The organism is Paenibacillus sp. JJ-100 (assembly GCF_948329825.1).
Classification (GTDB): domain Bacteria; phylum Bacillota; class Bacilli; order Paenibacillales; family Paenibacillaceae; genus Paenibacillus.
In genome coordinates, this window is sequence record NZ_CAOJCM010000014.1 from 1 (window position 1) to 47,171 (window position 47,171).

The 47,171-nt window shown below is 45.3% G+C and carries 44 protein-coding genes, 1 tRNA gene, 1 rRNA gene, 1 other RNA gene and 1 riboswitch; of the genes, 36 read left to right on the forward strand and 11 right to left on the reverse strand.

From position 1 onward, the window contains the following. The 11 genes from rrf to PQG66_RS24630 all read left to right on the forward strand — a co-directional run. A 5S ribosomal RNA gene (gene rrf / locus PQG66_RS25385) occupies positions 1-81 on the forward strand; the annotation flags it as partial. 364 nt (positions 82-445) lie between these two features. Further along, positions 446-1,903 carry an IMP dehydrogenase gene (gene guaB, locus PQG66_RS24585; RefSeq protein WP_272040481.1) on the forward strand — a complete coding sequence of 486 codons (1,458 nt, stop codon included), beginning with the start codon at positions 446-448 and terminating at the stop codon, positions 1,901-1,903. A gap of 414 nt (positions 1,904-2,317) precedes the next feature. Beyond that, positions 2,318-3,709, forward strand: a complete 1,392-nt coding sequence (locus PQG66_RS24590) for a D-alanyl-D-alanine carboxypeptidase family protein (RefSeq protein WP_272040482.1) — start codon at positions 2,318-2,320, stop codon at positions 3,707-3,709. 243 nt (positions 3,710-3,952) lie between these two features. Further along, positions 3,953-4,834, forward strand: coding sequence for a pyridoxal 5'-phosphate synthase lyase subunit PdxS (gene pdxS / locus PQG66_RS24595; protein ID WP_272040483.1), 882 nt, complete (start codon positions 3,953-3,955; stop codon positions 4,832-4,834). Between the two features lie 18 nt (positions 4,835-4,852). Further along, the gene (gene pdxT / locus PQG66_RS24600; RefSeq protein WP_272040484.1) at positions 4,853-5,443 is read left to right on the forward strand and encodes a pyridoxal 5'-phosphate synthase glutaminase subunit PdxT; all 591 of its coding nucleotides are present in this window, start codon (positions 4,853-4,855) and stop codon (positions 5,441-5,443) included. 280 nt (positions 5,444-5,723) lie between these two features. Continuing rightward, positions 5,724-7,007: a serine--tRNA ligase gene (serS, locus tag PQG66_RS24605; RefSeq protein WP_272040485.1), complete on the forward strand. Its 1,284-nt coding sequence runs from the start codon at positions 5,724-5,726 to the stop codon at positions 7,005-7,007. Between the two features lie 220 nt (positions 7,008-7,227). Then, a tRNA-Ser gene (locus PQG66_RS24610) sits at positions 7,228-7,316 on the forward strand. Between the two features lie 137 nt (positions 7,317-7,453). Next, a complete protein-coding gene (locus tag PQG66_RS24615; RefSeq protein ID WP_272040487.1) occupies positions 7,454-7,795 on the forward strand; it encodes a hypothetical protein in 342 nt (113 codons plus the stop codon). 32 nt (positions 7,796-7,827) lie between these two features. After that, a complete protein-coding gene (locus PQG66_RS24620; RefSeq protein ID WP_272040488.1) occupies positions 7,828-8,004 on the forward strand; it encodes a hypothetical protein in 177 nt (58 codons plus the stop codon). Positions 8,005-8,030: 26 nt separating this feature from the next. After that, on the forward strand, positions 8,031-8,183 hold the full coding sequence (locus PQG66_RS24625) for a small acid-soluble spore protein P (RefSeq protein ID WP_272040489.1): 153 nt from the start codon (positions 8,031-8,033) through the stop codon (positions 8,181-8,183). A gap of 268 nt (positions 8,184-8,451) precedes the next feature. Further along, a complete protein-coding gene (locus PQG66_RS24630; protein WP_272040491.1) occupies positions 8,452-9,540 on the forward strand; it encodes a hypothetical protein in 1,089 nt (362 codons plus the stop codon). Between the two features lie 123 nt (positions 9,541-9,663). Here the strand turns inward: PQG66_RS24630 and PQG66_RS24635 are convergent, their stop codons facing one another. Both PQG66_RS24635 and tadA read right to left on the reverse strand, forming a co-directional pair. Then, entirely contained in the window at positions 9,664-10,236 is a 573-nt protein-coding gene (locus tag PQG66_RS24635) for a GNAT family N-acetyltransferase (protein ID WP_272040493.1), read from the reverse strand. 54 nt (positions 10,237-10,290) lie between these two features. Continuing rightward, entirely contained in the window at positions 10,291-10,791 is a 501-nt protein-coding gene (tadA, locus tag PQG66_RS24640; RefSeq protein ID WP_272040495.1) for a tRNA adenosine(34) deaminase TadA, read from the reverse strand. Positions 10,792-11,122: 331 nt separating this feature from the next. Here tadA and PQG66_RS24645 point away from each other — a divergent pair, with 331 nt between their 5' ends. After that, positions 11,123-13,462, forward strand: a complete 2,340-nt coding sequence (locus PQG66_RS24645) for a PAS domain S-box protein (protein ID WP_272040496.1) — start codon at positions 11,123-11,125, stop codon at positions 13,460-13,462. Between the two features lie 18 nt (positions 13,463-13,480). Then, positions 13,481-14,182, forward strand: coding sequence for a pseudouridine synthase (locus tag PQG66_RS24650; RefSeq protein WP_272040497.1), 702 nt, complete (start codon positions 13,481-13,483; stop codon positions 14,180-14,182). Positions 14,183-14,355: 173 nt separating this feature from the next. Here PQG66_RS24650 and motB read toward each other — a convergent pair whose 3' ends face one another. Further along, positions 14,356-15,174: a flagellar motor protein MotB gene (motB, locus tag PQG66_RS24655; RefSeq protein ID WP_272040498.1), complete on the reverse strand. Its 819-nt coding sequence runs from the start codon at positions 15,172-15,174 to the stop codon at positions 14,356-14,358. After that, a complete protein-coding gene (motA, locus tag PQG66_RS24660) occupies positions 15,161-15,961 on the reverse strand; it encodes a flagellar motor stator protein MotA (RefSeq protein WP_272040525.1) in 801 nt (266 codons plus the stop codon). Before motA ends, motB begins: the two co-directional genes overlap by 14 nt. Before the next feature lie 232 nt (positions 15,962-16,193). On the opposite strand from motA, the gene PQG66_RS24665 reads away from it, so the two are divergent. Together PQG66_RS24665 and PQG66_RS24670 are read left to right on the forward strand one after the other, a co-directional pair. Next, positions 16,194-16,487 (forward strand): hypothetical protein, encoded by a 294-nt coding sequence (locus tag PQG66_RS24665; RefSeq protein ID WP_272040499.1) that lies wholly within the window; start codon positions 16,194-16,196, stop codon positions 16,485-16,487. A 214-nt stretch (positions 16,488-16,701) separates the two neighbouring features. Continuing rightward, on the forward strand, positions 16,702-16,998 hold the full coding sequence (locus PQG66_RS24670) for a 4a-hydroxytetrahydrobiopterin dehydratase (protein ID WP_272040500.1): 297 nt from the start codon (positions 16,702-16,704) through the stop codon (positions 16,996-16,998). A 94-nt stretch (positions 16,999-17,092) separates the two neighbouring features. Here PQG66_RS24670 and PQG66_RS24675 read toward each other — a convergent pair whose 3' ends face one another. From PQG66_RS24675 to PQG66_RS24695, 5 genes are all read right to left on the reverse strand, one after another. Next, entirely contained in the window at positions 17,093-17,449 is a 357-nt protein-coding gene (locus PQG66_RS24675) for a c-type cytochrome (protein WP_272040501.1), read from the reverse strand. Positions 17,450-17,587: 138 nt separating this feature from the next. Beyond that, positions 17,588-18,085: a GNAT family N-acetyltransferase gene (locus PQG66_RS24680; RefSeq protein ID WP_272040502.1), complete on the reverse strand. Its 498-nt coding sequence runs from the start codon at positions 18,083-18,085 to the stop codon at positions 17,588-17,590. A gap of 354 nt (positions 18,086-18,439) precedes the next feature. Continuing rightward, positions 18,440-18,910: a C40 family peptidase gene (locus PQG66_RS24685; RefSeq protein WP_442955175.1), complete on the reverse strand. Its 471-nt coding sequence runs from the start codon at positions 18,908-18,910 to the stop codon at positions 18,440-18,442. Between the two features lie 3 nt (positions 18,911-18,913). Further along, positions 18,914-19,051: riboswitch (cyclic di-AMP (ydaO/yuaA leader) on the reverse strand. Positions 19,052-19,307: 256 nt separating this feature from the next. Further along, entirely contained in the window at positions 19,308-20,153 is an 846-nt protein-coding gene (locus PQG66_RS24690) for a hypothetical protein (RefSeq protein WP_272040503.1), read from the reverse strand. Between the two features lie 10 nt (positions 20,154-20,163). Next, a complete protein-coding gene (locus tag PQG66_RS24695) occupies positions 20,164-22,155 on the reverse strand; it encodes a M1 family metallopeptidase (protein ID WP_272040504.1) in 1,992 nt (663 codons plus the stop codon). 101 nt (positions 22,156-22,256) lie between these two features. Here PQG66_RS24695 and PQG66_RS24700 point away from each other — a divergent pair, with 101 nt between their 5' ends. Continuing rightward, a complete protein-coding gene (locus PQG66_RS24700; RefSeq protein ID WP_272040505.1) occupies positions 22,257-22,760 on the forward strand; it encodes a YwhD family protein in 504 nt (167 codons plus the stop codon). 185 nt (positions 22,761-22,945) lie between these two features. On the opposite strand, the gene PQG66_RS24705 is transcribed toward PQG66_RS24700, so the two are convergent. Then, the gene (locus tag PQG66_RS24705) at positions 22,946-25,024 is read right to left on the reverse strand and encodes a transglycosylase domain-containing protein (RefSeq protein ID WP_272040506.1); all 2,079 of its coding nucleotides are present in this window, start codon (positions 25,022-25,024) and stop codon (positions 22,946-22,948) included. 259 nt (positions 25,025-25,283) lie between these two features. Between PQG66_RS24705 and speE the strand changes: the two genes are divergently transcribed. From speE to argS, 6 genes are all read left to right on the forward strand, one after another. Continuing rightward, entirely contained in the window at positions 25,284-26,111 is an 828-nt protein-coding gene (gene speE / locus PQG66_RS24710; protein ID WP_272040508.1) for a polyamine aminopropyltransferase, read from the forward strand. Between the two features lie 13 nt (positions 26,112-26,124). After that, positions 26,125-26,994, forward strand: coding sequence for an agmatinase (gene speB, locus PQG66_RS24715; protein ID WP_145406675.1), 870 nt, complete (start codon positions 26,125-26,127; stop codon positions 26,992-26,994). 386 nt (positions 26,995-27,380) lie between these two features. Next, positions 27,381-28,862: an alpha-N-arabinofuranosidase gene (locus PQG66_RS24720; RefSeq protein ID WP_272040510.1), complete on the forward strand. Its 1,482-nt coding sequence runs from the start codon at positions 27,381-27,383 to the stop codon at positions 28,860-28,862. Between the two features lie 108 nt (positions 28,863-28,970). Continuing rightward, entirely contained in the window at positions 28,971-29,171 is a 201-nt protein-coding gene (locus PQG66_RS24725) for a DUF6171 family protein (RefSeq protein WP_272040527.1), read from the forward strand. Positions 29,172-29,528: 357 nt separating this feature from the next. Next, positions 29,529-29,954 (forward strand): DUF1934 domain-containing protein, encoded by a 426-nt coding sequence (locus PQG66_RS24730; RefSeq protein WP_272040511.1) that lies wholly within the window; start codon positions 29,529-29,531, stop codon positions 29,952-29,954. Beyond that, the gene (argS, locus tag PQG66_RS24735) at positions 29,951-31,630 is read left to right on the forward strand and encodes an arginine--tRNA ligase (RefSeq protein WP_272040512.1); all 1,680 of its coding nucleotides are present in this window, start codon (positions 29,951-29,953) and stop codon (positions 31,628-31,630) included. The genes PQG66_RS24730 and argS overlap by 4 nt, the downstream gene beginning before the upstream one ends. Before the next feature lie 193 nt (positions 31,631-31,823). Here the strand turns inward: argS and PQG66_RS24740 are convergent, their stop codons facing one another. Further along, on the reverse strand, positions 31,824-32,978 hold the full coding sequence (locus PQG66_RS24740; RefSeq protein ID WP_272040514.1) for a S8 family peptidase: 1,155 nt from the start codon (positions 32,976-32,978) through the stop codon (positions 31,824-31,826). A 475-nt stretch (positions 32,979-33,453) separates the two neighbouring features. Here PQG66_RS24740 and rpoE point away from each other — a divergent pair, with 475 nt between their 5' ends. From rpoE to PQG66_RS24810, 14 genes are all read left to right on the forward strand, one after another. Next, a complete protein-coding gene (rpoE, locus tag PQG66_RS24745) occupies positions 33,454-34,026 on the forward strand; it encodes a DNA-directed RNA polymerase subunit delta (protein WP_272040515.1) in 573 nt (190 codons plus the stop codon). A gap of 492 nt (positions 34,027-34,518) precedes the next feature. Further along, the gene (locus PQG66_RS24750; RefSeq protein ID WP_272040516.1) at positions 34,519-36,123 is read left to right on the forward strand and encodes a CTP synthase; all 1,605 of its coding nucleotides are present in this window, start codon (positions 34,519-34,521) and stop codon (positions 36,121-36,123) included. 210 nt (positions 36,124-36,333) lie between these two features. After that, complete coding sequence (locus PQG66_RS24755) at positions 36,334-36,720, forward strand: response regulator (protein ID WP_272040517.1); 387 nt, start codon at positions 36,334-36,336, stop codon at positions 36,718-36,720. A gap of 259 nt (positions 36,721-36,979) precedes the next feature. After that, positions 36,980-37,834: a class II fructose-1,6-bisphosphate aldolase gene (fba, locus tag PQG66_RS24760; RefSeq protein ID WP_272040518.1), complete on the forward strand. Its 855-nt coding sequence runs from the start codon at positions 36,980-36,982 to the stop codon at positions 37,832-37,834. 147 nt (positions 37,835-37,981) lie between these two features. Continuing rightward, complete coding sequence (locus PQG66_RS24765; protein WP_272040519.1) at positions 37,982-39,235, forward strand: UDP-N-acetylglucosamine 1-carboxyvinyltransferase; 1,254 nt, start codon at positions 37,982-37,984, stop codon at positions 39,233-39,235. A 465-nt stretch (positions 39,236-39,700) separates the two neighbouring features. After that, positions 39,701-41,026: a transcription termination factor Rho gene (gene rho, locus PQG66_RS24770; protein WP_272040520.1), complete on the forward strand. Its 1,326-nt coding sequence runs from the start codon at positions 39,701-39,703 to the stop codon at positions 41,024-41,026. A 134-nt stretch (positions 41,027-41,160) separates the two neighbouring features. Further along, a complete protein-coding gene (locus PQG66_RS24775) occupies positions 41,161-42,435 on the forward strand; it encodes a radical SAM protein (RefSeq protein ID WP_272040521.1) in 1,275 nt (424 codons plus the stop codon). Between the two features lie 103 nt (positions 42,436-42,538). After that, positions 42,539-42,736 (forward strand): 50S ribosomal protein L31, encoded by a 198-nt coding sequence (rpmE, locus tag PQG66_RS24780; RefSeq protein ID WP_145406672.1) that lies wholly within the window; start codon positions 42,539-42,541, stop codon positions 42,734-42,736. Between the two features lie 152 nt (positions 42,737-42,888). After that, positions 42,889-43,156, forward strand: an RNA gene (ffs, locus tag PQG66_RS24785) — signal recognition particle sRNA large type. Between the two features lie 172 nt (positions 43,157-43,328). Then, positions 43,329-45,074 (forward strand): DNA polymerase III subunit gamma/tau, encoded by a 1,746-nt coding sequence (gene dnaX / locus PQG66_RS24790; RefSeq protein WP_272040522.1) that lies wholly within the window; start codon positions 43,329-43,331, stop codon positions 45,072-45,074. 57 nt (positions 45,075-45,131) lie between these two features. After that, a complete protein-coding gene (locus PQG66_RS24795) occupies positions 45,132-45,443 on the forward strand; it encodes a YbaB/EbfC family nucleoid-associated protein (protein WP_111273525.1) in 312 nt (103 codons plus the stop codon). 35 nt (positions 45,444-45,478) lie between these two features. Continuing rightward, on the forward strand, positions 45,479-46,078 hold the full coding sequence (gene recR, locus PQG66_RS24800; RefSeq protein WP_111273524.1) for a recombination mediator RecR: 600 nt from the start codon (positions 45,479-45,481) through the stop codon (positions 46,076-46,078). A 192-nt stretch (positions 46,079-46,270) separates the two neighbouring features. Continuing rightward, positions 46,271-46,549, forward strand: a complete 279-nt coding sequence (locus tag PQG66_RS24805) for a hypothetical protein (RefSeq protein WP_272040523.1) — start codon at positions 46,271-46,273, stop codon at positions 46,547-46,549. A gap of 40 nt (positions 46,550-46,589) precedes the next feature. Beyond that, a complete protein-coding gene (locus PQG66_RS24810) occupies positions 46,590-46,859 on the forward strand; it encodes a pro-sigmaK processing inhibitor BofA family protein (RefSeq protein WP_272040524.1) in 270 nt (89 codons plus the stop codon). Positions 46,860-47,171 lie beyond the last annotated feature (312 nt).

The following is a 47,171-nucleotide window of genomic DNA, read 5'->3' on the forward strand; positions in this document are numbered from 1 at the left end:
ATCCCGAACACGACCGTTAAGCCCTCTAGCGCCGATGGTACTTGGACCGCAGGGTCCTGGGAGAGTAGGAAGCCGCCAAGCAAAGAACCACTGCCGATGAAATTCGGTGGTGGTTTTTATTATATTTATTTAATGATTGACATAGAAACTTCCATTCTAGGACAACTTAAGGATAAGACAAAACCATAAACACAGCATAATGTGCTGAATGAAAGATTTTATTTTTGTTATATTAATAAGATTAGTGTCCATGCAAGGAAAACATTTGTTTCATGGGGGACTACACCTAATCGATTCAAGGAGTTTCCCTTGACATTCTAAATATCGCTTTGCTAAGATGGACAATAATATATTTTCAGAAAACGAATTTTTCGGCATACAATACAGCCTAGAATCTTCGGGTTTTGGTCCGTAGAGCTGAGCAAACATAAGGAGGAACACTTACGTGTGGGAAGATAAATTTGGGAAAGAAGGCTTCACCTTTGATGATGTATTGCTAGTGCCGCGGAAATCCGAGACACTGCCAAAAGAAGTAGACGTTTCTGTTCGTTTGAGCGATAACGTCAAATTGAACATTCCTTTAATTAGTGCGGGAATGGATACTGTGACTGAAGCGACACTGGCGATTGCCATTGCACGTGAAGGCGGCATCGGTGTTATTCATAAAAATATGTCTGTTGAACAACAAGCAGAAGAAGTGGATCGAGTTAAACGTTCAGAGAGCGGAGTAATTACTAATCCTTTCTCGTTGACGGCAGAACATCTTGTATCTGATGCTGAAGAAGTTATGGCGAAATATCGCATTTCAGGTGTGCCTATTGTTGAAGGCGATCAGAAGCTTGTGGGCATTCTGACAAACCGTGATTTGCGTTTTATTCATGACTACGGCATTAAGATCAGTGAAGTTATGACACGTGAGAATCTGGTTACAGCTCCAGTAGGTACGACGTTGCAAGAGGCAGAAGTGATCTTGCAAAAGCACAAAATTGAAAAGCTTCCATTGGTCGATGAGTCCAATACACTAAAGGGTCTTATTACTATTAAGGACATTGAGAAAGCAATTCAGTTCCCACAAGCAGCTAAGGATGCTCAAGGCCGTCTTCTGGTTGGTGCTGCAATTGGTATTTCCAAAGACACATTTGAGCGTGCTGAAGCTTTGGTTAAAGCAGGTGTAGACCTGATTACAGTTGACTCGGCACACGGACATCATATTAATATTATTGATGCGGTTCGTCAGCTTCGTGAACGTTTCCCTGATCTGACGATTGTTGCAGGTAATGTAGCTACAGGTGAGGCAACACGTGACCTGATCGAAGCTGGTGCTTCCGTTGTAAAAGTTGGAATTGGTCCAGGTTCTATCTGTACAACTCGAGTTATCGCAGGGATTGGTGTTCCACAAGTTACAGCGGTATATGACTGTGCTACAGTTGCACGGGAGTACGGTGTACCTATTATCGCTGATGGCGGTATTAAATACTCTGGTGAAATCACGAAGGCTATAGCAGCAGGAGCACATGCGGTAATGTTGGGAAGTTTGTTTGCTGGTACGGAAGAGAGCCCGGGTGAGTCCGAGATTTATCAAGGTCGTCGATTCAAAGTTTACCGTGGTATGGGTTCCATGAGTGCAATGAAACAAGGAAGTAAAGATCGTTACTTCCAAGACGATGACAAAAAGCTGGTGCCTGAAGGTATCGAAGGCCGTGTTGCTTACAAAGGTCCTTTATCTGACACGATTCATCAACTGATCGGTGGTTTGCGTTCAGGCATGGGGTATTGCGGAACAAGCAACTTGGATCAATTGCGGAATGACACAAGTTTCATTCGTATTACAGGCGCTGGTCTTCGTGAGAGCCACCCGCATGATGTTCAGATCACTAAAGAAGCACCTAACTACTCGTTGTAATTCAACGATAGTCAATGATTCCCAGGACAAGCTTGGCGTTTTTAGCCGAGCTTGTCTTTTTTTGCGGATACCCCTGTGATAGAATAGAATGAGCGTTGATCGTCCAACGATGGATCTGGGCGTTGCGGCGTTTTTTTGACGTGATCCATATGGATATGTTTTGTGATCGGGTAGAGTAAGATATGCCCTAATGTCGTAGGAGAAGCCGATGTCCATTACATAAAAAATTCGGCAAGCTGTGAATGAAGTGATCATTGAATTGGAAGTTGGAGCAAGGATATTTGCTCATTTCGATACAGCACATATAGGATTGATACACATCCATTGATGCAATCAAAGGAATTAGAAAATGGCAGCTTAAGCTGCACTGAGGCATATTACTTAAAAGCTTCGGATCGAAGGGAGTATTCATCATTGAAAGCTAAACACATGAATAAAAAGAAACGTCATATTCTCAAAAAGAGCGTAGCCTCCGTTATGATTCTTAACGTGCTATGCATGTCATCTGTAATGCCTGTAATGGCTGCAGCCGACAACTCCAGTCAGATGTTAACAGCGAATGCAACAACAAAAACAACAGCAGCAAATGCAACGAAAATTCCATCGGTAGACTCACTTGGACTTGATGTGAGAGCTGCAATCTTGATGGAAGCTTCCACAGGGCAAGTGCTGTTATCCGTGGATGCTGATAAAGCAATGCCTCCAGCTAGTATGACGAAAATGATGACGGAGTATATCGTGGCTGAACAGGTCAAACAAGGGAAGTTTGGCTGGGATACTGTAGTTGAAGTTAGTGAAAATGCAGCTAAAAGTATCGGGTCGCGTATTTTCTTGGCTGAAGGCGATAAGCATACGGTGAAAGATCTCTATATTGCTATGGCCGTTGGATCAGCGAACGATGCTACTGTGGCATTGGCCGAGTATGTTGCAGGTTCGGAATTAGAGTTTGTGAAAATGATGAACGAAGAAGCGAAGCGGATGGGTATGAAGGATACTTACTTCATTAACTCCACTGGTCTGGATCGTGAAGATATGCCAGAAAAATTCCGTCCGGCAGAAGACAGGGAAACGGTTATGTCTGCTTTGGACGCTGCTATCTTGTGCAGATATATCGTGAAAGATCACCCAGATTTTAAGGATTTTACAACTATTCAATCGTACAAGTTTCGCCCTAACGACAAAGCACCAATTATCAACTATAACTGGATGCTGGAAGAGAATAAAAATATAACCAACTTCAAAAGCTACGCTTACGAAGGTCTGGATGGTATGAAAACAGGCCACACAAGTAATGCCGGAAACAACTTTGCGGGTACGGCTGAACGTAACGGCATGCGTTTGATTAGTGTGGTGATGGGAACAGATTCAGAATCTGCACGATTTAGAGAAACTAAAAAGGTGCTAGACTATGGATTTGATCATTTTGAGGTGAAGCAAGCTGTTGCAGGCAAAACAAAAGTGACAGGTTGGGAAGCAGTACCTCTGAAAAAAGGAAAAGAGACAACTGTTCCTGTCGTGACGGATAATGCAGTAAGTTTCGTTGTCCCTAAAGGTACGCAGAACCTGAATGTGACATTCAAAGCAAATGTAACAGAAGCCGATAAACTGGTTGCCCCAATCAAAGCAGGCACCAAAGTGGGCACGGTAACTTACACATACACCGCAGAGGGAATCGAGCCGCAAGAAAAAACCGTAAACCTGATTACAGCCGAAGAGGCTGAAAAAGGTGGTTGGTTCCGTCTCTTCTTCCGTGCTATCAAGGATTTCTTCGTTGATTTATTTGATGGGATTAAGAACTTGTTTTAACCAGTAATGACTTTTTCGAAACAAAGTATGGTTAAAGCATTAGGACTTTAACAGTTAATTTGTTCATAATACACAAATTAATACTGAATGTGTGGATTGTATATTTATGATTTTTCCGGTAAAATAACAAGTTAGAATTCTACGTATTAAAGTATAAAAGTCTAAAGTTCTTTCATCTGAATAAAAGCAGTGTTTGCTTATTGAAAATGGGAGACAACACATACATTACGGGGGGCTTGGAATATGGAAACGGGAACATCACGTGTTAAAAGAGGAATGGCTGAAATGCAAAAAGGCGGCGTGATCATGGATGTCATGAACGCTGAGCAGGCTAAAATTGCGGAAGCAGCAGGTGCAACAGCAGTAATGGCACTTGAGCGTGTTCCTTCCGATATTCGGGCAGCAGGTGGGGTTGCTCGCATGGCTGATCCAACAATTGTCGAAGAAGTGATGAAGGTTGTAAGCATTCCTGTTATGGCAAAAGCGCGCATTGGTCATTATGTAGAAGCTAAAGTGCTTGAGTCGCTTGGTGTGGACTACTTGGACGAGAGTGAAGTATTGACTCCTGCAGATGAAGTATTTCATATCGATAAACATGAGTTCACTGTGCCGTTTGTATGTGGAGCCAAAGATCTGGGTGAAGCACTTCGCCGGATCGGTGAAGGAGCATCCATGATTCGTACGAAGGGTGAACCTGGAACAGGTAACATTGTTGAAGCGGTACGTCACATGCGTTTCATCAACAGCCAAATTCGTAAAGTAACGAATATGTCGAAAGATGAGCTGTATGCGGAAGCTAAAAACCTTGGCGTTGCATACGAGCTTTTGCTTGATGTACATGAGAACGGAAAATTGCCAGTGGTTAACTTTGCTGCGGGCGGCGTAGCAACTCCAGCAGATGCAGCACTAATGATGCATCTTGGTGCAGATGGTGTCTTTGTAGGTTCGGGTATTTTCAAATCCGATAGCCCAGAGAAATTTGCTCGTGCAATTGTTGAAGCTACAACACATTACACGGATTACAAATTGATTGCTGAGGTTTCTAAAAATCTTGGAGCACCAATGAAAGGCATTGAAATTTCCAAACTTGCACCTTCCGAGCGTATGCAGGATCGCGGCTGGTAAGAGAAGAGGAATCTACAGATGAAGATTGGCGTGTTAGCACTTCAAGGTGCTGTTACAGAGCATATACGCAGTATTGAGCGTGCTGGGGCAGAAGGTGTAGCTATTAAGCAAGTCCAGCAGCTAGATGAACTGGATGGATTGATTCTGCCGGGTGGAGAAAGTACAACGATTGGGAAGCTGATGCGCAAGTATGGGTTTGTGGAGGCTATCCGTGCTTTTGCTTCAGAAGGAAAGCCGGTATTCGGAACCTGTGCAGGCTTGATCGTTATGGCGAAGCGCATTCAGGGCCAAGAGGAAGCTCACCTAGGGCTTATGGATATCACAGTGTCTCGTAATGCATTCGGAAGACAGCGAGAAAGCTTCGAGACTGATCTACCAGTCAAAGGCATCGACGAGACAGTACGAGCTGTATTTATACGTGCTCCGTTAATTGAGAGTGTAGGAGAACAGGTCGAAGTCCTCTCAACGTACAAAGATGAGATTGTGACAGCACGTCAGGGACATTTACTGGCATGTTCTTATCATCCTGAGCTTACGGATGATTATCGTCTGCATGCTTATTTTGTAGACATGGCCAGAACATACAAAAAATCGGTAGAAGCAAAATAAAGTATGATGTACAACCTATGATCTCCCGGTCATCGGAGCACTCCTCAGTTGGCTATTCTAGGCCGCTGTAGTAGCTGCATCTGAAACGGATGCCTCATGTTGCTTGTAACTGCTGCATAGCGGAATTGCGGCAGAGGCAGCACCTGGGGACATAGGTTGTTTTTTCGGTTGTTGGTATGGAGTAGGCTATAATAAGCACTGAGGTTGCATGATATCAGATTTTCAAGAATGGGTGTAACACAAGGTTCGATATTGTAGGTTTAATTAGGAGGGGTACGTTGTGCTTGATGTTAAAATATTGCGGAATGAATATGCACGAGTAGAAGAGGCGTTAAACAACCGCGGTAAATCACTGGATCTGATTGCTGGATTTACTGAAATGGATGCAAAGCGCCGGGAGCTTCTTCAGGAGAGTGAAAACCTGAAGAGTCGCCGCAATACAGTGTCTGCTGAGGTAGCAAGACTCAAGAAGAATCGTGAGAACGCAGATGATTTGATTGTCGAAATGCGAGAAGTATCCGATCGAATTAAAGCGATGGACGAAGAAGTGCGTGAGCTTGAAGTGAAAATTAGTGATTTGACGATGGCAATCCCTAACATTCCTAATGAAAGTGTACCTGTCGGTAAGTCAGAAGAGGACAATGTAGAAATTCGTCGGTGGGAAGAGCCGAAGTCTTTTTCATTTACGCCCAAAGCGCATTGGGAGATTGCACAAGACTTGAATATTCTTGATTTTGAAGCAGCGGCTAAAGTAACGGGTTCCCGCTTTACCTTCTACAAGGGGCTTGGAGCACGTCTGGAGCGTGCGCTGATCAACTTTATGATGGATTTGCACAGTGACCAGCACGGTTACGAGGAGATTTTGCCTCCATATATCGTGAATCGTGACAGCTTGTTTGGAACAGGTCAACTGCCGAAGTTCGAGGAAGATCTCTTCAAGCTTAGAGATACCGAATATTATTTAATTCCAACAGCAGAAGTGCCAGTAACGAACTATCACCGTGAAGAGATTTTAAATGCAGATGATCTGCCAAAACATTTTGTGGCATATAGTTCCTGCTTCCGTTCTGAAGCCGGTTCGGCTGGACGAGATACTCGGGGTCTAATCCGTCAGCATCAGTTCAACAAGGTAGAGCTGCTGAAACTGTCTACACCAGAGACATCGTATGACGAGCTGGAGAAGATGACACAGAACGCAGAGCGCGTCCTGCAACTGCTGGGCTTGCCTTACCGCGTGTTGACGCTCTGTACGGGAGATATGGGCTTCACATCAGCTAAAACGTATGACATCGAGGTGTGGTTGCCAGAAAGCAACACCTATCGTGAAATTTCATCCTGCTCTAACTGTGAAGACTTCCAGGCACGACGTGCCAATATTCGTTTCCGCAGAGAGCCAAAAGCGAAGCCAGAGTTTGTACACACACTGAATGGTTCAGGGCTGGCTGTAGGACGGACGGTTGCAGCTATTTTGGAGAACTATCAGCAGGAAGATGGTACTGTGATTATACCGGAAGCGTTACGACCTTATATGGGCGGGATTGAAGCCATCACTCCTCGGGCTTAAAGGAAAGTGTAGCGTTTAGGGAAAAGCATGAGATCGAACCGCTTCACCTCATCATCTGACTCTATCTGTTATGTGCCGGAGACAGATAGAGTCAAGATGATGTATATAGGGTTATTTTAAAATGATCTTTGCTTTTTTAAAAAAATAATAAAAAAACTTGCAATTACCTAATGATCTATGGTATGATAATTTTCGTGGCAAGTTTATAAAATAAATACTTGGAGAGGTACCGAAGCGGTCATAACGGGGCGGTCTTGAAAACCGTTAGGGTGCAAGCCCACGTGGGTTCGAATCCCACCCTCTCCGCCATACTACACTTATAATAAGGATTCGAGCGATAACGCTTGAGTCCTTTTTTGATTTTATTTTTTAACCCGATGGGTGAAGGCGAAGCATGCATAAAAACAACATCATTTCCACACGTTATAGAAGTGGAGGTGGTTAAGATGAACCGCGAGTTAAACATTGATCAAAACACACTTGTGGGCGCATGGCAGGATCGTTTGCCTCAAGTTCTGAATGTGGGTGATCAGGCACAAGTTATGGCTGATGAAGCCGATAATCAAGCGATTCGGATACACATTGCAACGTCAGGCCACGAAATGTACTCTTTTGATTTTAAATGCCAATACGTTGATTCTCGCGAGGTCCGTGTAGAACTGGTCGATGTAGAGCGTGATGGTCGAACAACGGATGAGCGATCAGAACCCATTCAGGAGCTGGCGCATGACTATACCCGCCATATTCATGAATGTGCCCAGTCTTTGCAGTCAATCACGAAATCTTAACGAGAATACAAATTCAAAAGGAGTCGAATGGAATGACTAAAGCTAAGTCAGGTGTGGATAAAAACCTGCAAAATGTTGTCAGTGATCTCGAACAGACGGGAGTTAACAGTCACCATGCACAGCAAATACAGCAAGACTCCAATGATCGCCGTCATCAGGATGCTTTGAATCATGATAAAACGGAAGATAGAGATCCGTCCCATTCCTAACCTATGATTATGAGGAGGCAACCCGTATGAGCAAACCGAAAGCAATCCCTGTACCAGAGGCTCAGGATAACCAGCAGCAGCACCATTCATCCAAGCGCTCTTCCATGCAGGAACCTTTGTCTGGGTCCAAAAAAGTGAAAAATCAGAACCATGTAGATCATCTGAACCCAGAGGGGTAATCTTTAAAATAGGATATGGAATGAAACTTCGTACATCAAAAAAATAAAAAAATGGAAAGTCCCTTGTTACCTAACAGGGGGCTTTTGCGTATTCATACATATGGAAAGGCTATCATTGAGGTCAGGCCCTAGGCTAACGTAGGTCTTTCTAGCCATTTTCAAGAGGAAGATTCACAAATTTCCCAAATAAGGTTTCGGTATCTGACAAAATGGTATATCATTGATATTGAATTATTTTTTTGGGGTTATTACGAGAGGAGAGAAACAAATGACTAAACGCATGGGGGCGCTTCTTCTTACATTGTTGTTAACGGTATCTCTAGCTTTAACAGCATGTGGTAGTAAGCAAGAACCAAAAGAGGCATTGAAAACAGCAGCAGCAAATGCTTCTAAATTGACTTCGTATGAAATGAGTTCTAATTTTACAATTAATGAATTGAGTTATAAACCTGCTAGTGGATCTCAGTCTGATCCAAATATGACTCAATTTATGAGCATGTTGAAAGATGCAGAAATGAACATTACAGGTGTATACCAAGCCGAGCCAATGCAGACAGAGATGACAGTTGGCATCGAGCTTAAAGGTGATATGGGTATGACCTTTAACATCCCTATGGTTCTGACTAAAGAGAAAATGTATATGAAAGTTCCAAACATTCCATTCCTTCCAATCCCAGAAAATATGGTCAATAAATTTATTGAATTTGATCTGAAAAAACTGGCGGAACAAGAAGGTACTGAATTTAATCCGGATGCGTTTGACGCTGCCAAAACACAAAAGCTGAGCAACGAAATCACGGATGCAATACTGGGCGAGTACGATCAACAGAAATTCTTCAAAAACCTGAATACCAAAGATGCAAATCTGCCTGAAGGTGTAGACGCGAAGCAGGTCGTACAGTTCTCTGTAAACAATGACAATGTGAAAGAAGCAGTTACTGTACTGGTAACCAAAGCGCTTCCTAAAGTGATGGATATTGTCTCCAAAGAAGAGTACAGAGATATGTTGCAACTGAGTCAAGCAGATATCGACAAAGCCAAAGAAGATTTGAAAATCTCTGAAACAGATCAAGCTGAAATGTCTAAAGATCTGGATAAATTGAAAGACGTACTGACGATCAACACGTTCAACATCGACTTTGCTATTGATAAAAATGACTTCCCAGTATATCAAAAACTGGTTGCTGACATGCTGATCAAAGCTGACGGAGACGAAGTGAAGTTGGCGTTCACTGGATCAAATACGTACACTAAGATTAACGAAAAGCCAGAGTTCAAAATCAACATTCCAACTGGCGATGATGTAATCACAATGGAAGAGCTCGAGGAAATGATGGGCGCTCCATACGGGTACTAATCATATTTTATACCTGTAATCAATCGAAACCGTCTGTCATTCAAGCGGAGGATCAACTCCTCCAGCTTGGATACCAGGCGGTTTTTTGTGTGTAGAATAACAATGGACTACGCATTGTGCAGGTTAGTGCGGGGATGAGTCTTCCAGATCTTCTGCAAGCAAAGCATAGATTTGATGATCCTGATAAACGCCGTTGATTTTCAAATATTTACGGGCCATTCCTTCACGCTGAAATCCGTTTTTCTCAAGTACTCGCTCAGAGCCATGATTCGAAGGCAGAACGGCTGCCTGCACCCGATTCAACTTCAAGGCACGGAATCCGTAAGCCACAGCCAGTTTAACTGCTGCTGTCATGCGACCGCCGCCTTGATAGTCCGGGTGGATAAAATAACCTAAATCTGCGTAGTTTGCTACGCCGAGAACAACATTATTAAGACTGACTTGTCCAATGAGCAGATCATCTTGAATGGTGAAAATCCCAAACTGATAACCGGTACCTTCGTCCGCAGCTTGTACCCGATCTTTGATCCGGCGGATCTGTGTTTCAAGGGTATAGAAATCATCTTCCCGAACAGGCTCAACAGACTGATAAGGAAGACGAGTGAGATGAATCAATTCAAGATAGGCTTGTGCATCCTGGATATTAAGTAGTCGAAGACTTATCCCATGCGCTGTATTATATAGTGTTAAGGCCATGTTCAAGAAACATCCTTTCTTATACATATATCTTTTATGATCACTAGAAGCATACTATTTTTTCCGTAATCGTCTAAAGAATTGAGTTAACATCGAAGAACATTCTGGTTGAAGAACGTCCGGGATGACCTCGGTACGATGGTTGAAACGTGGCTCCTGGAGAAGGTTCATTAGTGTACCTGCACATCCTGCCTTGGGATCAGCAGTACCAAAGATTACGCGTGGTACTCGGGACTGAACAATTGCCCCTGCACACATGGGGCAAGGCTCCAGAGTAACGTATAGTGAACAATTCAGTAACCGCCAGGATCCAGTAGCGCTACTGGCTTCGCGAATGGCTACCATCTCAGCATGGGCAGTGGAATCCATTGTCGTTTCTCGAAGGTTGTATCCCCGGCCAATGATCTCGTTATTACGAACAATAATGGCCCCAATCGGTACCTCTCCAAGGGCTTCTGCTTTCTGCGCTTCTGCAATAGCTTGTCTCATCCAATACTCATGTAGAGTGTCTTCAGTTATCTCTTCAAAATTTGGATTGGAAAAATGATCATTCATATGTGTGAACTCCTTTCAGTATCCTTTATTCAGCGAACAAATATTCTGGTTGTTAACATGTTGTGCATAGAGTTGTGGATAACTTTATAGTTAGTCACATAGTTATAAACATGATATCCACAAGCTTGTGGATATGTGTACAAATAAGGTGATTAATTTCATTGCATATGGTGAAGAGGGCAGAAACGACAACATTCGATATATTCAGCTAGAGCGGTAACTTTTCGGCAGAGGGCGATTATCCTTTTCAAATAGCCATACAAGCGTTATGATGGGTATAGGTTTTTCCATATATCTCCAGAGGGCATAAGCCAAGAGGTGAACAACGAATTTGTCTATTAAAACAAAATTATCGATGATTATGTCGTGCTCGGTGCTCGTTATTTTAGTGCTGAATATCGCACTGAGCTATTATACTACAGAAGAGAATTTGAGACAGGATAGTGAGAACAAGATGGTACTCACAGCGAAACAGATCGCGATCTCTGTCGAACAAAATCAGTATAGTTCAGATTATGTGAAAAGACAGGTTGGCAACAATTTGTGGCTTGCTTCTATTATGGCAGCGGAAGAGCTAGATCCTGATATCAAAAATGTGACTAATGAAGATCTCGTTCGTTTAAGTGAAAAAATAGGGGTATCACATATTTCACTGATGGAACAGACGGATGATGATATCGTTGTTAGCCGTTCTTCTGACCCAAGAGAGATTGGTTTGTCTACAAAATCAATGACATACTGGTATGAGGCATTTAAACAGTTATTCGACAAACACCAGGTATCCATCCCCCAAGGACAGAAACGGAACCATTTTTGGTCAGATGGTTTCGAATATTCAACGTCCAATCCTACAGATATTGATATCTGGGGATATTATCATGATGGAAAGAGAAACTACATAATCAATCCCTTCTATAATAATACTGAAGTTGATGACTATGTGAAAATCTCTAGCCCGGATGAGATATTAAATAAAATCCGTGAAGTTAATCCTTCAATACTGGAGATTACAGGCATTAATCCGTTAACTTTTGCTAGTCCAGAGATGAGTGACGACGGAAGAGATGAAAATTTTAGTAAGATGTATAACAGGCCAATTCGCTTTGGTACCTATCAATATGGTTCAGTAGATGAAGATCATCGTGCTGTGGTACGTGCTGTTCGAACAGGGCAGAATGTTTCATTCGTGAGTGAAACACGTGGTCAGAAGGTTTTGAAGAGCTTCATTCCAATCTTCACTCCGAATGAGTCTACTTACGTGATCAGTATTGTCATGGATTACAAGCAAATATCTTCAATGGTGTCCGAACAATTGGTGAGTCATGCTTCTATATCTTTAGTATTGCTAGAGATTGTGATATTCGGAAGTTACTTGCTTGCTGGTTATATCACGCGTCCAATCCAGTCCATTCTCGGAAAGGTTAATGATGTAGCAGATGGGCACTTCGATTTTCGTTTGAATATTAAACGTAAAGATGAGCTCGGCCAACTTGCTAATCGGATTAACGCTATGATTCGAAATCTGGGTCATTACACAAGCCGTTTGAAGCAAATGTACGAAGAAAATCGAGCAGTGAAGGAGCATCTGGAGTCCATTATTAATCAGACTGCAGATGCAATTCATATAACAGATCTTGAAGGGAAAGTGCTTCGGGTCAATCGAGCCTTTGAAAAATTATATGGTTTCCGCAGTCGTGAGGTGAAGGGACGTTTACCGAAGATTATTCCGCCTGAGTCAGAAGAGGAAATGAGGCAGCATCATGCACAGCTTATTGATGGTATGTCCATTACGTCCAATGAAACGGTCTGGATGAAAAAAGATGGAACAAGGTTGGAAGTCAGTGTAAGCACAGCACCTGTTCGGGACGAGGCGGGCGAGATTACAGCACTGATCAGTATATCCAGGGATATAACGAGCCGCAACCGAATGGAGGAGCTGTTAAGGCGGTCTGAGAAGCTGACAACAGTGGGTCAACTTGCAGCTGGGGTAGCCCATGAAATTCGTAACCCGCTTACGACATTGCGCGGATTCCTACAGCTTCAACAGCAAAGTAATAAATTGAATCATCGTCATCTGGATCTGATGTTATCAGAGCTTGACCGAATTAACTTAATTGTTGGTGAGTTCCTGATTCTGGCGAAGCCACAGGCAGTCCATTTTCAGGAACGCGACATTCGATTCATTCTTGGAGATGTAATCTCACTGCTGGACAGTCAGGCTCACCTGTATGGGGTAGAGTTCGTTATGCGTGCCTCTTCAGAGTCGGCTATGGTACACTGTGAGGAGAACCAGTTAAAGCAAGTGTTTATTAATGTGCTGAAGAATGGTATGGAGGCTATGCCAAACGGAGGAAGTATCTATATCAAACTGAAGGTTGATGAACAGTCCAAACGAGTTAGAATTGAGATCAGGGATGAAGGAATCGGGATTCCGGAAGAAATGATGCCTAAACTTGGTGAGCCTTTTTTCACCAACAAAGAATCGGGAACGGGACTTGGCCTGATGGTAAGTCAGCGCATTATTCAATCCCATAAGGGTATGATGGATATCAAGAGTGTGATCAACAGGGGGACTACTGTCATCATTGAACTGCCTGCTTCCGAGCAGCAAATACCACAACATGGGGCAGAACAGTCCGATGGAGAACAACAACCAGATCAAGACAACTAAATGAGGTGAGATGACCTTTTGCGTATCAATAAATTTATTAGTGAAACAGGATATTGTTCCCGTAGAGCAGCTGATAAACTGATCGAAAGTGGTCAGGTAACTATTAATGGTATCATGGCAGAGTTAGGCAGTCAGGCTGAAGAAGGCGATGATGTACGTATTAATGGTAAACCGATCAGTGAGAAGAAAAAGCATGTGTACATTGCGCTGAATAAGCCTGTAGGGATTACAAGTACAACGGAACAACACATTCAGGGGAATATTGTTGATTTTGTGGGTCACCCTGAACGGATTTTTCCAATTGGACGGCTGGACAAGGATTCGGAAGGTCTGATTCTCATGACGAATGATGGTGATATCGTTAATCGAATTCTGAGATCGGAAGGCCGACATGAGAAGGAATATATCGTGACCGTTGATCGAGCAATTACACCGAGTTTCCTCAAAGGCATGAGTACAGGGGTTAAAATTATGGGTGAGATGACTCTGCCTTGCACAGTCACCCGAATGACAGACCGTGTATTCCGAATTATTTTGACAGAAGGGAAGAATCGCCAAATTCGGAGGATGTGCAGTGCATTTGGTTACGAGGTTCGTAAGCTGAAGCGGATTCGTATTATGAATATTCGTCTTGGAGAACAAGCAACAGGATCTTGGAGAGAGCTTACTGCTGCAGAAAAAGAAGAACTGGGCAGTTTGTTGAACTATTCATTGGAGTAAGGACGAGTCTTCAAAGCTCTTGTTCAACGTTAGATTGAGTGATAAAAAAGAAAAAGCATTGTTTCCTGTAAGAGGAGGCGATGCTTTTTGGCCTGTGTACAGATGGAGGCCAAGATAAGAAAAGACCGCCCTCCTCTTGGAGAACGGTCTTGAAAAATGTATTGCTGAGGCCACTAAGTGCTGCCTCCAACAGATCGTACATCGGTATTGTTACTTTGATACTTCCGGATAATAGATACTTCTACACGGCGATTCTGGGCTCTTCCTATGTCGTTACTGTTGCTAGCAATCGGGTGAAACTCTCCGTGTCCACTAGGCGTGAACTTGGAAGGGTCTAGTTGTGAATTCAGTAACAAGATCTTCAGGAAATTCAGAGCGCGATCTGCACTTAAATCCCAGTTATCCTTATATTGGTTGTTTGAAATGGGCACATTATCTGTATGACCCGAAACAACGACTTCATACTCAGGGAATTCCTGTAGCATGCTCGAAATTGCCTTGGCCAGTGAACGTGATTCAGGCTTCACATCTGCTCGTCCGGAAGAGAACAGGGCGTTATCACTGATCGTGATCTTGAGTTCAGACTGGTTTAGCTTCGTATTTAATTGGTCCGAAAGTCCATTTTGAGAAATATAATTGTCGAGCCGCTTCTTCAGCTTCTCCAAGTCTTCCTGTTCCTTCTGAGCCATCTGTGCGTCGGTGATTTGCGAAGGTGATTTTTTCGTAATCTCCTTCGGGATCTCTTTGTTTTTGCCTAGATCCATACCAGCTTCCGTAGGATTCATGGATGTGTGATCCAGTACTCCCGAGCCTCCATTTAATGCACTGCTCAAGGCAGCAGCCATCTGCTCAAACTTGGCTGCATCCATAGAGCTCATGGAGAATAGCGTAATAAACAAAGCGAGCAACAAGGTCATTAAGTCAGAATAAGGCAGCAACCAGCTCTCATCAATATGTTCTTCATGTGGTTCATGCTTTTTACCCTTTTTCACCTGATGATCCCTCCTTCTCTTCCAGTTGTTTACGTTCGGAAGGTGTCAGGAATACGGATAGCTTTTGGTTGATGGCGATAGTAGACACACCAGATTGAATAGACAAGAGTCCCTCAACCATCATTAGCTTGATTTCCATCTCTTTCTTGGACATCCGCTTCAATTTGTTGGACATCGGGTGCCATAACACATAACCACTAAAGATACCAAGGAGTGTTGCGATAAATGCAGCCGCAATGGCATGAGAGAGCTTCTCCATGTCACTTAGGTCGGCCAATGCTGCGATGAGACCAACCACGGCGCCGAGAACCCCGAGCGTGGGTGCGTACATCCCTGCCTGAGAGAAGATCAATGCACCAGCGCGATGTCGTTCTTCTGTTGCATGAATATCTTCCATCAGTACATCACTGACGAATTCCTGGTCATTACCGTCGATAATCATCCGCATGCCACCGCGAAGGAACTGATCGTCGATTTCTTCTACTTTTGATTCCAATGCGAGCAAACCTTCACGACGGGTAGTGGAAGCCCAGTCCATAAATGTGCCAATCAAAGAGACACGATCAATTAGTTGCTGCTTTTTGAAAATAATTCCGAAAAGTTTCGGGATCTTCTTAACTTCAGACATAGGAAACGCCATAAAGATAGTTCCTGCTGTACCAACAAAGATAATAACGTATGCTGCCGGGTTATTAACGAGGTTGATTAGCGGAGCACCTTTCAGAAACATACCAAATACAAGGGAGACCAAACCCAAAATTAGTCCGATAATCGTTGAAATTTCCATCATACACCTCATCCATGAGATAAAATTGAATCCTTTCAAGCGGCCATTCGGGCTTCCGGACGAACGTTATGCCGCAATCCGTTACATGTTTTGGTGCCTCCATGGCTGCCAAAACGGTTGAAACGGTCATTTATAGTATTTATCGACCAGTTGGCCTTTTTTTTTAAGTGTTATTTTCAGGTATAATAAGATCAAATCCGCCTTTTACGAGGTGAGTAGGAGTGAAAAGTCAATGGGCGTAAAGCATGGACGCGATTATGAAGGAATTTTGACAGATTTAACAGCAGCCATTGGGCGAATACCAGATCGCTATGTTTTCTTCGAAATGGATGAGGAAGAGTGGGGGAGATTAGGAGAAGCAGAGCAGCTTGAGGTTGATGAGGCGCTGGCAGAAGATTTGTTCTATGCTCTAGGGGAGGAATCGGTGATCTCGGTGGGCAGCGGTGTGGTGATCCATGATAAGGAGCAGCACCGGATTCATATTTTGATCGGAGAAGAGGAATTAACATTTGTTCCTTTAATTTAAGAAGAGGTTTGAGGATAAGGCCTAGTCATTCCAAGGCTCAGAGCTGTCTGTTCTATAGATTTTGGCGCTTTGACGTGGTAAGATGATACTCGTGAAAAAAGGTGCCGCAGGGCGGCCGCCTACCTTTCAGGCTGTAAGTACGCAGCATGTTAAGGTGCGATGGTCATGTGGATGCAAGTCCGCGATGTCTCATCATAAGGGAGGAAGATAACGCATGGTTTTTACGCAAGAGGAAGTCGAAGCTCATCTGGGAAGGCTTGAGGGCTGGGAACTGGAAGAGGGACGGTGGATTGTCCGCAAATTTGTGTTTTCTAACTACATGAAAGGGATTGCATTTGTTGACGAGGTCGCAGCGATCTCGGAAGCATTCAATCATCACCCTTTTATTACTATTGATTATACAACGGTTACGCTACGTCTAACGTCGTGGGACGAAGGCGGTATAACATCCGTAGACATTAAAGAAGCGGAGCAGTACAATGAAGCATTCGAAAAAATGAGAACGGAATAATTCGCTGTAACATTCCGCAGAATGTCTATAACCAAAGAGGCCCTTTCTCCCGGTAGGAAGAACGAGGGCCTCTTTGGTTATAGCGTGGTGACAATTATTTCTTCTCTGCCAGCCACATGGCAATGTGCGCAATCTCTTCATCCTGCAGTCTGCCTTTAAAAGAAGGCATGCCACCTTTACCTTTGACAATGGTCGAATAAATTTTCTCTACATCGTCCTTGCTGCCAATGTTAGCAAGGGCTGGGCCTACCCCGCCTTGAAGCTGGTCACCGTGACAGGAGAGACAGTTAGCTTTCACAAGTGCTTCGGCCTGTGCAGGATCCATAGTCACTTCAGGCATGGTTGGTTTGGCTTCCTGAGCGACTTCTTCTTTACCTGGAAGCGTAAACATTAACACAATAGCTAAAATACATGCTGCAAAAAATACCCCGCTCATGATCCATTTGTGCATCCTTATGTCCCCTCCAGAATGTAAGATCATCTAACTCAAACTATCCCTATCATTATAACGGAAGCTGTCGTTGCAGCATAGCATTTTGTGGTAATTTTTTGAACTAATGACCATAGAGAGACAATTGTATTACTATATTTACTCTCGCGGGCCTTCATAGACCATACAGTGAAAGGGCATCAAGCCAGTTGGAGTCTGACGTTCGTATGTATCCTGAATGACAAACCCACTCTTAAGATATACCTTAATGGCACGAGTGTTCCAGGTAAGCACCTCAAGATCGATCTCATTGGAAGGATTGCGGCGAATGGCCTCTTGTACAATAGCAGCAACAAAGGCCGTCCCTCGTCCTTGACCACACTTCTCCGGGTGCATTCCAAGGCCAATGCGTGTTACGTTCTGAAGCGGAAAATATTGAGCAAATCCATAAACCTGATCCGTATGGTCCAAAACTATAGCGTACTGTTCTTGACGTAGCTGTGCATCTCCAAATTCAACTTCGAGTGCTTTCATCTGTTCCCAAGGCAGCCAGCTGTAGATATTATAAGGCGGTTCATATTGCCAACTGCATATGAGTTCTGCATGTTCCTCCTGCATAGGTATAACACGAAAAGTCAAAGGGGCTTCATTCTTCATATAACAGTGCAATGCTCCTTTCTACAGTAACTTGTCTTGTTCACTCTACAAAAAGGCTGTTCTTTTGGCAAGTTTTCATTTTTCAGAAAAAAGTGAAACAAAAGTGTGGATTCATCCGTTTATATTATAGTGGTATGGGTAAAAACATTATAAGGGCACGGACGAATGAAGTAAAAGAAATCCTCTTGCTTCAGACGATACCCTACTTAGGATCAACAGCTTAGAATGAGGAAGCACAAAAAAACCGCCGGATACATTCCTGCGGAGAATGTACCGGGCGGTTCTGTTTATGCTCTTCGTACTTTGTTACAGTATAGTTTCTGGTTCCAGCATCATGTTGATTGCAGCTTGTCCCTAGTCAAGGGCCAGTGACTCATACACGTCCGTGCTCATAATCCGTTTTGCGCCAACGTAGCGATTCGCCCAATAGTTTTCGCTTAATGAGGTAATCGTTACTCCTTTGGAAGAAGAGGAATGTGCGAACTTGCCGTCTCCTACAAAAATACCCACATGGGATATGCCTTTACCTGAAGTGTTGAAGAACACCAGATCACCAGGTCTCATGTCCATACGGGATACAGAATCACCCATATCGTATTGAGAGCTGGATTGACGAGCCAAATCAATTCCTAATTTTCCGAATACATACCGTGTAAACCCCGAGCAATCAAAACCATCAAGTGTTGTGCCTCCGCTTTTATATGTAGTCCCCATTGCTGAATCAATGACTTTATCCATCTTAGAATCTGCAAATGCGCTACCTGCGCCAAGCGATAATGCAAATGTAAGGCTTAGTACTGCTGCGGTCAATTTCTTCTTAAACAAGTGATATACCCCTTCCAACGCCTGCGAGGTTAGCTTAAGGATTCGGTAGAAGGTCCCCTATGATCCCTCTGTATCAAGATCAATTCACCCATAACTGGTTCCCCCGCTTCCCAGGTGCTAGGAATTTGGCTTTGCTAGTTATGCACCTGAAAAAACAGAAATAATAATTTAACTGGATTAATTTAAAGTTGTTACAAATAAGGATTTAAAGATTACAAAGTTGTTACTAAAAACTCACTGCGATCATTGTACCAGAGGAATAGTGCTTTGGCAACGTTTAACAACAAAATCACCAAAAAAAACCTCGACCTTTGACGGGGGAAGGTCGAGGTTTGCATATTTGCACACGTATCAGATGTAGTTTTTAGCATCAGAAGGTAACAACACATGTCCTGTCTTAATCTGCATTTTTGGAAGATGTAGACTGCCATAGACGAAAATGTGCACATATCTTCCACATGTTGAGCAAGCTTCGAGCTAGTGGATATGTCTGCTGCAGGATCAGTCCGGCAAGTCCAGTCAGGAACCATGAGGCAGATGTAAATGCACCGAAGACAAGCAAGTGAATCATTCCCAGCATCAGCGCAATGCCCAAGACCATAAAGATGTGCCGGACAGCAATCCATAATCCTTTGAGTGTCCCATGTATACGGTGCTCACCTTCTGGATCAGAAATACCAAATTGCATATAAAGCACTGCATGATGTATAACCCAGCCATAGATAATCCAGCCTGCGACATACGGAATGCCGGGAAGGAGTAGATGGAGAGAATGAAAGCTATCCATTAAAGTTGCGTACAATTTAGGTACGAGCCAGTATGCAGGGAGAAACATGAGTATCGTACGTATGGTGTGCAGAAGCAACATCGGTTTCCATAATTTTTGAATGCCTCGAATAAAAGGAATGCGTTCTTCTGCCGTGTTGAAATGCTGCAGGGAATAGAGAAGACCTGCCTGAATCAGTGGGCTAATCAACAAACGTAGTAGTAACAAGCTGCCCAAAATCCATAGATAGCGCTGAACCTCAGGGCCAGATAGACTCAGTTGGCTTTCCATTTTGAATAAAAGGGTACTCAGCTCTCCCGCATCCTCGGTAGGATAACGAAGAAGTAGGGGAACGACAGCTGATTGAACCAGTCGATAAATGAAATATCCCCAGATTAATTGATAGATAAATAGAAGTGCAGCAATGAACATATGTTGACGGACGAGAAACCAGCCTTCACGAATTTTTGCTTTCACTGTCTCCACCTCACCATGACAGACCTCCGAATATGGCTTCAATTAGTTTCGTAGCACTCATGTTCCAGCGGGATTTCACTTGTTCATCCAGTCCGGTTCTCAGGAAATTATTCATGTGGCGGTTCTCCAGCACGATGTCATATAAAGGATCGGTCATGGCCCAAGAGACAGGAGATGTGTACGTGAGTTTATAGGTAATGCGATCCTCAAGGCCGTTCCATTGTTTGTTTACCGTATGGCCGTCTTCAAAAGCGATTCGAACAGGAACCTTCGGGAAGTCACTCCCCTTCTTGGCAACTGTTACAGAAGACTCGTACATTACTTTGCCGTCCTTCTTCATGGGGGTAACCTTGATCTTTTCTACAGTAAAGTCGGCCATCCCATTGCGATAGACGTATTGGTTAAAGTAGTCCGCCCACGAAGTGCGGGTGACTTGCTCGACTACCTTTTGAAAATCACCCGTTGCGGGATGTTTAAATCGATATTTTTTTACATAAGTTGAAAGAATCCGTTCCATGTTCTTGGTTCCGACTTGTTGTTCGATACCGAGAAGCACCAGCTTGCCCCGCGTGTATACATTAGATGCATACTGATTCTGCGAGTCAAACTTCCACGAAGGTTGTGTTAAAGGAGCCGGTGATGTAATCAAACCCGATTGTACAGGCAGGTTCGGAATCAGTCCGTATTCTTGTTCCATCAGTTTGTCTTCTGCATAGGAGGTGAACCCCTCATCAAGCCAGGCTTCTTCAAATTCATTGCTGGCAACCATGCCGTAGAAGTATTGATGGCCAATTTCATGCACAACTGTTCGCTCCAGATCGTAACCAGGTGTTGTATCATCGGCCCCAAAAGCCGTAATGAGTGTAGGGTACTCCATGCCTCCGGCCCCGTTTGCAGCTTTTGGCGGGACAACGATGGATAACGTAGTATAAGGATAAGTGCCGAACCATTCGCTGTAATTGGTTAATGCAGCCTTGGCAGCAAAGAGATAACGTTCTTTCAGATCCTGATGTGCCGGGTCCAAATAGAGCTTGATGCGAACGCCTGGAACATTAGGGGCAGAGAACGGTTCTTCCGTATAAACAAAATCAGGTGAGGCTGCCCAAGCAAAATCATGTACGTCATCGGCATAAAATTGATACACTTTCTCTCCATTTTTCACGACAGCCTGTTGTGTTGGAAATCCCGTTGCTGCCACTTTGTATGTTTCAGGTACTCGAATACGCACACTGTAGATACCGAAGTCAGCATAGAATTCCGAATTCCCATGATACTGGTGCAAGTTCCACCCTTCGATCGTGCGGCCACGTCTTCCTACGGGTTCATAAGCACTGAGTTTGGGGAACCACTGACCAGCCATCACAAAATGATCGGTTTTCCCCATCCTTGCAAAAATTTTCGGTAAACTCACTTCAAACTTGGTGCGGATCGTAATGCTTTCGCCGCCTTTCACAGGTTTGGGAAGACGAACCTTGATTAAGGTTTTATCTTGGATATTTCCATCGTCCGGCTGTACATACTGCATCCGGTGCAGCAGGGAAAGCCCGTCCTCCGTCTGCATATCCATAAATCTCATGGAGCCGTAGCCGTCTGTTGGCATGACATCGCCCCGCAGCTTACCGCCGGATTCTTTCATGAATGTCGTATCAGGAGAGGAGAAGGCATTGGGGTACATATGAAAATAAAGCTCGTTCACCGTTTTTTTACCTGGGTGAACCCAGGTGATCGTCTGTGTGCCCATAAGTTTATTTCCACCCGTCAGCTTCACATCCATGTGGTATTCCACTACGCGATTGCTGTACACCTCGGCTGTAGGAGACTGTACACTTTCTGGTGTAGTAGATATTCCAGCTTTGGCCTGGGGCTTGCCCGATTCTGGAGCAAGTATGGGTAACTCAGATGAAGTGGAGCGATTGTAACCGAGTGTGATCCAAATCCCTCCGGCTAGCAAACACAGGGCGAGGGATGCGGTGAGCCAGCTCTTGGCACGTCGTGGAATCATCGTTAAATACCTCCCGTTGACAAGCATCTACAGCATGTATATGTTTGCAATGGGCGGATTATTAGTTAAAATATTTGTATCAACTCTTGGAGGCTATAAACATGGACCAAAATGAGCAGAACGGCAAGAAACAGATTGCCTTGAATATCGTGAGTGCAAAAAGTAAACACAAAGGCTTCGGAGCAGGTTCCATTGATCTGAACAACCTTTCTCCAGTCATCATTGATCAGGGAGAAGCCAAAATCGATGTCGGTGCAATGCACGCGAAGAGTAAAGTAGAGCGTGGCATTAAGTTCTCTACTAACCGTGAAGATGTTCCGAACGGCCGTCAGGTATGGTTGGTATGGGTCGCTGTGGATCGGACGGAGCAAGGACAGCTATATGGCGGGGCAACAGCATGTGAGATGTGGATTGATACGGAAGCCAAGCGAGGGTGGAAGTTGCTCGCGGATCACGTTAACCGGATGGACTACGCAATGAAACGCCGGTTTATGCTGGATGAGCTGGGACCAGAAGAGAAGGCAGCACTGAAGACCCTTCTGATCTCTCATAATGAAGAGTGGTGGAATGCTTCCCCGGATGAATTGAAAGAGGCGCTTGCCTAAGAAAAAGAAAACGGACAATGAAGCCCCGAACCAGAGCGATCTGGTCTCGGGGCTTCATTGGTGTCTAATCCGATGATGTGATGAAGGTGCATTCAATCATCTGTATATTTATAACCTTCCGTCCAGAAACGGAAGATGCTGAGGCTAAATAACTTATGACGCAATTAAGTCATTACGGATATACGTCATTCCACCCACCAGCGTTTGAAATCACTCCACCAGGAATGTTTCTGTTCTTGTATTCCCTTTTGATTCTGAGCCTCGCGTGCCTTCTCATTCTGCGGTGAATCGGCTGACCCTGCGTTGCCCAGGCAGACTTCTGTAGGCTCCGTCCCCTGAATAAATACTTCCAGTCGTTTTTCCTCACAGCCGTTACCTGCAAGTTTGCCAGTCTCCGGATTAATGTAGACACTCACAACCTGGTCAGGTATGGAAAAGATTTTGGGTGGTACGCTTGCCAGGGCTTGTTCCGTGAACTGCGCGAAGATTGGAGCGGCACGGCGGCCATCGGATGTGGAGATTGCTTTTCCCTGGTCATAACCAACCCATACCGCAGTGGATAGCTCTGGGGTATAGCCGACCAACCAGGCGTCGGTATTGGTTGTTCCCGTCTTGCCTGCTACGGGTCGCTTGATCGTAGCAGATACCCGATTGCCTGTACCTCCGGTTTCAAAGACACTCTCCATCAAACGTGTCAACACATAAGCGGCTGCCGGTTCAACGACTTGTTCTGCTTTGGTCTGTGGAGATTCATATAGCACGCGTCCTGCTGCATCTGTCACTTGTAAAATGGCTATTGGCGGTGTTCGTTGCCCCCCTGCTGCAATAACGGAGAAGGCGGAAGCCATCTCCAGAGGGCTAACCGGAGAAGTGCCTAGAGCAAGAGAAGGAACAGGACTTAGCTTGCTTGTAATCCCAAGACTCTGAGCCATGTTCACGACCTTCTCTGGACCAATCTTCATAATGGTGTTCACCGCATAGATGTTATCCGATGCAGCAATGGCCTGCCGAAGATCAATCTCACCTAAATATTTCTCGCCAAAGTTACCGGGCTTATAGGTTTTACGGTCATTGTCATAGTGAAACAGGGTAGGCTGACTGTTGAAAATGGATGCGCTGGTAAGTTGTTTGGATTCGAGAGCAGCCAGATACATAATCGGTTTAAAGGCTGATCCCGGCTGGCGTGTCGTAGTCAGCACATGGTTAATCTGATTGGTGCGATAATTTTTGCCGCCTACCATGGCTTTGATATATCCGGTGCGCGGGTCGATGGACACGAGGGCTGTTTCCAGCTTGCTTTCCGGGTCCATTCCTTTGGCCACAGCCTGTTCCGCCGCTCTCTGCACACGTAAATCCAGCGTAGTGTATATATTCAGCCCGCCGTGGTCCAGCATCGCTTCGCTGATGCCAAGTTCTTTCATTACGAGATTTCGAATATAGTCCCGAAAATAAGGAGCATTTTCCACCGTCTTACGCTCGCTCTCCGGTTTGAAATTCAATATTTCCTCATAAGCGGAGTCCGCTTGTTTTTGCGTGATCTCTCCCGTTTCTGTCATGGCTCTAAGTACAATCTTCTGCCGATCCTTGGCGTTCTTCATATGATTGTAGGGTGAATAGTAGGTTGGTCCCTTCGGGATGCCCGCTAGCATCGCACTTTCTGCCAGATCCAGTTGCTTGGCGGATTTGCCAAAATACATCTGTGCAGCCGCCTCGATGCCATAAGCGCCGTGACCGTAGTAGATTTCATTCAGGTACATCTGCAAAATTTCATCTTTGCTGTACTTCATCTCCAGCTGTGCGGTGTACATCGCTTCTTTGGCTTTGCGTGTCCAGGTTTTCTCATGAGAGAGGTATAGATTCCTTGCCAGTTGCTGTGTTAACGTGCTTGCCCCTTGAGACATTCGCATATGTTGCAGATTGACGAGAACTGCTCGTCCCATGCCCTGGATGTCGAAGCCAAGATGGTGCCGGAATTTGCGATCCTCTACAGCTAGCGTGGCATTCACCAGATCAGGAGCGATGTCCTGCAGTTGAACTGGAATGGAATCTTTGCCGCCAGCAGAGAAGGTGGCGATAACTTCACCCTGACTATCGAGTAGTCTGGAGTTGCGATCCGAGTCTGCGAGAGGCAGACTGGTTGCGTATAGATATACTAAAATAGCAGCCGTAGCAATCAAGCCGAGCGCCATCAGTATGGATAGATGTTTGATGAATCGGAGTACACGGAACCCGCGTTTGCGGGTCTTGGTATTGGACTTGTTCATGGAACGGGCTCCTCTCTTTTCTTTCCAGTATGGGACGGGAATAACCTGGATATTCAATCCGCTTGCGAAGTGAACAAATTGTAGCCCATTTCGGCCTGAAAACCGTTTTGCAGTTGAATCATCTATCGCGTATAATGCAAAAGGGTAATGAAAAGGTAGGGTTCGGTACAACATACTAAAGCGTGTATGGGCGAACATACCAGTGATTATGCATTTTAAAATGATCACTAATTACTTTTACGGAGAGAAGGTAGCGATCATGGAATTGTGGTTTACGGAAAAGCAGACCCCTGTATTCGGGATTACCGCAAAGATTAAACAGACTTACGTCACAGAGCAAACGGACTTTCAGGATCTTGCAATGGTGGAAACCGAAGAATTCGGCAACATGCTTGTATTGGACGGTATGGTAATGACGACGGTGAAGGACGAGTTTGTATATCATGAAATGGCGGCACATCCAGCCTTGAACACTCACCCCAATCCGAAAAAAGTACTGGTAGTTGGCGGTGGTGACGGCGGTGTTATCCGTGAAGTCATCAAACATGCTGCTGTAGAAAAAGCAGTTCTCGTCGAAATCGACGGTAAAGTGATCGAATATTCCAAACAGTATTTGCCTGAAATTGCAGGCAAGCTCGACGAGCCGAACGTTGAAGTGCTCGTTAACGATGGTTACATGCATATTATTGAACATAAAGATGAGTACGATGTCATTATCGTAGACTCCACAGAACCTGTAGGACCGGCTGCTCCGCTCTTTGAGCGTGGTTTCTACCAGGGAATCTATGAAGCATTAAAAGAAGACGGCATCTTTGTTGCCCAGACGGACAACCCTTGGTTTAAAGCGGATCTGATCCAGAAGGTGAACAAAGACGTCAAAGAGATCTTCCCGATCGTACATGTGTACGGCTGTAATATACCAACCTACCCAAGTGGTCTATGGACATTCACCATGGGCAGCAAGACGTATGATCCACTTGCGGTAGATGAGACTCAAATTCCGGAGATGGATACGAAGTATTATTCTCCACGTCTGCACAAAGCGGCATTTGTACTTCCAAAATTCGTGGAAGATTTAACGAAATAAAGGGGAAATGAAGATGAAACTGGATCAAGCTTATTCAGGAAACGTATTTATTTGCAGCTCAGAGGATTATGAAAATTCCAAAGCCGTAATCTATGGTATGCCGATGGATTATACCGTCAGCTTCCGTCCGGGATCCCGTTTCGGCCCGGCTCATATTCGTCAGGCCTCAGTTGGACTCGAAGAGTACAGCCCATATCTAGATAAAAGCATCGTGGACATGACTTATTTTGATGCGGGAGATTTGCTTTTGCCATTCGGTAACGCGGGACGCAGTTTGGAAGTTATCCATGAATACATCGGTAGCCTGCTGGCGGATGACAAGTTTCCAATTGGTCTAGGCGGCGAACATCTCGTGACATGGCCTGTAATTCAGCAGATGTACAAAAAGTATCCGGATCTCATTCTGATCCATATTGATGCACACGCCGACCTTCGTGAAAGCTATGAAGGTGAGCCACTGTCTCACTCGACACCTGTACGTAAGGCTGCTGAGCTGATGGGTGGTCAAAACATCTATCAATTCGGTATCCGTTCCGGTTCCCGTGAGGAGTTCCAGTATGGCCGTGAGAACATTAACTTCTATCCGTTTGAAGTAGCGGCTCCAATGAAGGAAGCTCTTCCGAAAATGGGCAATCGTCCTGTATATGTAACAATCGACATCGACGTGCTTGATCCATCTGCTGCACCAGGAACGGGAACGGCAGAGGCGGGTGGCATCACATCCAAAGAGCTGCTTGAAGCCGTTCATATGATCGCTGGTTCTGATGTGAATGTGGTGGGCTGTGACTTGGTTGAAGTCGCGCCAATCTATGATCCAACACAACAGACGCAGATCGTAGCAGCGAAGTTGATTCGTGAAATGCTGCTTGGATTCGTGAAGTAAGTGAACTTAACTTCCGTTGTTGACTCGAAAGGCTGTGGACTGCCACGCCGTGCATGTATCAAATAAAGCTATTCAAGCGAAACCCACCGTCAGGCGTGCGACCTTATGCGGTGGGTTTTTTCTTGTTGTCAGGTATGCTGTAAAAACTTTATTTAATTGAGATAAAGATTAGCGGATGATTTGAAGAAATAATAAATTTATGAATTCAATGAAAAGACGGTTTATATGAATTTAAGTGTCGATCGAACCGATATGGTATCAAAACAGCCTTTTTCCTGAACTTTTCTATGGAAAAGGTTTTTTTGTTTAGGAAATAAAAGGGTTGAAACCTGTCTCAAAACAGGTTATTGTAAGCGGTGACAACATATTTCAGGGAGGTTGAAATAATGGTTAATGTTACTTTAAGGGCGGATTCTGATAAAGGATTAATAAATCGCAATATATATGGTCACTTTTCCGAGCATTTGGGACGTTGTATTTATGAAGGGCTGTGGGTAGGAGAAGATTCTTCTATCCCCAATACAGAAGGAATTCGTAATGATGTGCTTACGGCGCTCCAGAAGCTGAACATTCCTGTGCTTCGGTGGCCGGGTGGATGTTTTGCTGATGAATATCACTGGAAAGATGGCGTGGGCCCCAAAAGCGAACGTGCTCGCATGATCAACACCCACTGGGGTGGCGTAGAAGAGAACAATCACTTTGGTACGCATGAATTCATGAGATTGTGTGAATTGCTTGGTGCAGAGCCGTATATCAGCGGCAACCTTGGCAGTGGTACTGTTCAGGAAATGCAGGAATGGGTGGAGTACATTACGTTTGACGGTGAGTCACCTATGGCGAACTGGCGGAAACAAAATGGTCGTGAAGAGCCATGGAAGCTGAAATATTTTGGTGTGGGTAATGAGAACTGGGGCTGTGGCGGCAACATGCGCCCGGAGTATTACGCGGATGAATACCGTCGTTACGCTACATATGTACGTAATTATTCAGGAAATCAAATTTACAAAATTGCTTGTGGACCAAATGACAGTAATTATGAGTGGATGGAAGTGCTGATGCGGGAAGCCGCTCGTTTTATGGATGGCATCAGCCTTCATTACTACACGATTCCGACAGGCGTCTGGGATGACAAAGGGGCAGCCACAGGCTTTGGAGAAGCGGAATGGTTTGCCACGCTGAAGAAAACCTTATTTATGGATGAATTGCTTGTGAAGCACTCCGAGATCATGGACAAATATGATCCGGAAGGCAGAGTGGGCATCATCGTAGACGAGTGGGGCACATGGTATAATGTGGAGCCAGGAACGAACCCGGGCTTCCTCTACCAGCAGAATACGATGCGGGATGCCGTGCTTGCAGCCGTGAATCTGAACATTTTCAATCAGCATAACAAACGGGTACATATGGCCAACCTGGCTCAGATCGTCAATGTGCTACAATCGCTCGTGCTGACCGAAGGGGACAAAATGCTCCTGACGCCTACGTATCATGTATTTGATATGTATCAGGTTCATATGGATGCACAGCGTTTGGATCTTAGTTATGAGAGCCCGGGATATACGTTTGGTGACGAAACGATTCCTCAACTCAGCTTGTCTGCATCACGTAACCAAGACGGGGTTATTCATGTGACAGCTTGTAATCTGAGTCATACGGATGAGCTTGAAGTGGTATGCAAGCTTGAAGCAGGTCAAGCGGCAAGCGTATCGGGACAGCTGCTCCATAACGCAGACTTTGGAGCATTTAATACGTTTGAACAGCCAGATCAGGTAAAACCTGCAGCTTGGGAAGGGCTCGTTTTGGAAAATAACACACTGCGTTTTGTGCTGCCACCAGCTTCTGTTGGTGTGATCGCTGTTAAGGGTTAAGTTATGAAGTCCTTCAGCTATGGGCAACAGCAACCTTTTAGCGAGGGAAGAAATGCCCCTTGTAAGGGCTGCGACAAGCAGTACGACATTCATATTAGTGATGCCAAAATGGCACGTCTGGTGGAGATTGCTTCACGATCTCGTGCCACAGTGGAGGATAACGAGTATGAACGGCGACTTGCTGTCTGCTCAGCCTGCCCGGACCTACAGTACGGAACAACGTGCCGGCATTGCGGCTGCCTTGTGCAAGTACGTGCCAAACTGGCCGAGTCGACATGTCCTTATCCATACGCATCACAGTGGGGATGAACAGCGTTCATCATGTTCAGTTTCGAACCGAGTAAACAATGTATGTGATCATATTACCTAAATACGTTTCATTATAATGAAGTAATAGAGCAAGTTAATGAAGCAAACTAACGAGATAGGATGCGAAGTAGAGGGGGCTGCACGGTACAGGTGCGGCTCTTCTTTTTGTTTCCACAACAAAAAACTCTGAATTTGGATTTGAATTGAGCGGGTGAACTGGATATAGTTATACAGTAGAGTGTAAGGAGTATGTATTCGGAATAAGAGCGTGTATAGCGACACAACCATACAGGAAGGGCTTTTCTCACCCGCCGTCCTGATTTTGCGTCGCCTCGAATATAATGGAGGTTAATATTCATGTCGAAGATGCGACCGGTTCAGATCCGGCTGCACAGCCGTTATGAAGGGGAAGATGTACTACAGGAGATGCAGGGAGAGGCTGTAGTTAAGGGAACATATCTGTATGTCCGTTACGAAGAACCGCAGGCTGGGCCCAAAGGGGGCATAACTCGTACAACATTGAAGCTGGGCGGACAATCCATCAAGATTATACGTCATGGTGAAGTGGAGTCGGAGCAGACGTTTGAATTAAATCGAAAGCTTCCAGGTTTCTACCGATCGCCATACATGTCGTTTGCCCTGTCCACGCATACACAAGAGCTGGAACTTTCCATTCAGGGATTGAGCGCACGCGCAGCGTGGAGCTACGACTTTTACCGCTTTGATGAAGAAGCCGGACATTTTGCCATTAGTTTGCATATACAGGAGGAACCAAATTCATGACACGTAATCCACTAGATACGATTAACGAACGGGTAAGTACAGCCATTGGCAACGCCATTGTAGCCGCTGGTATTGTAACCAAGGAAGAACTTCCGGCAATTACACTTGAAGTGCCGCGCGAGAAGTCCCATGGCGACCTGGCTACCAATGCAGCGATGCAGTTGACCAAGATTGCTAAGCGTAACCCTCGTCAGATTGCTGAGGAGATTATTGCCAACCTGAATCTTGCTGATGCAGGTATTGAGAAGGCTGAAATTGCAGGGCCGGGGTTCATTAACTTCAAATTGGACAAGAGCTATCTCTATCCCGTGCTTAACTTGGTTCACGAGCAAGGCGAAAACTACGGAAGAATCGATGTTGGAGCTGGGAAAAAGGTAGAGATGGAATTTGTCAGTGCCAACCCGACCGGTAGCCTGCATCTGGGTCATGCCCGTGGAGCAGCTGTAGGGGATGCACTCTGCAACATTCTTGATTATGCAGGATATGAAGTAACTCGTGAATATTACATTAATGACGCGGGCAACCAAGTATTTAATCTGGCACGTTCCATTGAAGCGCGTTATCTGCAAGAGCTCGGTCAAGATGCCGAAATGCCTGAGGATGGTTACCATGGCGAGGACATTAAAGGGTTCGCGAAGGAACTTGTTGCTGAAAAAGGAGACAGCCTGCTGTCTATGCATCCAGGTGATCGTGCGGCATATTTCCGTGATTATGGTCTGGAAAAAGAACTCGACAAAATCAAACGTGACTTGAATCGCTTCCGTGTGAATTTTGACATCTGGTTCAGCGAAACGTCACTGTATGATAACGGTGAAGTGCTTCGCGTACTGGACGAGCTGCGTGAACGCAACGAAATTTATGAAAAAGATGGCGCAACCTGGCTGAAAACGATGCAATATGGTGATGACAAGGAGCGCGTACTGATCAAAAACGACGGTACGTATACTTACCTGACACCGGATATTGCATATCACCGTGATAAATATGCCCGTGGTTATGATACGATGATCAACATTTGGGGAGCGGACCACCACGGATATATTCCGCGTATGAAGGCAGCCATGCAGGCACTGGGCAACGATCCGGACAAGCTGGTTGTGTTGATTGCGCAGATGGTCAGCCTGTTCCAGAATGGCGAGAAAGTGAAAATGTCCAAACGTACAGGTAAAGCTGTAACGATGGAAGACTTGATGGATGAGGTGGGCATTGATGCCATTCGTTATTTCTTCACGATGCGCAGTATTGATTCCCATCTGGACTTTGACATGGATTTGGCAATTTCGACATCCAATGAAAATCCGGTGTTCTACGTACAATATGCACATGCGCGCGTGTGCAGTGTGTATCGTCAAGCCGAAGAGCAAGGCATCGAGTTGTTACCACTGGCACAGATTGATCTGTCTAAGCTGACAACCGAGCATGAGTATGACCTTCTTCGTAAAATGGGCGAGTTGCCAGAAGAGATTGCAGCAGCGGCTACAGGTTATGCGCCGCACCGCATCATTCGTTATGTTTACGAACTGGCATCTTTGTTCCATAGTTACTACCGGGCTGAGCGCGTCATTACCGAAGACGCGCAGCAAACCCAGGCGCGCCTGGCGCTGATCGGTGCTGTTCGCACCGTCATCGCAACAGCGCTCCGTCTGGTGGGCGTATCCGCACCAGACAAAATGTAATTCCTTCGGCCACGCGGCGGACAACGTCATGCCGCTTGGCCGAAGGCAGAAAGTCTCCATGCACCTCGCGAGCATTTGCTTGCGCGAGGGCATGGAGACTTTTTTGTGCCTGCTGCGCAAGGCGTGCCCGGCATCTGCCGGCATCCATTGCTGCGCAGCATAGGTACGGCGGCTAGCAGTGCACGCCGCCGGTTTATCCCCCGCCCTCCTGCAGTAGCTTGAGGGCGTCTATTTCGCCACCGCGGACTTTACTCCTCGCGGTGGTGGTTTTGCGAGCGCGCAGCGGAACTGTCGCGCGCTTCACAAGCGTTTTGATCTCGGCTGGAGACAGGCCGGGATGTTTGGCGAGCAGCAGTGCGATTGCGCCGCTCACATGAGAGGTCGCCATGGATGTGCCACTCATCTCATGATGCTTCCCTTGCACCCAAGAGGACACAATTTTGTCCCCAGGTGCATAGACGTCGACGTAAGCCCCGCGATTGCTGAAGGAGGCAATACGTCTGTTTTTGTCGGTTGCACCGACAGAGATGGTTTGTGGATATCGAGCAGGATAGTCAATGCTGCGGCGCTTGCTGTCATTTCCTGATGAGGCCACGATAACAATACCGGCGTGATACGCACGATTCACTACATCAAGCAATGATTTACTGCGTGTTTTCATACCAAAACTCATGTTGATGATATCGACTTTGTTACGTACACACCAGTCGATGCCAAGGACGATGTCGGAGACATAAGCAGAGCCGTTGTGGTCAAATGCTTTAACTGGATAAATTAGAGCGCGCGGCGCAACGCCGATCATACCTGCGGTACTGTTCGCGGCAGCGATTGTTCCAGCAATATGAGTGCCATGTCCGTTGTCATCATGAGGAAGCAAGCTTCGGTTCAATAAATTGATACCACGGGCAAGAGAATAACGAAGATCAGGATGGTGGTAATCTGCTCCTGTATCAATAACGCCGATTTTGATTCGGTGTCCTGTCGACACAGACCAGACCTTCGGGGCCCGAATCTGCTTCACTCCCCACGGGATACCTTGAGGGGTGCTTGGTTTGTTGTGGAGAGCAGTGGAGTGCAGTGAGACAGGGGTATCTTCTTCTACCGTGATATCGCCTCCATAACGATATAACATTTCCGGGCTTTGAACAGGGGCGATGAGGGTTCTGGCAAGCCGGGAGGCCTGAACGCCTCCCAGGTCAGTGTATTCGTTGCGCATTCGGGATAATTCAACGAGACATGCCTCGTACTGCTGTGGTTTGTCGAACCGAATCAGATAACGTCCCGTTTGTTCGGAGTCAGGGCACCTCATTCCGTCAATCAACTGATGCAATAAACCGGTATAGTCCATTATGGGCAGCCCCCTTCGGGATGAACATGCTGAGGTATTCTATGAATGCATTCATCCAACTGCATGGGGAACTTGCCCTTTTTTTTCAAAAACACATTCTCTCCGTGTCAAAACGGGCGCAGGGACATATGATAGATGGAGGGCTAGAAGGCTCTTGCGGGGGACCTGGTAAGGAGCAATCCTACGAGGGTATACAGTCAAAGGGCGGAGGGGGACTCCGTCTTTTACATATGTCTTCTGTCTCTTCTTTCTGTGGGTCAGTCATGGTAGCTTTTCGGTTCATTCCTGCTGTCGATATAGGCGGACTGAGGTGTGGATTAAAGGGGATTGTGTAAATATGGGACATGCTTACATAAAAACTTGCTTTTTAACGCCAAATAGGTTTTACTTAGGTTTGTTAATGGATATGTTATACGTAACATTCCAGTTTTGCAGGGGATATAAAGTGAATTTTGTGTGAGAGGAAGTGTCTTCAGTGAGTACCTCGCTCAATTTGAAAATTGATAAAGAGAAGGTAAGAGAGATCCCTTTAGTGGACCTTGCCTTTATGGTGCTGAAAGCGGCCAACACGCCGTATTACTACCGGGATTTGATGAATGAGGTAGCGAAACAGCGCGGAATGACGGATGAAGAGATTAACGAGTATATTGCCCAATTGTATACCGAGATTAATATCGATGGCCGTTTTGCCTGTGTCGGTACGAGTCTTTGGGGATTAAAGCGCTGGTATCCGGTTGCTGGATCAGAAGATTCCATGACGGGCGCGAAGCGTCCGCGTATCATCAACGATGAAGATGATGATCTGGAAGACGAAGACTTCGGTGAAGAGGACGAGAGCTATAATAGCGACGAAGACTTCGACAGTACAGGTGATGATCCAGATGAAGACAAAGATGAAGACGAAGATGATGACGACATCTTTGATGAAGACGACAGCGAAGAAGAAGTACTGGTTGAAGATGACGATCTAGAAGATGAAGACCTCGATGAAGACGATGAAGAGTCTGAAGACGAGGATGAATTTGACGACGATTCCGATAATCGGTAATCCTTTTTAGCGACCCTAAATAGCTCGTTTTTTCCCCGATAGTCAGCCTTGACAGCAGGCGGGGTAACGGGTAAACTATTGCATGGGCTTATGAATGAGCGACAATATATTTATGTTTTTTAGAGAAAGTGCCCCGTCCTGCGGGAGTACTTTCTTTTTGTATTTTTAGAGGCAGAATGATGTTAAATGATTACTTTTCCGACTGCACCCGGCCATACCTTTTCGGCCTGTTTTTTTGTATGTTCAGACAAGAAAAGAAAGTTGGCGTAGCCTCGGTCTAGGGACAAGCATGTAGGAAGGCTCCCGGAAAGTTTGCATTATTTTTTGCCAGTAATGATGTGTAGTGAGAAGCCGTCTTCGCTGGAAAGAGCAGTTTGCAGATGAAGTTAATTTCTGCCATTGCTCTTTTTAACGATGATTACCTGGGAAACGGGTTACGATAATACCATATATCGCCTGAATTTCTGTACTTATATTAGGAGGGTAATAACAGTGACAAAGTATATTTTCGTAACGGGCGGAGTTGTATCCTCCCTGGGCAAAGGGATTACAGCTGCCTCGTTGGGCAGATTGCTGAAGAACAGAGGACTCAAAGTAACGATTCAAAAATTCGATCCATACATCAACATTGACCCGGGAACGATGAGTCCTTATCAGCATGGTGAGGTATTTGTAACCGATGATGGCGCAGAGACAGACCTGGACCTTGGTCACTACGAACGTTTCATCGACATCAACCTCTCTAAAAACAGCAATGTCACGACAGGTAAAGTGTATTCTTCCGTGATCAGTAAAGAGCGTCGCGGGGAGTATCTTGGCGGTACAGTTCAAGTGATTCCACATATCACAAACGAGATCAAAGAGCGTGTATTCCGCGCTGGGCGTGAAGCGGGTTCCGATGTCGTTATTACCGAAATTGGCGGCACGGTGGGTGACATCGAAAGCTTGCCATTCTTGGAAGCAATTCGTCAGATCAAGAGTGACGTAGGTCGTGACAATGTGATGTACATCCACGTGACGTTGATTCCATACATCAAGGCTGCTGGTGAAGTGAAAACAAAACCAACACAACACAGTGTGAAGGAATTGCGCAGCATTGGAATCCAGCCGAATGTGATCGTATGCCGCACGGAATATGAGTTGTCTAAGGACATGAAGGCCAAAATCGCACTTTTCTGTGATATCGATGAAAATGCAGTAGTCGAGTGCCGTGATGCAAGCACGTTGTATGAAGTACCACTTAACCTTCGAGAGGAAGGTTTGGATGAGATTGTGGTGAACCACCTGAAACTGACTACTCCTGCACCGGATATGAGCGAGTGGGAAGGGCTGGTTAATCGGATTAGCAAGCTGCAACATAAGGTTGAGATTGCGATCGTAGGTAAATACGTAGCGCTACATGATGCGTACCTGAGTGTTGTGGAATCCCTGTCTCATGCAGGATTTGCCTCCAACGCAGAGGTGAAGATTCGCTGGATTCATTCTGAGGATATTACCGATGAGAACGTAGGTGACTTGCTACACGGTGTTTCCGGTATTCTCGTCCCTGGTGGCTTCGGTGACCGCGGTATCGAAGGTAAAGTATCGGCAATCCGTTATGCTCGTGAGAAAAATATTCCTTTCTTCGGAATTTGCCTGGGTATGCAAGTTTCTGTGATTGAATATGCTCGCTCCATCGTTGGATTGAATGGTGCGAATAGTTCCGAGATCAACCCGGCTACAGAGTTCCCGGTAATCGATCTGTTGCCTGAACAGAAAGATATTGAGAATCTGGGCGGTACGATGCGTCTCGGTCTTTACCCTTGTAAGCTTCAGGAAGGTTCCTTAGCAAGGTCTTGTTACGATGATGAGCTGGTGTATGAAAGACACCGTCACCGCTATGAATTCAACAATGAATACCGTGAGATGATTGAGAAAGCAGGTCTTGTCATTTCAGGTACATCACCGGATGGACGTCTGGTTGAGATTGTGGAGCTTCCAGGACACCCATGGTTCCTGGCTGTGCAGTTCCACCCGGAATTCACTTCCCGTCCGAACCGTCCGCAGCCATTGTTCCGTGAGTTCGTGAAAGCTTCTCTGGAGAATGCGGGTAAATAATAAGTTCATTCGGTAAAAATCACGTATAGAAGGATGCACTGGCTGCTACTAAAGAGCTGGGGCATCCTTTTTTTGGCACTAAATTGCAATTTGTCAATTTAAGATCGTAGAAGGATTTTAATGGAAGAGGTAGAATACTTATCATGACGCCTATGGAATAGTTATTATGAGGTATGTATATATGGTTTCCTAATTCTAGGAGGTTACAACGTGGAAGAGAAAAAAGTTCTGATTGTAGATGACCAAAACGGTATTCGAATTCTACTCATGGAAGTGTTCAGCAGCGAAGGGTACAACACATTCCAAGCGGCAAACGGCAAAATTGCTCTCGAGATCGTTAATAATGACAAGCCAGACCTCGTTTTACTTGATATGAAAATTCCCGGAATGGACGGGCTTGAGATCTTGAAACATATCAAAGAGATTGATCCGGATATCAAGGTTATTATGATGACGGCTTATGGAGAACTTGACATGATTAAGGAAGCTACCGATCTGGGAGCGCTCATGCATTTTACGAAACCGTTTGATATTGACGAGATGCGTGTGGCTGTAAATATGCAACTTCGCAATGGCGCTGCCAACAAGTGCAGCTAAATCCTGTAGATACAGGATTTTTTTGTGTTATCAATCTGTCTTATGTCATCATGATAAAAATGGGGTATTTCGCCTGTTTCTGTAGGGAATATTAGAAATGGTAACGTATCCATTACATGTCTTTGAAAACTGTGCTGTAAAACACAGCATTTTTGCAAATGCTTGTTTAGTATTTGACATGGGATGTGGTATAATAGGTCCGTATGTGATTTCGGCTAAAAACCATAGACACAACCAAACCCCTAGGAGGATTGAAACCATGCCATTAGTATCTATGACAGACATGTTGAACAAAGCCCTTGAAGGAAAATACGCAGTTGGTCAATACAATATCAATAACCTTGAGTGGACTCAAGGGATTCTTGCTGCTGCTGAAGAAGAGAAATCCCCAGTAATCTTGGGCGTATCCGAAGGTGCAGCTCGTCACATGGGAGGCTTTACTACTGTTGTTAAAATGGTAGAAGGACTTCTGCATGACATGAAAATTACTGTACCTGTTGCGATCCACTTGGACCACGGTTCAAGCTTTGACAAATGTAAAGAAGCGATCGAAGCTGGATTTACTTCCGTTATGATCGACGGTTCTCATCACCCAATCGAAGAGAACATCGCAATGACTAAAAAAGTCGTTGAATATGCACACGCTAAAGGTGTTTCTGTAGAAGCTGAAGTAGGAACTGTAGGCGGACAAGAAGACGACGTGATCGGTGGTATTCAATACGCTGACCTGAACGAATGTATCCGCATCGTTAAAGAAACAGGTATCGATACGTTGGCACCTGCTCTTGGTTCCGTTCACGGTCCTTACCAAGGCGAGCCAAACCTGGGCTTCAAAGAAATGGAAGAAGTTCGTGACGCAGTGCAAATTCCACTCGTATTGCACGGTGGTACAGGTATTCCTAAGCACGATATCGATAAAGCAATCTCCTTGGGTACTTCCAAAATTAACGTGAACACAGAGAACCAAATCTCTTTCACTAAAGCAGTTCGTGAAGTACTTGCAGCAAAACCAGATGCTTACGATCCACGTACGTTCATCGTACCAGGCCGTGAGGCAATTAAAGAAACCGTTAAAGGTAAAATTCGTGAGTTTGGTTCCAACAACAAAGCGTAATTTATCTTTACCAGTTCCATACTGTGAAATGGAAGAACACCGCCTAGCCGGTGTCTTTCCATTTTCACACCTTATTTCTACATCGTTAGCCATCAGCACGTATTGCCGTTCATCGGCTGCAAAACACGTAGGGGGACATTAAGCTTTATGGAAAAATTGATGATTAGTGGCGGACGTCCGTTACAGGGAGCTGTAACTATAAGCGGCGCCAAAAACAGCGCCATTGCGCTTATTCCTGCAGCATTGCTTGCCGAGTCGGAGGTCGTGTTGGACAACCTGCCGTTACTCAGTGATGTGGCAGTATATGCGGAAATTTTGGAGGAACTTGGAGCACGTGTAACTTGGGAAGGTAATCAGATGAAGATCGACCCTTCCGACATTAAATCGATTCCCATGCCTAATGGTCCAGTGAAGAAGCTCCGTGCTTCGTATTATATGATGGGGGCTTTGCTTGGACGTTTTAAAGAAGCGACAATAGGTTTGCCTGGAGGTTGCAATTTTGAGCCTCGTCCGATTGATCAACATATTAAAGGGTTTGAAGCGCTTGGCGCAACGGTAACTAATGAACATGGCTCCATCCATCTGTATGCCAAAGAGCTACGGGGAGCTAAAATATATCTTGATGTAAGCAGTGTTGGTGCGACCATTAACATTATGCTGGCGGCCACTCGTGCCAAAGGCTCTACAATTATAGAAAATGCGGCTAAAGAGCCTGAGATTATAGATGTAGCAACACTTTTGAACTCTATGGGTGCCAGCATCAAGGGTGCGGGCACAGAAACCATTCGAATTGAAGGAGTTTCAGAGCTTAAAGGCTGCCGTCATTCCATCATTCCGGACCGAATTCAAGCGGGTACGTATATGATTGCTGCGGCAGCTACGCGTGGAGATGTACTCATTGATAATGTCATTCCCAAGCATCTGGAGGCTTTGACAGCCAAGTTGCTGGAGATGGGAGTGGGTATCGAAGAACTGGATGAGAGCATTCGGGTCATCGGACAGCCAAAGTACACTCACGTTGATGTAAAAGCGCTGGTATATCCAGGCTTTCCAACGGATTTACAGTCCCCTATGACGAGTGTCTTAACTCAGGCAACCGGTGTGAGTGTGCTTAGTGATTTTGTATACAGTAACCGGTTTAAGCATGTACCTGAGCTGGTTCGAATGGGTGCCAAAATCCGTGTGGAAGGCCGATCTGCTATCATTGAAGGCAGTTCGCTGAATGCGGCCAAAGTGAAAGCATCAGACCTCCGCGCCGGTGCAGCACTGGTCATTGCAGGACTTACCGTCAGTGAAGGTGTAACAGAGGTAACTGGTGTTGAATTTATTGATCGTGGTTACGATCATCTCGTGACTAATCTGCGTATGCTTGGTGCAGACGTGTGGCGGGAGACCGAATAGCCATCTGATAGGGCAGCATCGTATGCTTGCATAAAATGTATGTATGGCGGTGCTGCATAACCTATTGTAGAATGGGGTAAACTATTCGAATAGATTTTGCAGTCTCTTCCGGATTGATGAACGTAATAGGTTCTGTGCCGGAGGGTCTTTTTTTGAAAACAGTATCATAAGGCTTTATGAACACATCATTCCTTTTCCCCAATCCCCGGATTTGTTTGAACCTGCGCTCCATAGCCGGTCTTCCCGGATCGATCGCCCCATGTTTGGAGTTCACTCATTAGCGGATCATGCCATGTTATGGCCATTCCACCCGGAAACTTACACACAGAGACAACTATTTGCATTATAACGGTTACATTCCGTACAATGGACAGAAGAGGACGGGTTTAGGGCCGCTCTCTATAGCATAATAAGCTGAGAAACTATCCATTTGACGGACTCATTAATTGAATAGGTGGTTATTATATGGATCTACAAATTTCTGATTTAGAAGAAATGAAACTAACGGACCTCTATAAGCTGGCGAAAAAATACCAGATTCCTTATTACGGGACCCTTAAAAAGAAAGAATTGATTTTTGCTATACTCCGCGCACAGGCGGAACAGAGTGGTTTGATGTTTATGCAGGGTGTGCTTGAAATTTTACCTGAAGGTTACGGCTTCTTGAGACCAATCAACTATCTGCCAAGTACAGAAGATATTTATATCTCTGCTTCACAGATTCGTAAGTTTGATCTCAGAACAGGTGACCTTGTATCAGGTAAATGCCGAACGCCAAAGGAAAATGAAAGATATTTCGGTTTATTGCAAGTCAACGCTGTGAATGGTGAGAACCCATCGGCGGCTGCGGAGAGGCTTCACTTCCCGGCATTAACCCCATTGTACCCGCAGAAAAAACTGGTTCTTGAAACATCCCCGAGCCATTTATCCACACGCATCATGGATGTGCTTGCCCCGGTAGGATTGGGACAGCGTGGATTAATCGTAGCACCTCCCAAAGCCGGTAAAACGCTCCTCCTCAAAGAAATTGCGAATAGCATCTCAACTAACAATCCTGAAATTGAACTTTTTGTCCTGTTGATTGATGAGCGTCCAGAGGAAGTAACGGATATGTCTCGTTCGGTAAAAGGGGAAGTTGTGGCTTCCACATTTGATGAGTTGCCTGAAAACCATATCAAGGTGGCAGAACTGGTGCTGGAGCGAGCACTGCGTCTGGTTGAAGCAAAAAAAGATGTTGTCATTTTGTTGGATAGTATTACGCGACTGGCTCGGGCGTATAACTTGGTTATTCCACCATCTGGACGTACGCTGAGTGGTGGTATTGATCCGGCAGCATTCCATCGTCCGAAACGATTCTTCGGTTCTGCGCGTAATGTGGAAGAAGGCGGCAGCCTGACTATTCTGGCAACAGCGCTGATTGATACCGGATCACGTATGGATGACATCATTTATGAAGAATTTAAAGGTACGGGAAATATGGAGCTTCATCTTGACCGTAAATTGGCTGAACGCCGGATTTTCCCTGCAATCGATATTCGTCGTTCGGGTACTCGGCGTGAAGAAGTACTTCTTAGCAAGGAAGAGTTGGATACAATCTGGTCAATCCGTAAAAATATGAACGATTCCCATGACTTCGTTGAGGGTTTCCTCAAAAAATTGCGGAATAGCAAGACCAATGCCGAATTCCTGGCTGCATTTGATGCAGCGGGCAATAGTCCCTCCAGTAATTCAGGAACAACAACAACTCGCCGTTCCCCGAGACCGACAGCTACATCAGGAACATCAAATTAACATTTGATATGTAGCTTGATTTTCAGTAGGAACACCACTATGTTTAATGCAACAAATTGCGGCTAAGGTATAATACTGCTGCATCTTAGTACACTTGTCGTTAGGCTTAACCTAATAGATGTGAGGAGAACATCATGTATTTAGTATATGCAGATGAAAAAGGTAATGTTTTTGATCATCCTTCCCTGTACGGGCTTGCCCGCAGTGGAGATATGATCGTGGAAATTATGGAAGATGAGTTAATCCCTCTGCCGGATGGTGCAACGCTGGTTGGACTTCCGAGCACCCGGCCAATTGGCATGGACCCGGATACAGGTGAGATGCTGCCACTGCCAAGTGACACGCAAGCAGTTGGTGCGCTACTCCCGCAAGGTTTTACGCGTCTATGCTTACCGGGTTATGTGAAGACGGATAAAGAATACAAGCTGCCTTTGTTCGGATATTCCGCAGTAGTGTGGAAGGATGGAGGGTTCTACGTTACAGCCTCCCAATCCGATGTTCCGGATAAATGGAATCCGATGAACTGTGATCGTGATGATGTGCGTTCAGGAGTTGAGCGTATGATCGAAAAGTACCCGGAGAATAGGCTCTACACCCATTTGTCCAATTGTGCACTTGGGTACGAGTGTCTTACATCTTCCAATACGTTCTTGAATCGTTGGGAAGGCGGAGTGCCGGTATCGTACTCTTGTAACGCAGGTTGTTTCGGTTGTATCTCGGAACAGCCGGATGATAGTGGCTTCGTATCCCCTCAGACACGGATGAATTTTCGTCCACGTGTTGATGAGATCGTTGAAGTGATGCTGGAGCACCTGAAAACACCTGAATCCATCATTAGCTTTGGACAGGGATGTGAAGGGGAGCCTTCTACTCAGGCTAAGTTGATCATTGAGGCAATCCGTGAAGTGCGCTCCATTACTGACATGGGTTACATTAACATTAACACGAATGCCGGCTTGAATGATCATATTCGAGGTATTGTAGATGCAGGGCTTGATTTGATGCGTGTAAGTACAATAAGTGCGCTGGATGATCATTACAATGCTTACTACAAACCCCGTGGATACACGCTGGCGAACGTAGAGAAGTCAATGAAATATGCCGCAGATCAAGGGGTATATACTTCTATTAACTATCTGATTTTCCCAGGCGTAACGGATCGGGAGGAAGAGATTGAGGCGATGATCGAATTCGCCCGTCGGACTAACTTGCGCTTAATCCAGATGCGAAACTTGAATATTGATCCGGAGAGCTATCTGGAGCTAATTCCACCAGCGCAGGGTGACATTTTGGGGATGAAGCAGATGCTGGAGATCTTTGCTGAGGAGCTGCCGGATGTTGTTATTGGGTCATATACCCATGTTCCACCAGCAGGAATGGCTCGGCCCAAAAAGCTGATTACCTCTTGAATGAATTAGATTGCAACACGGTTTGGGCCGTGTTATAATCTGCTGTGTTGTGCCATTTACTCTGGGTCCGCTTGAGGCTCAGGGCGGAAAGAGGTGAAAGGTAATGAAAGAAGCAATTCATCCTAAGTTCACGATTGGTCAAGTATCCTGCGCATGCGGTAATACGTTCGAGACTGGTTCCGTTAAAGACGGACTTCGTGTAGAGATTTGCTCCGCGTGCCACCCGTTCTTCACAGGTAAACAGAAGTTTATCGATGCTGGCGGCCGTGTAGATCGTTTCAAAAAGAAATACGGAATCTAATAACGCAATTCCATGTGAATTGTCTAATTATTGTATCCCAATCACCCCTGCCTTTATTGGCGGGGGTTTTTATTACCCGTACAAGAAAGTGCAGTTGTTTCCAATGTCCAACTGGTTGCATTTTGGACTACCTTACGTTATACTATTTCTTACCGTGCTAGATGGGGAGGTAGCGGTGCCCTGTAACTCGCAATCCGCTATAGCGAGGTTGAATTCCTGTTAGAGGTTTTGTCGATGTGAGGTTTGGTCCCTGAACTTGGTGTTGACGGTTGGGTCCTCCGCAATGAGTACTCATGAACCTGGTCAGGTCCGGAAGGAAGCAGCCATAAGTGAGACCACTCTTGTGCCGGAGGGTCGCCTAGCCCGAGCTAATGTTCAGGGGTGCCGCTTGGATCGCAAATATCGATAGCAGGTGCACGGCTTAACCTTTTAAATGTAAAGACCTTTGCATCATTATAAATGCAAAGGTCTTTTTTGATATGTTAAAAACAGTAAAAACTGAGTTAGATAAAGTTTGGATTCACCTTGGAATATAGTATAATGGGGTGACGACAACGGACTCGAATGCGAAGTGGAAGGAAGGTAGCGCATCATGGAGCATATCGCGTTATACCGGGCGTGGCGTCCTCAGTCGTTCCAAGATATGGTGGGACAACAGCATATTATTCAGACCTTGCAGAACGCAATTCGTGAACAGCGGACTTCCCATGCCTATTTATTCAGTGGGCCACGAGGGACAGGGAAGACAAGTGCGGCCAAAATATTGGCCAAAGCTGTGAATTGTGAGCAAGGACCTGCAACTGAGCCTTGTAACGAATGTGAGGCTTGCCGCCGAATTACGAATGGCGCCGTCATGGATGTGCAGGAGATTGATGCTGCCTCCAATCGGGGCGTAGAGGAGATCCGTGATCTTCGGGAAAAGGTAAAGTATGCCCCGACCGAAGTCCGGCAAAAGGTTTATATTATTGATGAAGTACACATGTTGACGACAGAGGCGTTCAATGCTTTGCTCAAAACATTAGAGGAGCCGCCGCCGCATGTGATGTTTATTTTGGCGACGACAGAACCACATCGTTTGCCGGCTACCATTATATCGCGCTGTCAGCGATTTGATTTTCGCCGGGTATCTCTGGAGGAACAGACAGCCAGATTGGCTTTGATCTGTGAACAGGAAGGCATGGAAGCCGATCACGATGCACTGCAGTATATTGCACGTTTATCCGATGGAGGGATGAGGGACGCACTCAGCGTGCTGGATCAAATCTCCTCATTTACCGATGGACGAGTAACCTATCAACAAGTTATGGATATGACAGGCGGCATAGCGTCCGAGCAATTTGCCAAGCTGGCAGCTTCCTTGCTCAAGGGAGATGTAGGCCATATTCTACAGATGATTGAAGGGTTTATGCATGAGGGTAAGAGTGCTGACAAGTGCATGGAGAATTTGCTCTATTACTTCCGAGATCTGCTGATGATTAAGATGGTGCCAGATGCGGACAAACTGACGGATCGGGTACTTAATCCGGAAGCGTTTCAGGATATGGCTGAATCTTTCACCAAGGAACAGTTGTTCCAGATGATTGATACGCTAAATCGTTATCAGAGTGAGATGAAATATGCGGTTCAACCACAGACTTTATTTGAAGTTGCTCTACTTAAATTGTGTAGTATCCCGAGTTCTGGTGGGGAGTCTACATCGGTTGGGGTGGCTTCTCCTTCGGCGTCAGCAGATACGGGGGAGATCAACCGTCTGAAACAGCAACTTGTCGAATTGGAGAAAAAGCTTGATCGAGCGTTGAAAAGCGGACTGTCGGGTGGAGAAACCGCCTCAAGTTCCCCTGCACGACCTGCATCGCGTGCGCCGATGTCCAGAGCTAATGCTCCGGCCAAACTTCCGGCGCATCTGGATCAATATGTTGCGCGTAAAGGGTCTCCTGAGTTCGCGGAGATCAGCAAGAAATGGAGTCAAATCCTGCAACGTGTCAAAGAGGAAAAGGTCACAGTGCATGCCTGGTTTATGGATGGCGAGCCGGTATCGTTGCTTGAGGACAATGTACTGGTTGCTTTTAAAAACAATATCCACCGTGAAACGACAGAGAAACAGGCCAATCGTGATGTTATTGAACGTGTGCTCTCCGAACAGCTTGGGCGTCCGGCAAGGCTTGTGACGATGATGCTCAAGGATTGGATGGGCGTGATAGAGGGAGCTTCTGAAACGCCAAAGGAGGATTTTAAGCTTGAACCTGAGCATGAGGATGGTGGTTCAGGCGATAAACAGCCTTGGATTGATGAAGCTATTCAGTTATTTGGTGAAGACTTAGTGGTCATTAAAGAGTAGTGTGATGGCTTGGAATGTGTATAATTTGAAATAACCATAACAAAGGAGATGACGAATATGAATAACATGAATCAGATGATGAAACAAGTGAAAAAAATGCAGGAGCAAATGTTGAAGGCACAGGAGGAACTTGCGGACAAAACCGTTCAAGGAACTTCCGGCGGTGGAGTGGTAACTGCTGAAGTCAATGGTCATAAAAAATTGCTCTCCATCACGATCAAGCCTGAAGCAGTAGACCCAGATGATGTTGAAATGCTGCAAGACCTTGTCATGACAGCTGTTAATGATGCATTGACAAAGGCTGATGAAATTGCAAACCAGGATATGGGCAAATTCACGGGCGGCATGAAAATTCCGGGATTGTTTTAATATAAATTGATCCTGTCAGAAGGAGACATAACCGATTGCATTATCCTGAACCGATAGCCAAGTTAATTGACGCCTTTACCCGTCTTCCTGGGGTAGGGCCAAAGACAGCGGCGCGTTTAGCTTTTCATGTGCTTAACATGAAGGAAGATGACGTTATTGATTTTGCCAAAGCACTTGTTAGTGTGAAGCGTAATCTTCACTACTGCTCTGTGTGTTGTAATATTACGGATACAGATCCTTGTCGGATTTGTCAGGATAAATCGAGAGATGTATCTGTTATCTGTGTGGTGCAGGATTCAAAGGATTTGGTGGCTATGGAGCGAACGAAAGAGTTCGATGGCTATTACCATGTACTGCAGGGCGCAATCTCTCCAATGGAGGGGATTGGGCCGGATGACATACGTTTGAAAGAGCTTTTGACTCGTTTGAGTGATGAGCGGGTGAAAGAATTGATTCTGGCAACGAATCCGAACATTGAGGGCGAGGCTACGGCTATGTACATTTCTCGTCTTGTCCGTCCTTTCGAGATTAGTGTGACCCGTATAGCTCATGGACTTCCTGTGGGTGGAGATTTGGAGTACGCGGATGAGGTTACTCTTTCTAAGGCGCTGGAAGGGCGCAGAGAGATGCGATAAGCCTTTGCTGGTAGTCAGCATGATGAGGTATTTACGGTGTTTACAAGAGAATGATTATAATGTTTCGGATTGCAGGAGAGGGCATAAGCCCTCTCTTTTTTTACGTTAAAATGATAAGTCTCAGTTCTAAGTTTGTCCCTGCCTCGATATGTATGAGATAGGCTTTGAGGTTGAAAAGGGAGGGGACTAGTTATGTTTACATGGAGGAGAACAAAGAGGCAGGAGGACAAACGTGAGCTTGAACAGGCTAAAATAGAGGCGGAAGAGATCTATATAGATGTGCTTAAAGCAAAACATGAGTGGGAACGAGCGATGAGGCAGTTTGAAGATGCGCAGGGGGAGGATGAGGTTGATTATGCTATTTATGTGCTTGAAGCGGCCGAGAGGAAATATCAGATTCATCTAAAGAGGGCCAAGCAGTTAAGTGGAGTGGGTATGCATGTTAGTGAACGAGAGGTGATAGAGGGTTAGATATAGAAGGTGTTTCATTTTATAGTGGGGGGTATAGAGCATGAAGAGCTTTATTCTGGGGAGTATATTGGTTGTATCTTTGCTCGCTCTTGTTATCGTTTTATTTAAGAAGCGATTAGGATTCTCGATCTTCACATCGATTGGAGTTCATTTGGTGATGGCAGCGGCCGGGATCTATATAGTGAATTATTCTGGCTGGATAACGGGCATGTATATTCCCTTAAATCCTGCAACAATAGGTACGGTTACTGTTTTGGGTCTGCCGGGAGTGGGGTTATTATTAGGCTTAAAAATTTCTTTGTTTGGGTAGTTGACTGTTAGGGAATATATATGGTACATTATATCTCGTTGCTTTGCTTGATTGGTTACGAACTTTGTTCAAAAAAACGAAGTTCCAAGCAGATCTTGAAAAAAACATCAAAAAAAAGCTTGACCGAAGCAAACGATGTGTGATATATTAATAAAGTCGCCGCTGAGACAAAACGGTGATGAAAAAGTAAGGTTTGATCTTTGAAAACTGAACAACGAGTGAGTAATGATCTTGCTTGCAAGATCAACAATGAGATTTTTAATCTCGTCAGATTCAAAATGAGCTAATCGCTCTTTTCAATACTTTATTGGA

Bases quoted from the DNA above. Each gene is read 5' to 3' on its own strand.
- pdxS (WP_272040483.1), top strand. From the start codon at position 3,953: ATGGAAACGGGAACATCACGTGTTAAAAGAGGAATGGCTGAAATGCAA.
- pdxT (WP_272040484.1), top strand. From the start codon at position 4,853: ATGAAGATTGGCGTGTTAGCACTTCAAGGTGCTGTTACAGAGCATATA.
- PQG66_RS24615 (WP_272040487.1), top strand. From the start codon at position 7,454: ATGAACCGCGAGTTAAACATTGATCAAAACACACTTGTGGGCGCATGG.
- PQG66_RS24620 (WP_272040488.1), top strand. From the start codon at position 7,828: ATGACTAAAGCTAAGTCAGGTGTGGATAAAAACCTGCAAAATGTTGTC.
- PQG66_RS24625 (WP_272040489.1), top strand. From the start codon at position 8,031: ATGAGCAAACCGAAAGCAATCCCTGTACCAGAGGCTCAGGATAACCAG.
- PQG66_RS24630 (WP_272040491.1), top strand. From the start codon at position 8,452: ATGACTAAACGCATGGGGGCGCTTCTTCTTACATTGTTGTTAACGGTA.
- PQG66_RS24635 (WP_272040493.1), bottom strand. From the start codon at position 10,236: ATGGCCTTAACACTATATAATACAGCGCATGGGATAAGTCTTCGACTA.
- tadA (WP_272040495.1), bottom strand. From the start codon at position 10,791: ATGAATGATCATTTTTCCAATCCAAATTTTGAAGAGATAACTGAAGAC.
- motA (WP_272040525.1), bottom strand. From the start codon at position 15,961: ATGGAAATTTCAACGATTATCGGACTAATTTTGGGTTTGGTCTCCCTT.
- PQG66_RS24665 (WP_272040499.1), top strand. From the start codon at position 16,194: ATGGGCGTAAAGCATGGACGCGATTATGAAGGAATTTTGACAGATTTA.
- PQG66_RS24670 (WP_272040500.1), top strand. From the start codon at position 16,702: ATGGTTTTTACGCAAGAGGAAGTCGAAGCTCATCTGGGAAGGCTTGAG.
- PQG66_RS24675 (WP_272040501.1), bottom strand. From the start codon at position 17,449: ATGCACAAATGGATCATGAGCGGGGTATTTTTTGCAGCATGTATTTTA.
- PQG66_RS24680 (WP_272040502.1), bottom strand. From the start codon at position 18,085: ATGAAGAATGAAGCCCCTTTGACTTTTCGTGTTATACCTATGCAGGAG.
- PQG66_RS24695 (WP_272040504.1), bottom strand. From the start codon at position 22,155: ATGATTCCACGACGTGCCAAGAGCTGGCTCACCGCATCCCTCGCCCTG.
- PQG66_RS24700 (WP_272040505.1), top strand. From the start codon at position 22,257: ATGGACCAAAATGAGCAGAACGGCAAGAAACAGATTGCCTTGAATATC.
- PQG66_RS24705 (WP_272040506.1), bottom strand. From the start codon at position 25,024: ATGAACAAGTCCAATACCAAGACCCGCAAACGCGGGTTCCGTGTACTC.
- speE (WP_272040508.1), top strand. From the start codon at position 25,284: ATGGAATTGTGGTTTACGGAAAAGCAGACCCCTGTATTCGGGATTACC.
- speB (WP_145406675.1), top strand. From the start codon at position 26,125: ATGAAACTGGATCAAGCTTATTCAGGAAACGTATTTATTTGCAGCTCA.
- PQG66_RS24720 (WP_272040510.1), top strand. From the start codon at position 27,381: ATGGTTAATGTTACTTTAAGGGCGGATTCTGATAAAGGATTAATAAAT.
- PQG66_RS24725 (WP_272040527.1), top strand. From the start codon at position 28,971: ATGGCACGTCTGGTGGAGATTGCTTCACGATCTCGTGCCACAGTGGAG.
- PQG66_RS24730 (WP_272040511.1), top strand. From the start codon at position 29,529: ATGTCGAAGATGCGACCGGTTCAGATCCGGCTGCACAGCCGTTATGAA.
- argS (WP_272040512.1), top strand. From the start codon at position 29,951: ATGACACGTAATCCACTAGATACGATTAACGAACGGGTAAGTACAGCC.
- PQG66_RS24740 (WP_272040514.1), bottom strand. From the start codon at position 32,978: ATGGACTATACCGGTTTATTGCATCAGTTGATTGACGGAATGAGGTGC.
- fba (WP_272040518.1), top strand. From the start codon at position 36,980: ATGCCATTAGTATCTATGACAGACATGTTGAACAAAGCCCTTGAAGGA.
- PQG66_RS24765 (WP_272040519.1), top strand. From the start codon at position 37,982: ATGGAAAAATTGATGATTAGTGGCGGACGTCCGTTACAGGGAGCTGTA.
- rho (WP_272040520.1), top strand. From the start codon at position 39,701: ATGGATCTACAAATTTCTGATTTAGAAGAAATGAAACTAACGGACCTC.
- PQG66_RS24775 (WP_272040521.1), top strand. From the start codon at position 41,161: ATGTATTTAGTATATGCAGATGAAAAAGGTAATGTTTTTGATCATCCT.
- rpmE (WP_145406672.1), top strand. From the start codon at position 42,539: ATGAAAGAAGCAATTCATCCTAAGTTCACGATTGGTCAAGTATCCTGC.
- dnaX (WP_272040522.1), top strand. From the start codon at position 43,329: ATGGAGCATATCGCGTTATACCGGGCGTGGCGTCCTCAGTCGTTCCAA.
- PQG66_RS24795 (WP_111273525.1), top strand. From the start codon at position 45,132: ATGAATAACATGAATCAGATGATGAAACAAGTGAAAAAAATGCAGGAG.
- PQG66_RS24805 (WP_272040523.1), top strand. From the start codon at position 46,271: ATGTTTACATGGAGGAGAACAAAGAGGCAGGAGGACAAACGTGAGCTT.
- PQG66_RS24810 (WP_272040524.1), top strand. From the start codon at position 46,590: ATGAAGAGCTTTATTCTGGGGAGTATATTGGTTGTATCTTTGCTCGCT.